General features: G+C 68.8%; 54 protein-coding genes, 1 tRNA gene and 1 pseudogene (1 of these 56 running past the window's edge). 32 read left to right on the top strand and 24 right to left on the bottom strand.

The annotated features are described in order from the left end of the window. Positions 1 to 110 carry the beginning of a hypothetical protein gene (locus B1991_RS03260; RefSeq protein WP_136257276.1) on the bottom strand. The gene continues 619 nt to the left of window position 1, outside the view, so the window shows 110 of its 729 coding nt (coding positions 1-110); the start codon lies at positions 108 to 110; its stop codon lies off the left edge, out of view. Positions 111 to 184: 74 nt separating this feature from the next. After that, the gene (locus B1991_RS03255) at positions 185 to 487 is read right to left on the bottom strand and encodes a DUF3247 family protein (RefSeq protein ID WP_136257275.1); all 303 of its coding nucleotides are present in this window, start codon (positions 485 to 487) and stop codon (positions 185 to 187) included. A 129-nt stretch (positions 488 to 616) separates the two neighbouring features. On the opposite strand from B1991_RS03255, the gene B1991_RS03250 reads away from it, so the two are divergent. From B1991_RS03250 to B1991_RS03240, 3 genes are all read left to right on the top strand, one after another. Continuing rightward, on the top strand, positions 617 to 1534 hold the full coding sequence (locus B1991_RS03250; protein WP_136257274.1) for an arginine deiminase-related protein: 918 nt from the start codon (positions 617 to 619) through the stop codon (positions 1532 to 1534). Positions 1535 to 1768: 234 nt separating this feature from the next. Next, on the top strand, positions 1769 to 2101 hold the full coding sequence (locus tag B1991_RS03245) for a hypothetical protein (protein ID WP_136257273.1): 333 nt from the start codon (positions 1769 to 1771) through the stop codon (positions 2099 to 2101). 116 nt (positions 2102 to 2217) lie between these two features. Further along, positions 2218 to 3825, top strand: a complete 1608-nt coding sequence (locus B1991_RS03240) for an MFS transporter (RefSeq protein ID WP_136257272.1) — start codon at positions 2218 to 2220, stop codon at positions 3823 to 3825. 55 nt (positions 3826 to 3880) lie between these two features. Here the strand turns inward: B1991_RS03240 and aceE are convergent, their stop codons facing one another. From aceE to rsgA, 5 genes are all read right to left on the bottom strand, one after another. Further along, positions 3881 to 6589 (bottom strand): pyruvate dehydrogenase (acetyl-transferring), homodimeric type, encoded by a 2709-nt coding sequence (aceE, locus tag B1991_RS03235; protein WP_136257271.1) that lies wholly within the window; start codon positions 6587 to 6589, stop codon positions 3881 to 3883. Between the two features lie 145 nt (positions 6590 to 6734). Beyond that, complete coding sequence (locus tag B1991_RS03230; protein ID WP_136257270.1) at positions 6735 to 9026, bottom strand: NADP-dependent malic enzyme; 2292 nt, start codon at positions 9024 to 9026, stop codon at positions 6735 to 6737. Between the two features lie 103 nt (positions 9027 to 9129). Beyond that, positions 9130 to 10425, bottom strand: a complete 1296-nt coding sequence (locus B1991_RS03225) for a peptidase MATCAP family protein (RefSeq protein ID WP_136257269.1) — start codon at positions 10423 to 10425, stop codon at positions 9130 to 9132. 158 nt (positions 10426 to 10583) lie between these two features. Next, complete coding sequence (locus B1991_RS03220) at positions 10584 to 12194, bottom strand: tetratricopeptide repeat-containing sulfotransferase family protein (RefSeq protein ID WP_136257268.1); 1611 nt, start codon at positions 12192 to 12194, stop codon at positions 10584 to 10586. 145 nt (positions 12195 to 12339) lie between these two features. Beyond that, positions 12340 to 13395 carry a ribosome small subunit-dependent GTPase A gene (gene rsgA / locus B1991_RS03215; RefSeq protein WP_136257267.1) on the bottom strand — a complete coding sequence of 352 codons (1056 nt, stop codon included), beginning with the start codon at positions 13393 to 13395 and terminating at the stop codon, positions 12340 to 12342. A gap of 164 nt (positions 13396 to 13559) precedes the next feature. Here rsgA and B1991_RS03210 point away from each other — a divergent pair, with 164 nt between their 5' ends. Then, positions 13560 to 14804 carry an aminotransferase class I/II-fold pyridoxal phosphate-dependent enzyme gene (locus tag B1991_RS03210; protein WP_136257266.1) on the top strand — a complete coding sequence of 415 codons (1245 nt, stop codon included), beginning with the start codon at positions 13560 to 13562 and terminating at the stop codon, positions 14802 to 14804. A 10-nt stretch (positions 14805 to 14814) separates the two neighbouring features. Further along, positions 14815 to 15429 (top strand): SGNH/GDSL hydrolase family protein, encoded by a 615-nt coding sequence (locus B1991_RS03205; RefSeq protein ID WP_136257265.1) that lies wholly within the window; start codon positions 14815 to 14817, stop codon positions 15427 to 15429. 21 nt (positions 15430 to 15450) lie between these two features. On the opposite strand, the gene B1991_RS03200 is transcribed toward B1991_RS03205, so the two are convergent. Further along, positions 15451 to 16395 (bottom strand): DegV family protein, encoded by a 945-nt coding sequence (locus B1991_RS03200; RefSeq protein ID WP_210772083.1) that lies wholly within the window; start codon positions 16393 to 16395, stop codon positions 15451 to 15453. A gap of 215 nt (positions 16396 to 16610) precedes the next feature. Here B1991_RS03200 and B1991_RS03195 point away from each other — a divergent pair, with 215 nt between their 5' ends. Further along, positions 16611 to 17294, top strand: coding sequence for a rhomboid family intramembrane serine protease (locus tag B1991_RS03195; protein ID WP_136257263.1), 684 nt, complete (start codon positions 16611 to 16613; stop codon positions 17292 to 17294). Positions 17295 to 17303: 9 nt separating this feature from the next. On the opposite strand, the gene B1991_RS03190 is transcribed toward B1991_RS03195, so the two are convergent. Beyond that, positions 17304 to 18026 carry a glutamine amidotransferase gene (locus B1991_RS03190; protein WP_136257262.1) on the bottom strand — a complete coding sequence of 241 codons (723 nt, stop codon included), beginning with the start codon at positions 18024 to 18026 and terminating at the stop codon, positions 17304 to 17306. 18 nt (positions 18027 to 18044) lie between these two features. Beyond that, positions 18045 to 19874: a type IV pilus assembly ATPase TfpB gene (tfpB, locus tag B1991_RS03185; RefSeq protein ID WP_136257261.1), complete on the bottom strand. Its 1830-nt coding sequence runs from the start codon at positions 19872 to 19874 to the stop codon at positions 18045 to 18047. Positions 19875 to 19973: 99 nt separating this feature from the next. Here tfpB and glyQ point away from each other — a divergent pair, with 99 nt between their 5' ends. Next, positions 19974 to 20891, top strand: coding sequence for a glycine--tRNA ligase subunit alpha (glyQ, locus tag B1991_RS03180; protein WP_136257260.1), 918 nt, complete (start codon positions 19974 to 19976; stop codon positions 20889 to 20891). After that, positions 20888 to 23035 (top strand): glycine--tRNA ligase subunit beta, encoded by a 2148-nt coding sequence (gene glyS, locus B1991_RS03175; RefSeq protein ID WP_136257259.1) that lies wholly within the window; start codon positions 20888 to 20890, stop codon positions 23033 to 23035. Before glyQ ends, glyS begins: the two co-directional genes overlap by 4 nt. A gap of 48 nt (positions 23036 to 23083) precedes the next feature. Here glyS and B1991_RS03170 read toward each other — a convergent pair whose 3' ends face one another. Continuing rightward, a complete protein-coding gene (locus tag B1991_RS03170; RefSeq protein ID WP_136257258.1) occupies positions 23084 to 23656 on the bottom strand; it encodes a helix-turn-helix domain-containing protein in 573 nt (190 codons plus the stop codon). Between the two features lie 290 nt (positions 23657 to 23946). Between B1991_RS03170 and B1991_RS03165 the strand changes: the two genes are divergently transcribed. Continuing rightward, positions 23947 to 25821 carry an MFS transporter gene (locus tag B1991_RS03165; protein WP_136257257.1) on the top strand — a complete coding sequence of 625 codons (1875 nt, stop codon included), beginning with the start codon at positions 23947 to 23949 and terminating at the stop codon, positions 25819 to 25821. 9 nt (positions 25822 to 25830) lie between these two features. On the opposite strand, the gene ampE is transcribed toward B1991_RS03165, so the two are convergent. From ampE to B1991_RS03120, 9 genes are all read right to left on the bottom strand, one after another. Then, entirely contained in the window at positions 25831 to 26700 is an 870-nt protein-coding gene (ampE, locus tag B1991_RS03160; protein ID WP_136257256.1) for a regulatory signaling modulator protein AmpE, read from the bottom strand. A 66-nt stretch (positions 26701 to 26766) separates the two neighbouring features. Continuing rightward, positions 26767 to 27408 carry a hypothetical protein gene (locus B1991_RS03155; RefSeq protein WP_136257255.1) on the bottom strand — a complete coding sequence of 214 codons (642 nt, stop codon included), beginning with the start codon at positions 27406 to 27408 and terminating at the stop codon, positions 26767 to 26769. A 72-nt stretch (positions 27409 to 27480) separates the two neighbouring features. Then, entirely contained in the window at positions 27481 to 28455 is a 975-nt protein-coding gene (gene nudC / locus B1991_RS03150) for an NAD(+) diphosphatase (protein WP_136257254.1), read from the bottom strand. Positions 28456 to 28465: 10 nt separating this feature from the next. Further along, entirely contained in the window at positions 28466 to 28834 is a 369-nt protein-coding gene (gene erpA / locus B1991_RS03145; RefSeq protein ID WP_136257253.1) for an iron-sulfur cluster insertion protein ErpA, read from the bottom strand. Between the two features lie 46 nt (positions 28835 to 28880). Next, positions 28881 to 29315, bottom strand: coding sequence for a bactofilin family protein (locus B1991_RS03140; protein ID WP_136257252.1), 435 nt, complete (start codon positions 29313 to 29315; stop codon positions 28881 to 28883). After that, the gene (locus tag B1991_RS03135; protein WP_136257251.1) at positions 29302 to 30054 is read right to left on the bottom strand and encodes a DUF6776 family protein; all 753 of its coding nucleotides are present in this window, start codon (positions 30052 to 30054) and stop codon (positions 29302 to 29304) included. Before B1991_RS03135 ends, B1991_RS03140 begins: the two co-directional genes overlap by 14 nt. A gap of 114 nt (positions 30055 to 30168) precedes the next feature. Further along, positions 30169 to 30639 (bottom strand): bacterioferritin, encoded by a 471-nt coding sequence (bfr, locus tag B1991_RS03130; RefSeq protein WP_136257250.1) that lies wholly within the window; start codon positions 30637 to 30639, stop codon positions 30169 to 30171. A 112-nt stretch (positions 30640 to 30751) separates the two neighbouring features. Continuing rightward, entirely contained in the window at positions 30752 to 30937 is a 186-nt protein-coding gene (locus B1991_RS03125) for a (2Fe-2S)-binding protein (protein WP_425466645.1), read from the bottom strand. A gap of 128 nt (positions 30938 to 31065) precedes the next feature. After that, a complete protein-coding gene (locus tag B1991_RS03120) occupies positions 31066 to 31626 on the bottom strand; it encodes an RNA pyrophosphohydrolase (protein WP_136257249.1) in 561 nt (186 codons plus the stop codon). 173 nt (positions 31627 to 31799) lie between these two features. Between B1991_RS03120 and B1991_RS03115 the strand changes: the two genes are divergently transcribed. The 12 genes from B1991_RS03115 (at position 31800) to B1991_RS03060 (ending at position 40555) form a co-directional block, all read left to right on the top strand. Then, positions 31800 to 31876, top strand: a tRNA-Met gene (locus B1991_RS03115). Positions 31877 to 31930: 54 nt separating this feature from the next. Then, positions 31931 to 32293 (top strand): 6-carboxytetrahydropterin synthase QueD, encoded by a 363-nt coding sequence (queD, locus tag B1991_RS03110; protein WP_136257284.1) that lies wholly within the window; start codon positions 31931 to 31933, stop codon positions 32291 to 32293. 151 nt (positions 32294 to 32444) lie between these two features. Next, positions 32445 to 32831, top strand: a complete 387-nt coding sequence (locus tag B1991_RS03105; protein ID WP_136257248.1) for a phasin family protein — start codon at positions 32445 to 32447, stop codon at positions 32829 to 32831. A 255-nt stretch (positions 32832 to 33086) separates the two neighbouring features. Then, the gene (locus B1991_RS03100; RefSeq protein ID WP_136257247.1) at positions 33087 to 33452 is read left to right on the top strand and encodes a hypothetical protein; all 366 of its coding nucleotides are present in this window, start codon (positions 33087 to 33089) and stop codon (positions 33450 to 33452) included. Positions 33453 to 33455: 3 nt separating this feature from the next. After that, positions 33456 to 34271, top strand: a complete 816-nt coding sequence (gene atpB, locus B1991_RS03095) for a F0F1 ATP synthase subunit A (protein WP_136257246.1) — start codon at positions 33456 to 33458, stop codon at positions 34269 to 34271. Between the two features lie 70 nt (positions 34272 to 34341). Next, positions 34342 to 34620, top strand: a complete 279-nt coding sequence (atpE, locus tag B1991_RS03090; RefSeq protein ID WP_136257245.1) for a F0F1 ATP synthase subunit C — start codon at positions 34342 to 34344, stop codon at positions 34618 to 34620. 89 nt (positions 34621 to 34709) lie between these two features. Continuing rightward, a complete protein-coding gene (locus tag B1991_RS03085) occupies positions 34710 to 35180 on the top strand; it encodes a F0F1 ATP synthase subunit B (protein WP_136257244.1) in 471 nt (156 codons plus the stop codon). A gap of 3 nt (positions 35181 to 35183) precedes the next feature. Then, the gene (locus B1991_RS03080) at positions 35184 to 35717 is read left to right on the top strand and encodes a F0F1 ATP synthase subunit delta (RefSeq protein WP_136257243.1); all 534 of its coding nucleotides are present in this window, start codon (positions 35184 to 35186) and stop codon (positions 35715 to 35717) included. 97 nt (positions 35718 to 35814) lie between these two features. Beyond that, positions 35815 to 37365: a F0F1 ATP synthase subunit alpha gene (gene atpA / locus B1991_RS03075; protein ID WP_136257242.1), complete on the top strand. Its 1551-nt coding sequence runs from the start codon at positions 35815 to 35817 to the stop codon at positions 37363 to 37365. 110 nt (positions 37366 to 37475) lie between these two features. Then, positions 37476 to 38393 carry a F0F1 ATP synthase subunit gamma gene (atpG, locus tag B1991_RS03070; protein WP_136257241.1) on the top strand — a complete coding sequence of 306 codons (918 nt, stop codon included), beginning with the start codon at positions 37476 to 37478 and terminating at the stop codon, positions 38391 to 38393. Between the two features lie 198 nt (positions 38394 to 38591). After that, entirely contained in the window at positions 38592 to 40025 is a 1434-nt protein-coding gene (atpD, locus tag B1991_RS03065) for a F0F1 ATP synthase subunit beta (RefSeq protein ID WP_136257240.1), read from the top strand. A 107-nt stretch (positions 40026 to 40132) separates the two neighbouring features. Continuing rightward, a complete protein-coding gene (locus B1991_RS03060) occupies positions 40133 to 40555 on the top strand; it encodes a F0F1 ATP synthase subunit epsilon (protein WP_136257239.1) in 423 nt (140 codons plus the stop codon). A gap of 19 nt (positions 40556 to 40574) precedes the next feature. On the opposite strand, the gene B1991_RS03055 is transcribed toward B1991_RS03060, so the two are convergent. Next, complete coding sequence (locus B1991_RS03055; protein ID WP_136257238.1) at positions 40575 to 41147, bottom strand: DUF3016 domain-containing protein; 573 nt, start codon at positions 41145 to 41147, stop codon at positions 40575 to 40577. Positions 41148 to 41306: 159 nt separating this feature from the next. On the opposite strand from B1991_RS03055, the gene glmU reads away from it, so the two are divergent. Next, positions 41307 to 42677 carry a bifunctional UDP-N-acetylglucosamine diphosphorylase/glucosamine-1-phosphate N-acetyltransferase GlmU gene (gene glmU, locus B1991_RS03050; RefSeq protein WP_136257237.1) on the top strand — a complete coding sequence of 457 codons (1371 nt, stop codon included), beginning with the start codon at positions 41307 to 41309 and terminating at the stop codon, positions 42675 to 42677. An 80-nt stretch (positions 42678 to 42757) separates the two neighbouring features. Here glmU and B1991_RS03045 read toward each other — a convergent pair whose 3' ends face one another. Continuing rightward, the gene (locus B1991_RS03045; RefSeq protein WP_136257236.1) at positions 42758 to 43750 is read right to left on the bottom strand and encodes a chorismate transformation FkbO/Hyg5 family protein; all 993 of its coding nucleotides are present in this window, start codon (positions 43748 to 43750) and stop codon (positions 42758 to 42760) included. Between the two features lie 91 nt (positions 43751 to 43841). On the opposite strand from B1991_RS03045, the gene B1991_RS03040 reads away from it, so the two are divergent. The 9 genes and pseudogenes from B1991_RS03040 (at position 43842) to B1991_RS03005 (ending at position 51856) form a co-directional block, all read left to right on the top strand. Next, entirely contained in the window at positions 43842 to 44108 is a 267-nt protein-coding gene (locus B1991_RS03040; protein ID WP_136257235.1) for a phosphopantetheine-binding protein, read from the top strand. Positions 44109 to 44274: 166 nt separating this feature from the next. Next, complete coding sequence (locus B1991_RS03035) at positions 44275 to 44994, top strand: COG4648 family protein (RefSeq protein ID WP_136257234.1); 720 nt, start codon at positions 44275 to 44277, stop codon at positions 44992 to 44994. Beyond that, entirely contained in the window at positions 44991 to 45293 is a 303-nt protein-coding gene (locus B1991_RS03030) for an ApeI family dehydratase (RefSeq protein WP_136257233.1), read from the top strand. The genes B1991_RS03035 and B1991_RS03030 overlap by 4 nt, the downstream gene beginning before the upstream one ends. After that, positions 45290 to 46246, top strand: coding sequence for a lysophospholipid acyltransferase family protein (locus B1991_RS03025; RefSeq protein ID WP_136257232.1), 957 nt, complete (start codon positions 45290 to 45292; stop codon positions 46244 to 46246). The genes B1991_RS03030 and B1991_RS03025 overlap by 4 nt, the downstream gene beginning before the upstream one ends. Next, complete coding sequence (locus B1991_RS03020; protein ID WP_136257231.1) at positions 46173 to 46829, top strand: LolA-related protein; 657 nt, start codon at positions 46173 to 46175, stop codon at positions 46827 to 46829. The genes B1991_RS03025 and B1991_RS03020 overlap by 74 nt, the downstream gene beginning before the upstream one ends. Positions 46830 to 46831: 2 nt before the next feature. Beyond that, positions 46832 to 49138: pseudogene (locus tag B1991_RS03015) on the top strand (MMPL family transporter); the annotation flags it as partial. Positions 49139 to 49246: 108 nt separating this feature from the next. After that, positions 49247 to 49729 (top strand): hotdog family protein, encoded by a 483-nt coding sequence (locus B1991_RS18595; protein WP_484335227.1) that lies wholly within the window; start codon positions 49247 to 49249, stop codon positions 49727 to 49729. A 13-nt stretch (positions 49730 to 49742) separates the two neighbouring features. Continuing rightward, entirely contained in the window at positions 49743 to 50480 is a 738-nt protein-coding gene (gene fabG, locus B1991_RS03010) for a 3-oxoacyl-ACP reductase FabG (protein ID WP_136257230.1), read from the top strand. A gap of 239 nt (positions 50481 to 50719) precedes the next feature. Then, positions 50720 to 51856 (top strand): GGDEF domain-containing protein, encoded by a 1137-nt coding sequence (locus tag B1991_RS03005; RefSeq protein WP_246031038.1) that lies wholly within the window; start codon positions 50720 to 50722, stop codon positions 51854 to 51856. 5 nt (positions 51857 to 51861) lie between these two features. On the opposite strand, the gene B1991_RS03000 is transcribed toward B1991_RS03005, so the two are convergent. Further along, complete coding sequence (locus B1991_RS03000; RefSeq protein ID WP_136257229.1) at positions 51862 to 52656, bottom strand: SDR family oxidoreductase; 795 nt, start codon at positions 52654 to 52656, stop codon at positions 51862 to 51864. Between the two features lie 104 nt (positions 52657 to 52760). On the opposite strand from B1991_RS03000, the gene B1991_RS02995 reads away from it, so the two are divergent. Further along, positions 52761 to 52967, top strand: a complete 207-nt coding sequence (locus tag B1991_RS02995; RefSeq protein ID WP_136257228.1) for a hypothetical protein — start codon at positions 52761 to 52763, stop codon at positions 52965 to 52967. Positions 52968 to 52976: 9 nt separating this feature from the next. Here B1991_RS02995 and sppA read toward each other — a convergent pair. Then, the coding region (gene sppA, locus B1991_RS02990; RefSeq protein WP_136257227.1) for a signal peptide peptidase SppA at positions 52977 to 54776 on the bottom strand (1800 nt) is incomplete at its 5' end.

The raw sequence follows: 54776 nt of genomic DNA, 5'->3' as shown, positions 1-54776 counted from the left end.
GCTTTCTGCTGCTGCGCGGTGAGCTCGGGCGTGCCCGGGCCTTGCGAACAGCCGGCGAGCAGCACGGCACAGAAAACCAGCGGGGCACAACGGAGCAGGACGCGATTCATCGACGGCGTACCAGGCAAAGAGCAGCGGCTAGCTTGGAACGATCCGCGGTCGCCGTGCAACCGCATCGCCGATATCAGTTCTCGCCGGGCATGATCGAATCCACGCTTTCGACCCGCCGGATCCGATCCAGCCATACCCGCTGGTGCCACGCCGGCACATCCGGGCGCTGCAGTTGCACCTCGGCATTGATGCCCTCGCGGCCCTGCGGGTCGCGGAATACCTGCACGCTCGGCCGTACGCTGACCACGCCGTCGCAGCTGCTGCCGTCGCTCAGCAACAGCACCACGTGGCGATTGGCGGGCAGCTGGTGCACGAGTGCCTCGATTCGTTCGATGGCGTCCTCGGCGACGAAGACGCAGGGTGTGTTGCGGCCCATGCGCGGCTCCTCGATGATCAGTGCGATCCCGATCCTGGCCGCATCCGTGGCAAGGGCGCGTCAACGTACCGGACCGCGGCCACCCCGGGAACGGATATCCCGCCAGCCTGCCGACCTTCGGAGCCGCCGGTGATCACCACCTCGCCCAGCGAATTCCTGCATGCCTTCGCCGCCCTGGCACCACGCCCGGGTGCCGCCGCCACGGCACGCGCGGCCTTCATGGTGGCCCCGGCGGAGTTCGCGCTGGCGGCGGAATCGGCACGCGACAACCGCTACATGGACATGGACACCAGCGTCGACGCGCTCGAGGCGCTGGCCCAGCACGACGCCCTGGCGCAAGCCTTGCGCGCGGACCTGCCGGTGATCACCTTCCCCGGCGATCCGGCCACGCCCGACGCCGTGTTCCCGAACAACGTGTTCGCCACCGCGCCCGGGCGACTGATCGTCGGCCGCATGCGCCATCCGGTGCGCCGGCGCGAGGCCGAACGCGCCGACATCCGCGCGTTCTTCGGCGAGGTGTTGGGTTACGACGAGGTCGACCTGTCCGGCTGCGATGGCCTGGTCGCCGAACTGACCGGCTCGCTGGTCATCGACCGCGCCCGCGGCGTCGGCTACTGCGGCCTCAGCGAACGCTGCGACATGGCCGGCGCGCAGGCCATGCACCAAGCGTTCGAGCTGCAGCTGACCTATTGCTTCGAGTTGGCCGAAGCCGAGTACCACACCAACGTGTTGCTAACCCTGCTCGCGGGCCGCGCCGCGATCATCGCCGCCGATGGTTTCCGTGATCCGGCCGCAGCGCAGGCGATCGCGGCTGCGTACGCCGATCGCGCGATCTGGCTGACGCCGGCACAGAAGCAGGCATTCGCGGGCAACGCGATCACGCTCTCCGACGAACGCGTGTGGATGAGCGCCGGCGCCGCCGCCGCGTTGACCGACGCGCAGCGCGAGGCGCTGGCCGGCTACGGCTTCGCGCTCGGGACGGTGGCACTGGACGAGATCGAGAAGGCCGGCGGCAGCCTGCGCTGCTGCGTCGGCGAGATCTACTGAATCGGCGGTCCCGGCGAAAGTCCGCGGGATTCGCCACGGGCAGCGCCAGCCTCCTTGCGCAAGCAAAGCGCGACGCCAGCGCCCGTGCCCATCGCGCAAGACGCAACGCGGTTTCGTCGCCCGCCGCGGAGGCGGCAGCCGGATGACCTCGACGGTGCGCCGGGCGGCGCAGTTTACGCCTCGCTCACGACGGCATTGGCACGCTGTACCACCAGGTCGTCGAGGAGAACACCGATGCGCAAGCACGACATCGAACGCCAGCTTCGCGACGCCGGCGAACACGCCGGCGAGCAGGTGCGCCGCTACACCGACGGCGCCAGCGAGCGGGCACACACCCTGTACGACCGCGCGCGCGACCTGCGCGCCCGCTGGGGCCAGCGCGGCGATGCCTACGGCCGCCGGCTGTCGCATACCGCCGAGGATCTTGCCGACGAGGCGAACTACCACTATCGCCGGCTGCGCCGCCAGGTAAACCGCCACCCGCTGGCCACCGCGGCGATCGTCGCCGGCACCCTCGGCGCCTTCCTGCTGCTGCGCCGCGCCTTCCGCAGCGACGACGACGAGTGAGCACCGGCGCTTCGCCGGCAAACCGCAGGCGCCCGCCACCGGCGGCTTGCCGCCTGGCCGTCCGCCGGCCGTGCCGCCGCTGCTAAGCTGGATCACCGCCCGCGGCCGGCCGATCCATGCGTTCGAAAGACCTCTCCTTCCATCACCCGCTGGCATTCTGGCTCGGCTGCGCGGCGGTGATCGCCGGGGTGCTGGCGCACCTGCCGATGCTGGCGATGGCCGCGCCGATGCACTTCCGCCTCGCCGGCATGCCGATGGACAAGCTGATGCTGACCGGCATGGCGCTGGTGCCGCTCGGCGTACTGCTCGCCGGCTACGGCCTGATGCCGCGGCTGCAGCAGATGCGGCGCACGCTGCATCCCGCGCGTGAGCCGCTGCCGTTCCACGCGGCCGACCACGTGCCGCTCAACCGCGAGCACTGGAAGCTGGTCGGCGTGCTCACCGTCGCGCTGGCGGTGGACGTGATGAAACCGGCCACGATCGGCTTCGTGATGCCGGGCCTGTCGGCCGAGTACGGCATCAGCGGCGCGACCGCCGGCTGGCTGGCGCTGTCGGCGCTGACCGGCACCGTGGTCGGCTCGATCGTGTGGGGCCGGCTCGGCGACCTGTTCGGCCGCCGCGCCACGATCCTGCTGTCGGCGCTGATGTTCATGGGCACGGCGATCTGCGGCGCGATGCCGAGCTTCGGCTGGAACCTGGTGATGTGCTTCATGATGGGCGCGGCCGCCGGCGGCATGCTGCCGATCACCTTCGCCCTGATGGCCGAAACCATCCCGACCCGCCATCGGGGCTGGCTGCTGGTGGCGCTGGGCGGGGTCGGCACCTCGGCCGGCTACCTGCTGGCCTCCGGCGCCGCCGCGCTGTTCGAGCCGACCTGGAGCTGGCGCGCGCTGTGGCTGCTGAACCTGCCCACCGGCGCGCTGATCATCCTGCTCAACCGCTACATCCCCGAGTCGCCGCGCTTCCTCGCCCTGGCCGGGCTGGAGGAGCAGGCGCGCGCGGTGCTGCAGCGCTTTTCCGGCAGCGCGGCGGTGCTGGCCGTCGCGCACGCCGGCGACGCCGCCCACGCGCGCGCGCCGGCGACCGCGCGCATCGGCCTGCGCCAGCTGCTGCGCGGCCGGCACGCGGCGATCAGCTGGGGCCTGATGACGTGCGCGGTGGCCTGGGGCCTGGCGAACTTCGGCTTCCTGCTGTGGCTGCCGGCGAACCTGGTCGCGCTGGGCATCGACGCGCAGGCCAGCGCCGCGCTGCTGGCGCGCTCGGCGATCATCGCCCTGCCCGGCATCGCCCTGGTGGTATGGGCCTACCAGCGCTGGAGCAGCATCCGCAGCCTGGTGCTGTTCATCGCGCTGACCGCGGCGTCGCTGCTGTTCTTCTTCGCCATCGCGCTGGCCGACCTGCGCTCGACGACGCTGACCGTGGTCGGCACGGCGGCGCTGCTGCTGAGCATCAGCGGGGTGATCGCCACGTTGATCCCGTACGCGGCGGAGATCTATCCGGTGCACCTGCGCAGTACCGGCGCGGGGCTGATCGCCGGCGGCTCGAAGTTCGGCGGCATCCTCGGCGCGCTGATCGGCGTGGCCGGCCTGTTCGAGCACTTCATGCTGTCGGCGCTGCTGCTCGCGCTGCCGATGGCGCTGGCCGGCTGGATGCTCGCCCGCCGCGGCATCGAGACGCGTGGCCACGGGCTGGAGGCGATCCAGCAGGCGCTGTCGGCGGAATAGCGCGCAGCGAAAAGCCGCCCCGAAGGGCGGCTTTCCGGATCGCACCGCGGGGTACTCAGACGGTCAGCGGGTTCGGCTTGTCCGGATCGAGCTTGTACTCGCGGATCGCGCGGGCCACGTCCTTGGCGTTGACCTTGCCCTCCTTCGCCAGCGCGGCCAGCGCGGCGTGGGCGATCCAGTAGCGGCTGATCTCGAAGAACTCGCGCAGGTGCTCGCGGGTATCGGAGCGGCCATAGCCGTCCGCGCCCAGCGCGGTGAAGGAGCGACCCTCGGGCATGAAGGCACGCACCTGGTCGACCACGCCGCGCACGTATTCGCTGGCGGCGATCACCGGGCCGTCGCGCCCGGCCAGATTGGCGGTGACGTGCGGCACGCGCTGTTCCGCTTCCGGGTGCAGGCGGTTCCAGCGTTCGCAGTCGAAACCGTCGCGCGACAGTTCGCTGAAGCTGGGGCAGGACCAGATGTCGGCCTTCACGCCGAAATCGGCGTCCAGCAGCTCGGCCGCCGCGATCGCCTCGATCAGCGAGCCGCCGGCCGCCATCAGCTGCACGCGCGGCGCGCCGTTCTTGCCCTTGCCCTTGCCCGTGGCGCCCGCGTCGCGGAACAGATACATGCCCTTGACGATGCCGTCGTAGCAGCCCTCGGGCATGTCCGGATGGACATAGTTCTCGTTGGTGGTGGTGATGTAATAGAAGACGTCCTGCTGGTCCTCGTACATCTCCTTGACGCCGTGATGCAGCAGCACCGCCACCTCGTACGACCAGGTCGGGTCGTAGGCGCGGCAGTTGGGGAAGGTGCCGGCCATCAGGTGCGAGGCGCAATCCGAATGCTGCAGGCCTTCGCCGGGGAAACTGGCGCCGGCGGTGGCGCCGACCAGGAAGCCGCGCGCGCGCTGGTCACCGGCGGCCCAGATCAGATCGCCGATGCGGCGGAAGCCGAAGAACGAGTAGTAGATGAAGAACGGCAGCATCGGCTGGTTGGACAGCGAATAGCTGGTGCCCGCCGCGATCCAGGCCGACACGCCGCCGGCCTCGGAGATGCCTTCCTGCAGCACCTGGCCGTCCTGCGCCTCGCGGTAGTACAGCAGCTGGTCGGCGTCCTGCGGACGGTACTTCTGGCCGAACGGTGCGTAGATGCCGATCTGGCGGAACATGCCCTCCATGCCGAAGGTGCGCGCCTCGTCGGCCACGATCGGCACCACGCGCGGACCGAGCTGCTTGTCGCGCAGCAAGAGGTTCATGCCGCGCACCAGCGCCATGGTGTTGGAGATCTCGCGCTCGCCGCTGCCCTTGGTGATCTGCTCGAACGCCGACAGTTCCGGCGCCTTGCACGGCACGTCGGTGCGGCGGCGGCGCTGCGGCAGGAAGCCGCCCAGCGCGCGGCGGCGCTCCTGCATGTATTCCACCTCCGGCGACTTCGGGCCGGGGTGGTAGTACGGCACGCTGTCGAGCTTGTCGTCGGGCACCGGGATCTGGAAGCGGTCGCGGAAGGTGCGCACGGCGTCGCCGGTCATCTTCTTCTGCTGGTGGGTGGGGTTCTCCGCCTCGCCCGAGCCGATGCCCATGCCGTAGCCCTTCACCGTCTTGGCCAGGATCACCGTGGGCATGCCCTTGGTGTTCACCGCCGCGTGGTAGGCGGCGTAGACCTTGTGCGGGTCGTGGCCGCCGCGGTTGAGGCGCCAGACGTCGTCGTCGCTGAAGTTGGCCACCATCTCGCGGGTCTGCGGGTACTTGCCGAAGAAATGCTCGCGCGTGTAGGCGCCACCGAAGGCCTTGCAGGCCTGGTACTCGCCGTCCACGGTTTCCATCATCAGCTTGCGCAGCGTGCCGTCCTTGTCGCGTGCCAGCAGCGCATCCCAGTAGCTGCCCCAGATCACCTTGATGGCGTTCCAGCCGGCGCCGCGGAACACGCCCTCCAGTTCCTGGATGATCTTGCCGTTGCCGCGCACCGGGCCGTCCAGCCGCTGCAGGTTGCAGTTGATCACGAAGATCAGGTTGTCCAGGCCCTCGCGACCGGCCAGCGAGATCGCACCCAGCGACTCCGGCTCGTCCACTTCACCGTCGCCGAGGAAGCACCACACCTTGCGGTCGGTCCTGGGCATCAGGCCGCGGTTCTCGAGGTAACGGAAGAACTGCGCCTGGTAGATCGCCTGGATCGGGCCCAGCCCCATCGACACGGTGGGCACCTGCCAGTAATCCGGCATCAGCCACGGGTGCGGATAGGAGGTGAGCGACTGCTTGCCGCCGACCACGTCGGCGCGGAACAGGTCCAGCCGCTCCTCGTCGATGCGGCCTTCGAGGAAGGAGCGCGCGTAGATGCCGGGGCTGATGTGGCCCTGGTAACCGATCAGGTCGCCGGGATGGTCGGCGCTGGGGGCGCGCCAGAAATGGTTGAAGCCCACGTCGTACAGCGTGGCCGAGGAGGCGAAGCTGGCGATGTGGCCGCCCAGCGACCCGGGCTTGCGGTTGGCGCGCACCACCATGGCCATCGCGTTCCAGCGGATCAGGCAGCGGATGCGCCACTCCATCGCCGCGTCGCCGGGGCTCTTGGCCTCCATCCCGGGCGGGATCGTGTTGACGTATTCGGTGGTGGGGTTGAACGGCAGGTAGCCACCGGAACGACGGGTGGTGTCGACCATCTTTTCCAGCAGGTAATGCGCGCGTTCGGTGCCGTCGTGCTGGATCACCGCGTCGAGCGAATCGATCCACTCGCGGGTTTCGATGGGGTCGGGATCCTGGTCCAGGATTTCGTCGAGCTGATCCATGAGATTCTCCACGGCACCGTCGGGCGGGCCTGCAAAAGGTTCGCGCCGCCGGGGTCGCGGCGCGACAACACGTGAGTTTAGCCGCTAAGCCCGAGCCGCCGCCAATGGACGATCCGTGCGCCGGCGCATGGGCTGCCGGGGCCGCTCAACCGCGCCGGCTGCCCTGCGCGGCGCGGATCTGCGCATCGACCGCCGCCACCGCCGTCATGTTGACGATGCGGCGCACGGTGGAGGCCGGGGTGAGGATGTGCGCGGAGCGGTTCACGCCCATCAGGATCGGCCCGATCGAGACGCCGTCGGTCATCACCCGCACGATGTTGTAGGCGATGTTGGCCGCATCCAGGTTCGGCATCACGTAGAGATTGGCGCGGCCGCTGAGCGTGGTGTGCGGGAACATGCGCAGGCGCAGCGCCTCGTCCCAGGCGGTGTCGGCCTGCATCTCGCCGTCCATGTCCAGCTTGGGTGCGCGCGCCTTGAGGATCTGCCAGGCCTTGCGCATCTTGGCCGCGCTGGGGTTGTCGTGGCTGCCGTAGTTGGAGTGCGAGAGCAGCGCCACCTTGGGCTCGATGCCGAAGTTCTTCAGGCGGTAGCAGGCCTGCAGCGTTGCCTCGGCGATCTGCTCGGCGGTGGGGTCGACCTGCACGTGGGTATCGAGGAAGAACCACGCGCCCTTGTCGTTGATCACGCCGCTCATTGCCGAGGTGCACGACACGCCCGGGTCGAGCCCGAACACGCTGCGCAGATAGCCGAGCTTCTTGTGGTAGCGGCCCACGATGCCGCAGATCAGCGCGTCCGCCTCGCCGCGCTCGACCATCATCGCGGCGATCAGGGTCGGCCGCGAGCGCAGCAGGTTCTTCGCCGCGGCGGGGCTGACGCCGCGCCGTTCGGTCATCGCGTGGTATTGCTGCCAGTAGTCGTTGAAGCGCGGATCGTCGTGGATGTTGGTCAGTTCGAAATCCACGCCGGCGCGCATGCGCAGGCCGAGCCGCTGGATGCGCGTGTCGATCACCTCCGGGCGGCCGATCAGGATCGGCCACGCGATGCGCTCGTCGATCACCGTCTGCACCGCGCGCAGCACGATCTCCTCCTCGCCCTCGGCGTAGGCCACGCGCTTGCAGTCCGCGCGGGCGCGTTCGTACACCGGCTTCATCAGCAGGCCGGTGCGGTAGATGAACTGGCCGAGCTTCTCCTTGTAGGCATCCATGTCCTGGATCGGCCGGGTGGCCACGCCCGAGTCCATTGCCGCCTGCGCCACCGCGGGCGCCAGCATCACCAGCAGGCGCCGGTCGAACGGGCGCGGGATCAGGTACTCGGGACCGAAACAGGGGATCTCGCCGCCGTAGGCACTGCCCAGGTCAGAGGCTTCCATGCGTGCCAGCGCGGCGATCGCGCGCACGCAGGCGGTCTTCATCGCCTCGTTGATCACGGTGGCGCCCACGTCCAGCGCACCGCGGAAGATGTACGGGAAGCACAGCGCGTTGTTGACCTGGTTCGGGTAATCCGACCGGCCGGTGGCAATGATGCAGTCCGGCCGCACCGCCTTGGCGTCTTCCGGGGTGATCTCCGGGCTCGGGTTGGCCAGCGCCAGGATCACCGGTCGATCGGCCATGGTGGCGACCATTTCCGGCTTGAGGATGCCGCCGGCGGAGAGGCCCAGGAACACGTCGGCACCGGCCACGATCTCGGCCAGGCTGCGCTTGGGCGTGTCGCGCGCGTAGCGCGCCTTGTCCGGGTCCAGATTGGTGCGGCCGGTATGGATCACGCCCTCGCGGTCGAACGCGAGGATGTTCTCCGGCCGCACGCCCAGCGCCACCAGCATGTCGAGGCAGGCGATGCCGGCCGCGCCGGCGCCGGTGGTGGCGAGCCTGATCTCGCCGATGTCCTTGCCGACCACTTCCAGCGCGTTGACCAGGGCGGCGCCGACGATGATCGCGGTGCCGTGCTGGTCGTCGTGGAACACCGGGATCTTCATCCGCTCGCGCAGCTTGCGCTCGACGATGAAGCACTCCGGCGCCTTGATGTCCTCCAGGTTGATGCCGCCGAAGGTTGGCTCCAGGCTGGCGATGATGTCGACCAGCTTGTCCGGGTCGTGCTCGTCGATCTCGATGTCGAACACGTCGATGCCGGCGAACTTCTGGAACAGGATGCCCTTGCCCTCCATCACCGGCTTGGCCGCCAGCGGGCCGATGTTGCCCAGGCCCAGCACGGCGGTGCCGTTGGTGATCACCGCCACCAGATTGGAGCGCACGGTGTATTCCGCGGCGGTGGTGGGATCCTCGACGATCGCGTCACAGGCCGCCGCCACGCCCGGCGAATACGCCAGCGACAGGTCGCGCTGGGTCAGCAGGGCGGTGGTCGGGGTGATCTTGATCTTGCCCGGCCGCGGGTGACGGTGATACTCCAGCGCGGCAAGGCGCAGTTCTTCGGGGAGGGCCATGGGAAGGGCTTTTTTCCAGTGAGTGGGCGCCATCGCGCGAGCGTGGATGGCTGGCGAGAATGTTAGCACCTGGGCCTGCGTCGCTGGCCCGTGCGCGGCACCATCACGCACCCGGCAGCAGGTCGTCCTCGCGCACCCGATCCATGTGGATGCCGTTGATGAAGACCGAGAACGCCAGCTTGCCGGCCAGCCCGTGCACGTGCTGCATCCACGGCGGCAGCCAGCGCGGCGGCAGGATCGCGCCGGAGGCGAAATGCGGCTGCAGGCTGATCACGTCGTGCAGCGCCAGCTTGCCGGCGAACAGGTAGCGCAGCAGGTCCAGCCGGCGCTGGCGCAAGGCCCAGCGGAAGAACGTGTGCACGGTGAGCAGGCCGGACAGGTAGACGTTGTCCTTGGCGAACACCGCGCCACCGCCCGGCGGCACGCCGCGGAACACCCGCTGCGCCGAGTGGAAGCTGTCGGCCACGCTCTGCCCGCGCGCGTGGAAGTAGCGGTAGACCTCGACGAAATCGGCGCCGCCCAGCGCCATGTCGATCGCCACGATGCGCAGGCTGATGCGCTTGAGCCGGGCGATGTCGATCGCGCCGGAGATCAGCTCGGCGAACACCGCCAGCCCTTCCTGGGTGGCGGTGACCCGCGGCGAGGTGCGCCCCAGCGACGCCAGCAGCGGCTGGCGCCGCCCGTTCAGCGCGGTCAGCGAGTGCACGAAGGCCTCGTGCGCCAGCAACTGGTGATGATCGTACTGGCTGAAGCTGACGCCGCCGCGCAAGCGGATGCGGGTGGCGCCGGCCGCGGCCTTGGCGGTGAGCTCGGGATCGACCTCGACGCGGATCATGTCGTCGCCGAAGAAGACATCCAGCGTCTCGGCCAGCGCCGCGCGCAGCACCTCGGCGTCGATGCCGCCGCCATCGTCTGCGAGCAGATCGGCACCCAGCTCGTCGGACAACTCGACGAAATAGCGCGCCGCATCCAGGTTGCTGCGCTGGCTGCCGGGGATGCGATCGTCCGGCTTGCCGTACAACGCGATCGACGGCGCGGTCACGCCGGCCGTACCCACCGCCTCGAGCATCTGCGCGGCGACCTGCCACGACTCGGCGGTGCGGCGCAGGTACTCGCCCAGCGGATCGCCCGCACCGACCTCCACCGCCGCTGCCTCGATTGCCGCCAGCTCGGCGCGCGCCGCCGCCAGCTCGGGCACCTGGTAGGACACCGCGGGCAGGCTGAAACGGCCCTGGCCGTAGGCCTCGATCATGCGGTTTTCCAGCGACGCCGGCCATGCCACCGTCGACAGGATGTGGATGCCACGCACGGCCGCCAGCAAGCGCTGGTCCAGCGCCGCGTAGCGCTGCAGCTCCGGGTCGATGGCCACATTCACGACGGCGGCCCGCAGCGCAGGCATCGAGCCCGCCACGCGACCGGTGCATCCCCGTTGCCCTTGCCCGCCTTCATCGACCCCATGCCCTCGCTGGCCTTCCGCCGGTCGGCCGAAGAGACATCATGGGCAGCAGGCTATACGCCGCCGCAAGGGCGGGCAAGCGACGGCGCATGGCGCCGGGTTCACCCGTCGACGAAGGCGTCCGGCGGCAGTCGTGCGGCCAGCCAGGCGCGTGCCTCCTCCAGCGGTTGCGCGTAGCGGCGCCAGGCACCGATGCCGCGCACGTGCAGCGGCTCGCGCACCTGCGAGCTGCTGGCCGTCGCCGAAGGCGACCGGTTGCGCAGCAGGTCCACGCACTCGGGCTCGAACGGCAAGCCGCAATGCTCCATCACGCGACGCGCCACCGGCTCGGGGTCGCGCACCAGGTCCTCATAGCGCACGGTCAGCACCACGCCGGGCAGCACCTCGTCCCAGTACTGCAGCATCTGCCGGAAACGCCGGTGTTGCGCCGCCGCCTCCAGCGGGTCGTAGCTGTACGGGTAGGCGTTCCCCGCAAACAGCTCCTTCAGGTTGGAGAAACAGGTGTCCAGCGGATCCCGCACAAGGCAGACGATGCGCGCCGCCGGCATGGCCTTGTGGATCAGGCCGGCATACCAGAAGTTGACCGGCAGCTTGTCGATCAGGAAACGCCGGTCGCGCGCACGCCAGGCGGTACGCTGCAGGTAGCCGCGCCCGATCGCGCCAAAGTCGAGCTCCCCGCACGCACGCAACAGCACCGGATCCACGTGCTCGACCAGCTTGTCGGCCTGCCAGCACAACTGCAGGTGGAAATCGTTGAGCTCGCCGGCCGAGGCAACCTGGCTGTGGTTGCCCAGGATGCGCTCGAGCACCGTCGTGCCGGTGCGCGGCTGGCCCACGATGAAGATCGGCACGTGGGCGGCGTCCGCGGCAGGCGCCACCGGATCGAGGAAGGCGCGCCGGCAAAGCGCACGGATCGCGGCCACCCGTTCCTCCTCGCGCGCGGGTTGCCACGGCAGGCTGCGGCGCTTGATCGCCGCCCCCCGGGCCATCGCCTCCCACGCGCCGCGGGTGTCCCCGGCCGCATCGAGATGGATGAACAAGGCGTAGTACAGCGTGGCCGCGTTCACGTGATCCTGCGGCGGCAGGCGCTGCAAGGCGTGGCGAATCCGTTCCAGTTGCGCCGGGGCATCGGCCGCGCGGTCGTGCTGGGCCAGCATCAGCATCGCCATCGCGGAGTCCGGCGCAAGCTGCAGACAACGCTGGTACTCGGCCGTGGCCTCGGCCTTGCGGCCGAGATGGCGCAAGGTGGTCGCGCGCATGTAGGACAGCCTCGGCGTCGGCTCGCCACGGGCCAGCGCGGCATCGAGGAAACGCAGCGCGTCGTCGTGCACATTGGCCTGGCCCAGGCACTGGGCGAGTCGGTCGGCGGCGGCCAGCACCTGTGGATGCTCCGCCCCGGCGGCCTGGATCAGTTGCACCGCCAGCAACGATTCACCCAGTCCTTCCAGCTGCAGGGCCACGTCGGCCAGCAGCTGCCACTGGCCCGCCTCGCGCACCGCCGCAGCGGCGTTGCGCAAATGCTCGATGGCCGCCCGGCAACGCTGCTGCGCGACGGCCAGGCGCGCCAGGGTCAGCCAGGCCATCGGCTGATGCGGATCGAGCGTCACGATGGCCTCGAGTTCGACGGTCGCCGCGCGCATGTCGCCGGCATCCAGACAGCGCCGGGCGCGCTGCCAGTACGCCTCCAGTTGGCCCGCGGTCGGCGGCGTCATGGACGCGCGACGGCGTGCCGCCGCGGCATGGCCTGCTTGCCTGAAAGAAGGGTGCTCATCGGGGTGCGCGACGCGCGCGAGTCGGGAACGGACATGGCCGCGACGGTAGCGGCGTCCCTGCGCCTTTGCAAGGCAACGCGCGCGCCTACTCCCGCTCGCGTTTGGAGCGATGACCGCGCGGCGCCTCGATCGGTCGGCCGCCGCGCTGGCGGCGCAACCGCGCCTCGAGGGTGGCCGCCTGCTCTTCGCGTTCGTCGTGCAGCTTGAGGTAGTTGCGCCAGCGTTCGGCGCTCAGTTCGCCGGTGTCCAGCGCCATCTGCACCGCGCAGCCCGGCTCGCTGCCGTGGCCGCAATCGGCGAAGCGACACTGCTCGGCGAGCGCCTCGATATCGGCGAACAGGTCGAGCTGCTCCTCGCCGGTGAGCTTCAGCTCGCGCATGCCGGGGGTGTCGATCAGGCAACCGCCCGAGGGCAACTGCAGCAGCGCGCGATGGGTGGTGGTGTGGCGACCGCGGCTGTCGTGGCTGCGCACGGCGGCGGTGGCCATGGTCGCGGTGCCGAACAAGGTATTCGTCAACGTCGATTTGCCGGCGCCGGAGGAGCCCACCAGCACGGCGCTGTCGCCCGGCTGCAGGTAGCGCGCCAGCTCCTGAGTGCTGGCGGGGTCCTTGCAGTTGATGGCGTGGATCGGCGTGCCCTGCGGCAGGCGCTCGCGCAGGGCGGCGATTTTCAGCGCCGCATCCTCGCACTTGTCCAGCTTGCTCAGCAGTACCACCGGCTGCGCGCCAGAACCCTCGGTCAGCAAGAGATAACGCTCGATGCGGGCGGGGTTGAAATCGCCGTCCAGCCCGGTCAGCACCAGCACGTAGTCGATGTTGGTGGCGATCAGCTGGCGCTCGTAGCGCTCGCCGGCGGCGGCGCGCGACAAGATGCTGCGGCGCTCGCCCACGGTGACGATGTGCGGGGGCGTGCCGTCGGCCACTTCCACGAAATCGCCCACCACCGGCCGCTCGGCGGGGTCGATGCCGCGCCTGAGGAAGCGACCATCCGGCTGCGCGCCGAACAGCGCGTGGCCATCGTGCAGTTCATAGCCGGCGCGATGCTGCGCCACCACCCGCGCCAGGCGCAGGCCGTCAACCGGCAGGTTGTCGCCGCGCCAGCCGATATGCCGCAGCCGCTCGATCGTTTCGACATCACTCATGGCGAGACTTGCCTGGCATGGTGGGGCGATTATGCCTTGCCCGGCCACGACCCGACGATGGCCCGCCCGCTGCCTCGCGGTCGACTCGCGCTGCACTGCATCACGCTGCTAGCATCCACGTGACCGGCGCGTGCGCCGATTCCCACAACGAAGGAACCCAGGCGTTGGCTCCGATCATCCCCAGTGCGCACCTGGCAGACGTGCGCTACGAGATCCGCGGCGCGCTGACCCGGCGCGCCCGCGAGCTCGAATCCGCCGGGCACGACATCATCAAGCTGAACATCGGCAACCCGGGCCGCTACGGCTTCGAGGCGCCGGCACACCTGCGCGAAGCCATCGCCAGCCACCTGCACGAGAGCGACGCCTACGGCCACGAACAGGGGCTGGAAGCGGCGCGCGAGGCGATCGCCGCGCAGCAACGCGGCCGTGGCGCGCGCCACGTGCAGCCCGAGCGCATCTTCATCGGCAACGGGGTCAGCGAACTGATCGACCTGGCCTTGCGCGCCCTGCTGCAGCCCGGCGACGAGGTGCTGCTGCCCAGCCCGGATTACCCGCTGTGGAGCGCGGCCACCATCCTCAACGGCGGGCAACCGCGGTACTACCGCTGCCCGGCCAGCCGCGGCCACCTGCCCGACCCGGACGAGCTGGAGGCGCTGGTCACCCCGCGAACCCGCGCGCTGGTGCTGATCAACCCGAACAATCCGACCGGCGCGGTGTATCCGCGCGAGCTGCTGCAGCGACTGGCGGAGGTCGCCGCGCGACACGGCCTGCTGCTGCTCGCCGACGAGATCTACGACGAGATCCTTTACGACGGCGCGCGCTTCCAGCCGCTGGCGGAAATCGCCGGCGAGCTGCCCTGCCTGAGCTTCGGCGGACTCAGCAAGGTGCACCGCGCCTGCGGCTATCGCGTGGGCTGGATGAGCCTGTCCGGCGCACCCGCGGGAACGGCCGTGTACCGCGATGCACTGCAGCTGCTGGCTGCGTTGCGCCTGTGCGCCAACGTGACCGCACAATGGGCGGTGCTGCCCGCCCTGCAGGACGCGCCGACGATCGACGCGCTGACCGCGCCGGGCGGGCGCCTGCACGAGGCACGCGAGGCGGTGTTGCGCGGGGTCGCCGCCAGCGAACACCTCGAACTGGTGGCGCCGGCCGGCGCGTTGTATGCGTTCCCCGCGGTGCGCGCCGAACGCATTCCGCAGTTCGACGACGAATCCTTCGCCCTGCGCCTGCTCGAGGAGGAATCGGTGCTGGTGGTGCCCGGCAGCAGCTTCAACGTGCCGCGCAGCCGCCATTTCCGGCTGACCCTGCTGCCGCCGCCGGCGCAGTTGCGCGAGGTGTTCGTGCGGATCGAACGCGTATTGCAACGGATGGCGCGCGAACAGGCGGACACCGCCGTCGTCGCGGCCTGAGCCGGGCCGGATGACCGCCGCGCCATCGCCGCTGCGCCTTCTCGCACTCGGCGACTCCTACACCATCGGTGAGGCCGTAACCGCCGCGGAGCGCTGGCCGGCGCTGCTGGCGCAGCGCCTGCGGCAAGCCGGGGTGGACGTGGGCGAACCGCAAATCGTGGCCGTCACCGGCTGGACCACCGACGAGCTGGCGCAAGGCATGGACGCGGCGGCCCTGCTACCCGCGCACGATCTGGTGACCCTGCAGATCGGCGTCAACAACCAGTACCGCGGCCGCGGTCTCGACGAATACGCCGTGCAGTTCGGTGCCCTGCTCAAGCGCGCCATCGCGCTGGCCGGCGATCGCGCCGGGCGGGTGCTGGTGGTGTCCATCCCCGACTGGGGCGTTACCCGCTTCGCCCGCGAACAGGGCCGCGATCCCGCGCAGATCGCCCGCGAGCTGGACGATTTCAACGCCTGCGCGCGCGATCTGGCCGAAGGCCGCGGCGCCCGTTTCGTCGACATCACGCCGATCTCGCGCCGGCACCCCGAACTGGTCGCCGGGGACGGCCTGCATCCTTCGGCGGAGCAGTATGCGCGGTGGGTGGAGGCGATTGCGCCGATCGCGCGCGAGGCGCTGCGCTGACCGACCCGGCGGCCGCCGGCTTCAGAAACCGGCGTCGTGCTCCTCCGCTGCCAGGCCAAGAGTCACCGCACCCTCGCCCACGTTGACCATGCCGGTGATGCTCATCGGCGCCTCCATCAACTCGACGCCGCATTCCGCGCAGGCCTCGCGCAGGCCGGCATAGCCCGGCAACTGATCCAGCACGGCCAGGTCGCCGCCGTAACTCACGCACACCACCGGCACCAGCAGGCCCTCGCGCACGCGTCGGGCCGCGTAGTTGAACAACGCCTCGGCACCCTGGTCGAACCCGCGCACCTTGCCGACCGGGCCGGTTTCCCCGCGGAAGCAGCGCAGGATCGGCTTGACGTCCAGCGCCGAGCCGAGCATCGCGGTGAGCAGGCTGACGCTGCGGTCGTTCTTCTTCTTGGCGCGGGCACGCAGGTAGTAGAGGTCGCGCGGCAACATGTAGCCATAGCAGTGTTCGGCGACGTACAGCAGCCGCTCGCGGATCGCGGCGGGCGCCTCGCCGGCGGCGATCATCCGGCTCGCCTCGACGATCACCGGCGCGGCGCCGGCGAAGATGTTGCGCGTGTCGATCACCCGCATCATGAACGGGCCAGGGGTGCCGGCCTGCTCACGCACCTGGCGGTAATTTTTCAGGATCGCGAAGCTGGCCTGGTTGACGTGCGCATTGATCGGGCTGCGCGTGGCGGTGATGGTCAGGCAGAACACGCAGTCCTGCTCCAGCACCAGCTTGTCCAGGAACAGCTTCTGTACCTCGGCCACCGGGCACGGCTCGGTTTCGGCGGAGTGGCTGCGGCTGCCCAGGCGACGGGCGATGAACCGCTGCAAGTCGCCCGGTTCGCGATCATCCATGAACGTGTCGCCGTCCACCTTGACGGTGATCGGCATCACCGAGATACCGTGCTTGTGAAGGAACGCCTGCGAAACGTCGCAGGCCGCGTCAATCGCCAGGCCCATCCGCATCACGTCACCCCCGTGCTCACGAAGCGCAGGGGCAACATAGCACGCGGAGGTGGCGCTGCAAGCCTGCCCCGCAGGGATCTGCCGCCCGATGGATCCAGCGGCGCGGGGCCTTCCGCCGCGGTGGTCGAAAGCCGCACTGCGTCAAGGTCGGGCGGTGGCGATCGCCTATGATGGCCGGGTCCCGCGCCAGCGCGGGCGAAGTGGAGGGATGGCCCTTGTTTGTCCATGTGGAAACGCGCCGCCGGCCGCGCTGGCACTGGGCGACCGTGCTGCTGGTCAGCGTCTGCGTGGTGTGCTTCGTCGGCCTGGCGATGATCCCCGCGCCGCAGCGCATCGCGCTGCTGCTGCAGTGGGGCACGGTGCCGGCGAACATCTTCGATGCGCACGAACCGCTGCTGCCGCAGCTGACCGACCCGGCGCTGCTGCGACTGTTCACGGCGCTGTTCATCCACGTCACCTGGCTGCACCTGCTGGGCAACCTGCTGTTCCTGGTGATCTTTGGCCTGCCCGGCGAGCGCACGCTGGGATCGCTGCGCTTCCTGGTGCTGTTCGTCATCGGCGGTGTGGTGGCCAACCTGATCGGGGCGTTGTCGCTGGCCGGCGTGCGCCTGCCGATCATCGGCTGCAGCGGCGCGGTCTCGGCGGTGGTGGGCGCCTACGTGGCGCTGTTCCCGCGCGCGCGCCTGGGTCTGGTGCTGCCGCTCGGCCTGTACCTGCAGTTCGTGCGCGTGCCGGCCTTCCTGCTGATCGGCATCTGGGTGCTGCTGCAATTGCTGTTCAGCTACGCCGGGCCCAGCTACGGCGCCTACGTGTGGTGGGCGCACATCGGCGGTTTCGTGTTCGGCGTGGGCTTTGCGCTGTTCTCGCGCGAGGCGATCGCCAGGCGCTTGCGCGGCTGATTCCGGCGCTCAGTCGTTGGTCCAGCCATGCAGGCGGGCGAAGCGGCGCAACAGCCGGCGCGCGATCGGAGTGGCGCCGACGTCGTTGAAGATGCGTGCGGGGTCGGCACCTTCGCGATGCAGGTCGTGGCGTTTGCGCCGGATGTAGGCGCGCATGACATCGGCATTGACTTCGGGGTGGAACTGGACGCTGATCGCCTTCGGCCCGTAGCGCAGCCACTGGTGCGGGTCGCGTGCCGAGCTGGCGAGGATCCGCGCACCCGCGGGCGGCTCCAGCACGCTCTGCTCGTGCGTGGTGTGGGCGCGGAAACGGGCGGGCAAGCCATCGGCCAACCGGTCCGACGTCTGCCCCGCCGCAAGCTCGATCGACTGGGTGCCGATCTCGCGCCCGCCCGGCAGGTAATCAACCCGTCCGCCGAGCGCGTGCGTCATCAGCTGATGGCCGTAGCAGACGCCGAACAGGGGCAGCTCGGCATCCATCGCGTCGCGGATCCAGCCGGCGGTCGCTTCGCTCCAGGGCAGTTTCTCGGTAACCATCGCGGCCGAGCCGGTGACGATGGCGCCGGCCACCCCGTTCGCGGCCGGCAGCGATTCGCCGGCCGCCACGTCGACGATGTGCAGGCGCTCCGGCAGCAAGCCCGCGGCGAGGCGGAACCAGTGCGGGAAATCGCCGTGGCGCGCACGGATGCTGTCCGGCGCCCGGCCGGTGCGGATGATCAGGACGGGTTTCATGCAGGGTCTCGAGGGATGTCACTCACGCTGGCGCTGATCATCGGCGAAGGCGTCGATCGGCGGCAACACGGTGAGTACCTCCTGCACCGTGGTCAGGCCGGCGGCGACCTGGTCGGCCGCGGAGATGCGCAGCGGCCGCATGCCTTCGGCCAGGGCGGCCTGGCCGAAACCGCTGAGATCGAGCTGGGCCGAGATCATGCCGCGCAGCTGCGGCGAGAGCTTCATCATCTCGTAGATGCCGGTGCGGCCCATGAAGCCGGTGTTGCGGCACTCCAGGCAACCGACCGGCTTGTACACCTGCGCCGGCAGCGGCATCGTCCAGCCGTGGGTCAGCACGTTCCACGCATGCGGGTCCTGGGTGGTGGCCTGCTTGCAATGCGGGCACAGGGTGCGCACCAGCCGTTGCGCCACCACGCCGGTGAGGGTGGACTGGATCAGATAGTGCGGCACGCCGAGGTCGAGCAGGCGGGTGACCGCGCTGGGTGCGTCGTTGGTATGCAGGGTGGACAGCACCAGGTGTCCGGTGAGCGATGCCTGCACCGCCATCTGCGCGGTTTCCAGGTCGCGGATCTCGCCGACCATGATGATGTCCGGGTCCTGCCGCAGCAGGGTGCGCACGCCGGCGGCGAAATCGAGGTCGATCGCCGCGTGCACCTGCATCTGGTTGAACTCCGGCGAGACCATCTCGATCGGGTCCTCCACCGTGCACACGTTGAGCTCCGGCGTGGCCAGGTGCTTGAGCGTGGAGTACAGCGTGGTGGTCTTGCCCGAGCCGGTGGGGCCGGTGACCAGCACGATGCCGTGCGGGCGCTCGACCATGCTGCGCCAGTTCTCCGCCTCGCTGGCAGAGAAACCCAACTGGGCGAAATCCTTCACCACCAGGTCCGGATCGAAGATGCGCATCACCACCTTCTCGCCGAAGGCGGTGGGCATGTTGGAGATGCGCAACTCCACCTCGCGCCCCGAGGCCGAGCGGGTCTTGATGCGGCCGTCCTGCGGGCGGCGCTTCTCGGCCACGTCCATGCGCGCGAGGATCTTGATGCGCGCGGTGACCGCGGTCATCACCGGCGCCGGCAACTCGAACACTTTCTGCATCACGCCGTCGATGCGGAAACGGATGTAGCCGGTGTCGCGCCGGGGTTCCAGATGGATGTCCGAGGCGCGCTGCTCGAAGGCGTACTGCAGCAGCCAGTCGACGATGTGCACCACGTGGCGATCGTCGGCACCGACCTCGCCGCTCTTGCCCAGCTCGACCAGTTGCTCGAAGTTGAGGATGGCCGAGGAGCTGTCGCTGCCGGTCTTGGCATCCTGCGCCAGCTGGATCGAGCGCTGGACGCCGTAGAACTCCTGCTGGTAGCGGTTGATGTCGATCGGACTGGCGACGACGCGCTTGATGTCCCGCCGCAGCATGTGCGCCAGGTCGGGCGCCCAGGCGTCATCGAACGGCTCGCTGGTGGCGAACGTCACCTCGCCCACGGTCGCCGCGATCGGCAGGATGCGGTGCCGTTTCGCGTAGGCGAGGCTGACCACCTGGGTAACCGCGGCCACGTTGATCTTCATCGGATCGATCTTGAGGTACGGCAGCCCGGCATGGCCGGCCAGCCACTCGGCCAGCGTCTCCAGGCTGAGCGGTCGGCCGGTCTCGCGCTGGTTGGCCAGCTTGGCGTTGGCGATCACCACCAACGGATGCAACTCCACCGTGCTGCGGCCGGCGCGCGCGCCCATGCGGACGTTCTTCGCATCCTCGGCCAGCGCGTAGCCATCGACGACCAGCGCGGCCAGTACCTCGTCCAGTTCGAGCCGGCCGCGACGGCCGAGCAGGGAGGCAATCTGTGGTGATGCAGCCATCCGGCACGTGTCCTCTGCAGGGCTCCGCCAGCCGGAAATTCCAGCCGCAAAGCGAGCTGCAGCTATACTAACGCGCTTTAACCCAGGTCACGGAAAGCCATGTCCGCGCGCACCTTCCAGGATGTGATCCAGACCCTCAACCGCTACTGGGCGGCGCAGGGTTGCGTACTGCTGCAGCCGCTCGACACCGAAGTGGGCGCGGGCACCTTCCATCCGGCCACCTTCCTGCGCGCGCTCGGTCCCGAGCCGTGGTCGGCCGCCTATGTGCAGCCGTCGCGCCGCCCCACCGACGGTCGTTACGGCCAGAACCCGAATCGCCTGCAGCATTACTACCAGTACCAGGTGGTGATGAAGCCGAATCCGGAAAACATCCTGGAGCTGTACATCGGCTCGCTGAAGGAGCTCGGCCTCGACCCGCTGGTGCACGACCTGCGCTTCGTCGAGGACAACTGGGAATCGCCCACGCTGGGCGCCTGGGGGCTGGGCTGGGAGGTGTGGTTGAACGGCATGGAAGTCACCCAGTTCACCTATTTCCAGCAGGCCGGCGGCCTCGAATGCCGCCCGGTCACCGGCGAGATCACCTACGGCCTGGAGCGCCTGGCGATGTATCTGCAGAACGTGGACAACGTCTACGACCTGGTCTGGACCGACGGCCCGCGCGGCACGGTCAGCTACGGCGACGTGTTCCTGCAGAACGAGGTCGAGCAGAGCACCTACAACTTCGAGCACGCCAACGTGGCCGAGCTGCTGCGCTGGTTCGACGTCTGCGAGGGCGAGGCGAACAAGCTGGTCGCCGCCAACCTGCCGCTGCCTGCCTACGAGCAAGTGATGAAGGCCAGCCACACTTTCAACCTGCTCGATGCGCGCCGCGCGATCAGCGTCACCGAGCGGCAGCGCTACATCCTGCGCGTGCGCGCCTTGTCGCGCGCGGTCGCCGAGGCGTACGTGGCGCAACGCGAGAAGCTGGGTTTCCCCGGGCTCAAGCGCAGCGGCGTCCACCAGGAGCAGGCCGCATGAACACCGGCAAATCGCTGTTGATCGAGCTGGGTACCGAGGAACTGCCGCCGCGTGCGCTGGACGAACTGTCCGCGGCGTTCCTGCGCGGCATCGTCGACGGCCTGGCCACGCGTGGCGTCAGCGCCGGACTGGACCAGGCGATGGCGTACGCCTCACCGCGCCGTCTGGCTGCGTACATCCCGGCGGTGGCCTCGGCGCAACCGGAACAAGCCATCGAACGCCGCGGCCCCGCGGTAGCCGCTGCGCTCGACGCCGAAGGACAGCCATCGAAGGCGTTGCTGGGCTTCGCCCAATCCTGCGGCGTCGACGTCAGCCAGCTGGAAAAACTGGAGACCGACAAGGGCGCGTGGTTCGTCTGGCGTGCGGTCAAGCCCGGCCGGCCACTGGCGGCCCTGCTGCCGGAGATCATCGACGAGGCGCTCAAGGCGCTGCCGATCCCGCGCCCGATGCGCTGGGCCGACCACGACTACAGCTTCGTGCGCCCGGCGCACTGGCTGGTGATCCTGCACGGCGCCGACATCGTCGACGGCAAGGTGCTGGGCCTGGTCAGCGGGCGCAAGTCGCGCGGTCACCGTTTCATGCATCCGCAACCGGTGCACGTGGCCGACGCCGACGGCTGGCTCGACGCGATGCGCGCCGCGAAGGTGCTGGCCGATCCGCGCGAGCGGCGCCAGCGCATCCAGCAGCAGATCGAGCTCGCCGCGCAAGGCACCGGCGGCACGCCGCAACTGGACGACGCGCTGCTGGACGAACTGGCCAACCTCACCGAATGGCCGGTGGCGATCGCCTGCACCTTCGAGCGCAGCTTCCTGGACGTGCCACCCGAGGCGCTGGTCACCACCATGGTGGCGAACCAGAAATTCGTGCCGGTGTTCGACGCCGAGGGCAAGCTGACCGAGCATTTCATCGGCATCGCCAACATCGAGAGCAAGGACCCGGCCGAGATCCGCCGCGGCTACGAGCGGGTGATCCGGCCGCGTTTCGCCGACGCCAAGTTCTTCTGGGACGAGGACCTGAAGACGCCGCTGGCCAGCTACCAGGAGCAGCTGAAGAACGTCACCTACCAGCAGGCGCTGGGCAGCCAGTGGGACAAGAGCGTGCGCGTGGCCGAACTGGCGCGCGTGGTGGCCAACCGGGTCGGCGTCGATGCGGCGCTGGCGACGCGCGCGGCCAGCCTGGCCAAGTGCGACCTGCTGACCCGCATGGTCGGCGAGTTCCCCGAGCTGCAGGGCGTGATGGGCCGCTACTACGCCGTCCACGACGGCGAACCGGCGGCGGTGGCCGAGGCGCTGGACAGCCATTACCGCCCGCGCTTCGGCCGCGACCGCATCGCCGCGGACCCGCTGGGCCAGGTGCTGGCGGTGGCCGAACGGCTCGACACCCTGGCCGGCATCTTCGCCATCGGCATGAAACCCGGCGGCAACAAGGACCCCTTCGCGCTGCGCCGCGCGGCGCTGGGCCTGGCGCGCACCCTGATCGAGGGCGGCCTGGAACTGGACCTGCGCGCCAGCTTCATCGAGGCACTGGAACAATTGCCCGATGCCGCCCTCGCGGCCGGCCTCAAGCCGGGCAAGGACGGCAAGCCGCCGGCGCTGCAGGCGGGCGCGCGGCGCGCGATCCTGCTGGAGGACCTGCTGGACTTCGTGCACGAACGGATGCGCGGCTACTACGCCGAACAGGGCTTCGAACACGGGGCCTTCGAAGCCGTGCTGGCGGTGCAGCCGGCCAGTCTGGCCGACTTCGACCGGCGCCTGCGCGCGGTGATCGAGTTCGGTCGCCGGCCCGAGGCGGCGAGTCTGGCCGCGGCCAACAAGCGCGTCGCCAACATCCTGCGCAAGCAGGCCGAAGAGGCTGGCGCGCCGCCCGTCGGCCGGATCGTCGACCCGGCGTTCTTCGAGGCAGACGCGGAGCGCGAACTGGCCGATGCCCTGGCCGCCGCGCAGCAGGACAGCGCCGCAGCCGAGGCCGCGGGCGATTACGCCGCGGTACTGACCCGTCTGGCGCAACTGCAGGCGCCGGTCGATGCGTTCTTCGACAACGTGCTGGTGAATGCCGACGATCCCGCCGTGCGGGCCAATCGCCTGGCCCTGCTGAACCAGCTGAAGAGCCAGTTCAGCACCGTGGCGGACATCGCCCTGCTCTGAACGCGGCGCGGGCACGCAAGCGCCCGCGCCGCAGCAACCACCGTCGCGTCAGGCGACGGTGGTGGCAGCGCCTTCGCGCAGGCGCTGCGCAAGGTGGCGGTTGAACGCCATCATCGCGCCGGCGTCCACATTGACGCCACCCGGGCCGAGGATCTCGTACAGCTCGGTGAGCAGGTCGGTGTTCTCGGCCAGGCTCAGCGGGCTGCCGGCCAGATCCAATTCCGACTGCAGCATCTGCATCGCCGTGTTCAGGCGCTGCGGATCCAATCCCTGCATGTGGGCCGACAAGGGCAGATGAGTGACCACGCCGGATCTGGCGTTGGCGTGCTGGGTGCGTACGACCTGGCTGCTGTGCTGGTCTTCCTGCGTGGTCAGCGTCGGGTCGATCTGCATGCCGCCTTCGCCGGCCACCAGCCATACCAGCGAGATGCCCAGCGTGCGTGCCAAGGTCACGCAACGCGCGCGCGAAGGGTCGGTGTTGCCGTCGCGCCAGCTGCGTACCACGCCTTCGGAGAAGCCGCACATGCGGGCGATCTCGGTGGCGCTGCCAACCCGCTGGATCAGCAACCGGATGCGGTCGGCAAAGGTGCCGCCTGTAACTTGGGGAAGGGACTTGCTCATGGGAGTGGCCGTGTCGGTTGGGTGGGAGACTGCACCGGGGCGCAAGATTTCGGGATCGCCGGGTGGGGAGGCCGGATCGTCCACGCAGTATTTTGCGCCGCCGCCCGTGCCATGCCAACCCACCGCCCCGGGATCCGCACCCGGCAGGCACCGGCAATCCGGACTGCGACCACACCGGCGCGGAGGAGTTTCATGACGCAGCACTCTTTCTTCGAAAGCATTGCTGCTGCTACCGTCGAGCGGCCGTCGCCGTCCGCCGCGGCATCGGGGAATCCACCACGGGACAGCGCATGAGCCAATTCGGACTGCTTGGCAAGCGGCGTTTCGCGCCGTTCTTCTGGACCCAGGCGCTGGGCGCCTTCAACGACAATGCGTTCCGCAACGCGCTGGTGATGCTGGTGGCCTTCCAGATGGGGCTGGACGACCGCACCGTGGGGCTCTACACCAACCTGGCGCCGGCACTGTTCATCCTCCCGTTCTTCCTGTTCTCCGCCACCGCCGGACAACTGGCGGAGAAGTACGAGAAGAGCCGCATCATCCGCTACGTGAAGCTGTTCGAGATCGTGGCGATGACGCTGGCCGCGTACGGCTTCTACACCCATCACACCCCGCTGCTGCTGGTGGTGCTGTTCATGATGGGCATGCACTCGACCATGTTCGGGCCGATCAAGTACGCGATCCTGCCGCAGGCGCTGAAGAACGAGGAATTGGTCGGCGGCAACGGTCTGGTGGAGATGGGCACGCAGATGGCGATGCTGGTGGGCATGATTGCCGGCAATTCGCTGATGCTGGTGGCCGACGTGGGCCCCATGCTGGCCTCCGGCGCGACCATCGCGGTGGCGGTGGCCGGCTACCTGGCCAGCCGGCGCATTCCGCCCGCGCCGGCGACCGCACCCGACCTGAAGTTCAACTGGAACCCGTTCAGCGAAACGGCCCGCGTGCTCGGCATCACCGGTGCCGATCGCGCGGTGTTCAACGCGGTGCTGGGCATCTCGTGGTTCTGGTTCTTCGGCACCGTGCTGATCGCGCAGCTGCCGATCTACACGCGCGAGACGCTGGGCGGCGACGGTTCGGTCAACACGCTGGTGCTCACGCTGTTCTCCATCGGCACCGGCGTCGGCGCACTGCTGTGCGAGAAGCTGTCCGGCAAGCGGGTGGAGATCGGCCTGGTGCCGCTGGGCGCGTTCGGCCTCACCGCGTTCGGCGTCGACCTGTACCTGGCGCGCCATGGTCTGGCGGCCACGCGTGGGCTGGACTGGCTGGCGTTCCTGCACGGTGCCGGCAGCTGGCGCGTCGTGCTCGACCTCACCGCGATCGGCGTGTTCGCCGGCTTCTACGTAGTGCCGCTGTTCGCCTTCGTGCAGTCGCGCACGCCGCGCGAGCGGCTGTCGCGGGTGATCGCCGGCAACAACATCATCAATGCCTTGCTGATCGTGCTGGCCGCCGCGTTCGGGCTGGCGCTGGGCCGGCTGGGCATGGACGCGGCCACCATCTTCCTGCTGGCCGCCCTGCTCAACGTGCTGGTGGCGGTGTACATCTTCACCCTGGTGCCCGAGTTCCTGATGCGCTTCATCACCTGGGTGCTGGTGAACACGCTGTACCGCGTGCGCGTGGACGGCATGCAGCACCTGCCCGAGGAAGGTCCGGCGTTGCTGGTGTGCAACCACGTCAGCTTCATGGACGCGCTGCTGCTGATGGCCAACCTGCGGCGGCCGGCGCGCTTCGTGATGTATTACCGGATCTTCAATGTGCCGCTGCTGCGTTTCGTGTTCCGCACCGCCAAGGCGATCCCGATCGCCGGACACAAGGAGAGCCCGGCCGTGCTGCAGCAGGCGTACGACGCCATCGACGCGGCACTGGCCGAGGGCGAACTGGTGTGCATCTTCCCCGAGGGCGGGCTGACCGCCGACGGCGAGATCGCGCCGTTCCGTCCGGGCCTGGAGAAAATCCTGGCGCGGCGCCCGGTGCCGGTGGTGCCGCTGGCGCTGCGCGGGCTGTGGGGCAGCGTGTGGAGCCGGCGCGATACGCGGCTGGGTCGCATGCGCCTGCCGCGACGTTTCCGGGCGCGCGTGGAACTCGTCGTGGATGCGTCGGTGCCGCCGCAGGCAGCCAGCGCCGCATCGCTGGAGGCCAGGGTTCGCGAGTTGCGCGGGGAGCTTGCCTGAGCGCCCGCCTCAGTGCAGCCAGCTGCCGATCACCAGCAGGGCCACCACGCTGAGCCAGGCCAGCAGCGCGCGCAGCAAGGCACTGCGCAGGCGCCGCAGTTCGTCCAGCGGGTCGCTGTGTTCCTCGGCGTAGCCGTCGCCGGCCTCGATGTCGATGCGCACGTCGGCTTGCGCGGCAGCGCCGAGGAAGCCCGGGCCGCGTTGGTACCAGCTGGTCGGCGTAGCCTGGATGTGCCAGCGCCGCCAGGCCTCGATCACCGCATCCCAGTGGCCGACCACGGCCAGGGTGAAGGTCAGTATCTGGGCCGGCAACCAGTCCAGCGCGTTGGCCAGATAGTTGGCGGCATGCTGGCTGTCACCGTCGAGCGCCAGCGAGTCGTCGCGCCCGAGCGTCTGCGCCAGCCGATACAGCAGCGCGCCGACCGGGCCGAGCAGGAAGAACCACAGCAGCACCGCAAAGCGCCGGCGCAAGGCGGCGTAGACGATTGCCTCGCCCAGTGCGGGCGCGTGCCAGCGCACCGGGCGGCCGTCGTCGGACAGCCGCTGCGCCGCCGCCTCGCGGCTGACGTTGTCGGGCGCGGCGAGGATCGCCTCCAGGTCGCGCTCGAACTCGCGCGGACCGAAGCAGTAGATCAACACCACCACGGCGAACACCAGCGGCAGCAACTCGCCCAGCACGGTGTGGCCGAACAGCCACGTCAGCAGCGCGCACAGCAGCAGCGGGGGCGCCAGCGCCAGCACCACGCGGCCCGCCCCACTGGTATCGGACAGCTGCGCCACCCAGCGCCGGAACACGCTGTCACGGCGCCAGCTCGCCAGTTGCGGCGCAACATGCAACAGGCCCAGCGCGATCAGGGCAACGAGCAGACGGATGGCCATGGTGACGCACTCCCGGACGATGGCCGCATTGTAACGAGCGCGCCCGCGGCCCGCTGACGGGCGCGCTCAGCCGGGGCCGCAGTGGTAGCGCTCGGCGGTGCGCTCGACATCGGTGGAACTGATGTGCCGGGCCAGTTGTTCGGCGACCGTCATGCCGCGCCAGACCTCCACGTCCACGCAATGCGGGTCGGCCACGCCGAGCAGTGCCTGCAGCGTGCGAACCGCACCGCCAATGCCCTGCATGCGTGGATCGACCATGTGGAAACCCTGCACGATCGGCGTCGCCGCGCCGGGCAGGAGGACCGGGCGTGGCATGGGCATGCCGCCGCGCAGGAGATTGCCGCCGGCGACGTAGCCGGGCGTGTCGGCGATGCTGGTGATCGCGCTGCGCTCCTGCGCCGGTGGCGTCGCCGGCAGCGGGGTGGGCTGCGGAGAAGCGATCAGGCTTCGGGGCTGCGTGTGGCGTCGTGTCGAAGGACGCGGCGATGGCAGCCTGGGCGATGCAGGTGCGGCCACCACCGTCAGCAGCCGGAGGGTGAGCCGCGTCGATGGCGGATGGCGCGAGAGCGTGGCTGGCTGCCAGGCGCGCGGGCTGCCGTGGAAACACGCCAGCCATGCCACCAGATGCACGCCGATCACCGCCACGTGGATGGCGATGCGCCGGCTCGACGGGCGCATCGCTGCCGGCAAGCGGTGAGTCGGGTGCATGCAGGAGGTCCATCCTTGGCCGGGTAACCGGACAACGACCCGCGTGCCGCGACGGAGTTCCGCCGGGACGAATCAGGCGATGGGTGCGACCGCGGTCAGCGCGTCCAGCTCCAGTCCGGCCCGTTCGTGCAGCCAGTGCGCCAGCAGCCGATAGGACACCGACAGGCGCGTGGACGGCAGGAAGCTGCCGTCGGCGATGCCGTCGACGATCTGCTCCGGCGTGAACCAACGCGCGTCCTCCAGTTCCAGGTCGCGCATGCGGATCTCGCGCGACACCGCGGTGGCGATGAAGCCGACCATCAGCGACGCCGGCATCGGCCACGGCTGCGAGGAGTGGTAGCGCACCTCGTCCACGATCACCCCCGATTCCTCGGCCACCTCGCGGCGCACCGCGTCTTCGAGTGCCTCGCCCGGCTCGACGAAGCCGGCCAGCGTGGAGTAGCGGTGCGGTGGCCAGCCGGGCTGCCGCCCGAGCAGGCAGGCACCGTCGTGCTCGACCAGCATGATCACCGCCGCATCCGTGCGCGGGAAATGCAGCCGCGCGCAATCGGGATTGCGGCATTGTGCCCGATGCCCGGCGGCCACCAGCTGCAACGGCCCGCCGCAGTACGCGCAGAACCGTGTCTCGCGTTGCCAGTGCGACAGCCCCTTGGCGTAGGCGAACAAGCCGGCCTCGTCCGCGGCCAGCAACAGGCCGGCGCCGCGCAGACTCATCCGGCGCGCATCCAGCGCGGTCTCCAGCGCCTGCGCCTCATCGTGATCGTCCACCACCAGCAGGAAGTGCGGCCGCTCGTGCGCGATGCCGAGCAAGGTGGCGCGCGTGTCGGCCAGCCATTGCGCGCGTTCGGCGGCGTCGAGCCAGCGCAGCGCATCGCCGTCGCGGCGGAGATAGGCCTCGCCGGTGGCGTCCAGCAGCAGGTAGCGTGCGGTTTTCGCGTGTGCCCGCGCGGCCACCCAGGTCGCCTCGTCGCGATGCTCGGCCATGCGGTCGAGCACCAGGCTCAGGCCGGCGAAGGTGTTGGGGCGCGGCAGCCTGGCCTGGTCCATGGCGAGGGCGTCAGGCGGTGAAGGAGGAGCCGCAGCCGCAAGTGGTTTTCGCATTCGGGTTGCTGATCACGAACTGCGCGCCGCTGAGGTTTTCCGCGTAGTCGATCTGCGCCCCGGTGAGGTATTGCAGCGACAGCGGATCGCACAACAGGGTGGCGCCTTCGCGCTCGACTGCCAGGTCGTCCTCGGCCTGGGCCTCGTCGAAGGTGAAACCGTACTGGAAGCCGGAGCAGCCGCCGCCGGAAATGTACACGCGCAGCTTCAGTTCCGGATTGCCTTCCTCGGCAATCAGCTCATGCACCTTGTGCGCGGCAGCCGCGGTGAATTCGAGCGGTGCGCCGCCGGTGCGGTAATCGGGAATCGAGACGATGGTTGCCATGGCTATCTGAATGGGGATCGGAGCGGACAGACACAAGCATAGCGCGTCAGGCCGGCAACGCTTCCTCGTCGACGTCGGTGGTCCCTGCTTCCGGCGCGGCCAGCGCGCGCTGCGCCGGTTCGGCCTGGCGCGAGATGCGCCCGTTGACCTGGGCGCCGGCGGCCATTTCCAGCGTGTGGTAGCGCAGGTCGCCGTCGATGCGGGCCAGCGGCGCCAGCTCCAGCCGCACGCTGACGTGAACGTCGCCGGTGATGTGGCCGTTGATCACCGCCTGCGGCACGTGCACCTCGCCCTGCACCTCGCCATGCTCGCTGAGGGTGAACATGGCGTCGTCGCCCTCGGCCAGCACGCTGCCCTCGATGCGCCCGTCCAGGTGTAGCGCGCCGCTGAAGCGCAGGTCGCCGCGGATCACCGTGCCGCGGGCGATCAGGCTGGTTTCGGAACTGCCGCGGTTGCGGTCGCTGCGTCTACGGTTGAGCATCTCGGTCTCCCTCGGCGGTAGTGATGTTGCCGGACAAGGCGGCGCTCCATGCCACGGTGCGGCTGATGGTCTCGCCGCTGGCCGGATCAACGCGGATGCGCAGCCGCGTCGGCCGGAAATCCGCGGGCAGCACGATCGTGCCCTGCAACTGCTGGAAATAGGTGAAGCGGAACGGCAGGCCGTCCTTCTGCGCGCCGTCGCCCAGCGCCGGCCAGTCGAGCGTCACGACCTTGTCCTTGCGCATGCCCTCCACGCTGACCGTGGCATGGCCGCTGACCTCGTCGCCGCGCTTGGCGTTCTGGGTGAGGCTGAGGATCAGCGTCCAGCCACGCGAACCGGCGATCGGCTGCAGCTTCACCTCCTGCAGCTTGAGTCCCTGGCGCTGGCCGTTGCCGGCAACCAGGCGCGAATAGAACCCGAGGTCCGAGCGCAGCGCGCTCAACTCCTTCTCGCGTTGCGCCAGGGTGCCGCGCAGGGCGCTGGTCGCCACCTCGTTGACCTGGCCGGCGCGCTGCAGGTTCGCCACCTGCTGCTTGAGATCGTCGACCTCGGCCAGCAGCGCACGCTGCTGCTTGTGGTCGACCACCGCCGGCGTGCTGCGCGCGCCCAGCAGATGCACCGCTGCACCCACCGCCAGCAGGCTGGCCAGCCACGCCAGACCCCACCACAGGCGGCGCCAGCGGCGGCCGACGTCGTCGTGCCTGCGCACCACGAGACGCGGAGGTGGTCGTGAACCCATGGGAGGACGTTCCCGGAAAACCCGAGGTATAGCCCGGGCGTGACGAAAGCGTCAAGGAACGGGCGCACGCCCGCGCGGATGCACTGTGGCGGCGTGCGCGCTGCGCAACCGGCTTCAGCTCTGCATCTTGCTCTGCAGATAGCGTTCCGCGCCGATGTCCTTGATCAGGTTGAACTGGGTTTCCAGCCAGTCGATGTGTTCTTCCTCGTCATGCAGGATGTGCTTGAACAGATCGCGGCTGATGTAGTCGGCGATGCCTTCGCTGTAAGCAATCGCTTCGCGCAGGTCGACGGTGGCGGCCAGCTCCAGATCCAGATCGCCCTGCAGCGCCTCCACCGGGTGCTCGCCGATGCGCAGCTTGCCCAGCCGCTGCAGGTTGGGCAGGCCGTCGAGGAACAGGATGCGCTCGATCAGTCGGTCGGCGTGCTTCATCTCGTCGATCGATTCCTTGTACTCGTGCTCGGCCAGCTCGGTGTAGCCCCAGTTCCTGTACATGCGGGCATGCAGGAAATACTGGTTGATCGCGGTCAGCTCGTTGTAGAGCACCTTGTTGAGGTACTCGATGACCTTGGCATCACCCTTCATGGCTTTTCTCCATCACGACAGACCCGCGGACTATACAAACTCCGCGGCAGTCGGGACGGAACGGGAATGCCCATGGTTTGCCCGCACGGCGATGCGTGGCGGGCGCGTCGGCTCAGGCGGCGACGAGGGGAAGCTTGCAGAGCACCTGCCGGCGGGCCTGCTCGAAGGTGGCGCGGGCTTCGTCGCCGCAGCAGCCGCAGCAGTCCGAACAGCCGGTGCGCGCCTGCAGTTCGGCAAAGGTCTGCACGCCATCGGCCGCCTCGCGGCGGATGTCGTGGTCGGTGACGGCATTGCACATGCAAACGTACATGGCGCGTATGAGAACGCGAATGCGAACGATTGTCAACAACAGGGTTGCGAGTTGCCACCCGCCTGGCCTAGTTGCGTGGGAGCGCGCCCGCTCTGCGCGACCGGGGTGCGGCCTGGTCAGGCCGCCGCGCGACCCGTGCGCGGACCGCCGGCGGGGGTGTCCGCGTCGGCCCGCGGCGGCGTGGTTCCAATCTCCACGCCGAACAGCTCTTCCACCAACGGTGCGAAGTGGCGCAGCGCCCGGGCGTACACGTCGCGCTTGAAGTTCACCACATGCGCGGCCGGGTACCAGAAATCCACCCAGCGCCAGATGTCGAACTCCGGCTTCTCGTTGGCATCGAGCTTCAACGCTTCCTCGCCACCGACCAGCTTGAGCAGGAACCACACTTGCTTCTGGCCGATGCAGGTCGGCCGCTGGTGCCGGCGCACATAGCGCTCCGGCAGGCGATAACGCAGCCAGCCGTGGGTGGCGGTGATCACTTCCACGTGGTGCGCCGCCAGGCCGGTTTCCTCCTCCAGCTCGCGGTACATCGCCTCCAGCGGGGTCTCGTCGGTGCGCATGCCGCCCTGCGGGAACTGCCAGCCGTCACGATTGACCCGGCGCGCCCAGAACAGCTGGCCGTCTGCGTTGAGCAGCACGATCCCCACGTTCGGACGGTAGCCATCTACATCAATCATGCGTCGCCTCCCGGGGCCAAGGCCCCGCGAACCGGCGGCAGAATGGCCGCGCGATCCTGACCCGATTCAACCACAGCCCGCAAAGCAGCGGCAAGCCGCCGACTTGAACGAACGCGCTCCGCCCACTACACTTCCGCGCCCCGCCGGCGATCGCCCCGCGGCGGCCTCTCCGTGGCTATGTAGCTCAGCTGGTTAGAGCACAGCACTCATAATGCTGGGGTCGGTGGTTCGAGTCCACCCATAGCCACCAAACGTGTCGCGCGTGTCCGTTCCCGCCGACGTGTCCATCCGCGCGGACGTCGCCATGCACATCTTCAAGGTGTTTCAGCTCGAAGCAGCCCACCGCCTGCCGCACGTGCCGGAAGGCCACAAATGCGCGCGGCTGCATGGTCATTCGTTCCGTGTCGAGATCCATGTTTCCGGCGAGCCGGACCCCCGGCTCGGCTGGGTGATGGATTTTGCCGAGCTGAAGACGGCCTTCCAGCCGTTGTACGACCAGCTCGACCACCACTACCTCAATGACATCGAGGGGCTGGAGAACCCGACCAGCGAGATGCTGGCTCGCTGGATCTGGCAGCGGCTGGAGCCGCGGCTGGCGGGGCTGGACAAGGTCGTGGTGCACGAGACCTGCACGTCGGGGGCGAGCTGCAGCCGGGTCGATTTCTGACGCGTTGCGTTATGCGAATGACTTTCGCAAGTAAGCGTTTACGCTGAACATTTGTCGACTGGTCTGGCGATTTCCTGAAATTCATGTTGCAACGCAACAGAAGCTTTGCTAGAGTGGCTGCCACTACCCCATCCTCCACGAGGAACGAGCCATGACCCAGCAATTCAACAACCAGCTTTTTGCGTTCACCAAGCAGTTCACCGACAGCGCGTTCAAGGCGCATTCGCTGGCCCTGAAGGGCCTGGAGAAAGTTGCCGAGCTGCAGCTCAAGGCGCTCGAGGAGCAGACCAAGGTCTCCGCCGAGTTCGTCACCGAGGTGATGGAGGCCCGTGACATCGACGGCCTGCGCGGCCTGTGGGAGAAGGGCAGCAGCCTGAGCCGCGAGAACGCCGAGCGCGCCGTGGCGGTGTCGCAGGAAGTGCTGGCGATCACCCAGAAGACCGCCGAGTCGCTGAACGCATTGGTGCAGGAGCAGCGCCAGGCGGCGAACGACGCGGTAGCCGCGCCGGTCGCCGGCAAGAAGGCCGCCGCCAAGTAATCACGGCGGTCAACGGTTGCAACACCCCCGAGAAGGCCGGACAAGGATGTCCGGCCTTCTTTTGTGCGCAGGATCCTGCGGTTGCGGCGGATCGTCGCAGGTGCCACGCGGGTACGCGTCCGTGCGTGCAGCGCGGGGGTTCGCCGGGTTTGCGGCTTGTCCGGGCAATCGGCGCACTGATATACTTTTACGGATTCGGATCGTGGCGGGTGACTGGATCGGTGCCGCCTGACAAGGGCCGCGCGGAGACGTCACTTGCTCAACAACCTGGCCTCGGGTCGGCGCATCGCCTTGCGCATCGTGCTGCTGCAGTTCGCAGTGGCTCTGCTGGTGGGCGGCACCTTCCTTGTGCTGGGGCGTCGTGAAGCGGCATCGGCCGCGGCAGGCGCGGTGGTGGTGGCACTGGGCACCGCGGTGATGTCGGCGCGGATGTTCAGCGGCATTGGCGGCGCGGGTCTGGCGCTGGGTCGGCTGCTGGCGGGCATGCTCCTGAAATGGGTCGTGATCGTCGGAGGGCTGGTCGTGATCCTGTTCCAATTCAAGTTGCCGCCACTGGCCGCCATCACGGGGTTGGTGGCTGCCTACGCGGTCTATCTGCTGGCGTTCAGATTCAAGGGTTGAAGCATGGCAAGCGAGTCGGGCGGGCTTACTGAATACATCCAGCACCACCTGCAGCATCTTGTTCCGCATGCGAGCAAGGAAGGCTTCTGGGCGGTGCATCTCGACTCGGTCACCGTGTCGCTGGCGCTCGGCGTGCTGTTCTGCCTGTGGTTCTGGCTGAAGGCGCGCAAGGCCACCGCCGGCGTGCCGGGCAAGGGTCAGGCGTTCGTCGAAATCATCCTGGAGTTCGTCGACGGCCAGGTCAAGGACGTGTTCCACGGCGACCGCCGCGTGCTGGGCCCGCTGGCGCTGACCGTGTTCGTCTGGGTGTTCCTGATGAACGCGATGGATCTGCTGCCGGTGGACCTGCTGCCGTGGATCACCGAGAAATTCGGCGTCGGCCACTTCCGCGCCGTACCGACCGCCGACATCAACATGACCTTCGCGATGTCGCTGACGGTGTTCGTGCTGATCATCTTCTACAGCTTCAAGGCCAAGGGCGCCGGCGGCTACATGCGCGAGCTGTTCACCGCGCCGTTCGGCTCCAGTCCGTTGCTGTGGCTGCCCAACTTCCTGCTCAACGTGGTCGAGCTGCTGTCCAAGCCGGTAAGCCTGGCGATGCGACTGTTCGGCAACATGTACGCCGGCGAGCTGGTGTTCATGCTGATCGCCGGCCTGTTCAGCGCCGGCGCCGGGCTGGCGGGCTGGGCGCTGTACGGCGCCGGCATCATCGGCTACACGGTGTGGGGCATCTTCCACATCCTGATCATCTCGATCCAGGCCTTCATCTTCATGGTGCTGACGATCGTGTACATCTCGATGGCGCACGATCACCACTGATTGGCTGTTGTCGAATCCTTCGTTTCATCCGTTTTTGCCATCCCCAGTTTGCTTTTCTCAGGAGACCGTCGTGGAACTCATCACTCAAATTGCTCAAGTGCAGTCCTTCACCGCCATCGCGCTGGGCCTGATCATCGGCCTCGGTGCACTCGGTGCCTGTATCGGCATCGGCGTCATGGGCTCGAAGTTCCTCGAGGCGGCTGCGCGTCAACCGGAACTGGTGCCGCTGCTGCAGGGCCGCATGTTCCTGCTCGCCGGCCTGATCGACGCGGCGTTCCTGATCGGCGTGGCGCTGGCGATGTACTTCGCCGTGGCCAACCCGCTGCTGTCCAAGCTCGCCGGCGCCTGAGTCACGTGGCGGCGCACGGCGCCGCCGTTTCGACCCGGGCGTCCTGACGCCCGGGTTCGGTTCAACCCGTATTTGCAGGTAACGCAGCGATGGATTTCAACGCGACCTTGATTGGCGAAATGATTTCGTTCGCCATCCTGATCTGGTTCTGTGTGCACTTCATCTGGCCGTATCTCAACAAGGCCATCGAAGAGCGCCAGCTCAAGATTGCCGAAGGCCTGAATGCGGCCGAGCGCGCGCACGCCGATCTGAAGGATGCCGACGCCAAGGTCCAGGCCGAGATCAAGCAGGCCCGCCTGCAAGCCTCGGAGATCATCGACAAGGCCCAGCAGCAGGCCAACCAGATCATCGAAAAGGCCCGTGGCGAAGCCGTCAGCGAGATCAATCGCCTGAAGGCTTCGGCGCAGGACGACATCGCCTCGATGGCCCAGCGCGCGCGCGACCAGTTGCGCGAGCAGGTCGGTGCGCTGGCCGTCGCCGGCGCCAGCAAGATCGTGCAGCGCGAGGTCGATGCCTCGACGCACAAGGCCCTGCTCGACCAGCTCGCGGCCGAGATCTGATCGATGGCCCAGGCAATCACCCTCGCCCGTCCCTACGCCCGAGCCGCGTTCGAAGTGGCGCACGCCGCCGGCACGCTGGATGCGTGGTCGCAGGCGCTGGCGTTCGCCGCCGCGGTCGCGGCCGATCCGCGCGTGGCCGGTCTCGGCAACGATCCGCGGGTGCTGCCCGCGCAGCTCGTCGCGCTGCATCTCCCGGCCGGTATCGCTGCCGAGGCGCCGTTCGGCAAGTTCCTCGCCGAAATGGCCGAGCAGCGACGGCTGGCGTTGCTGCCGGAGGTGGCCGAGTTGTACGAGACGTTCAAGCGCGAGTCCGAGTCGCAGCTGCTGGTCAAGGTGACCAGCGCGATGGCGCTGGACACGACGCAGACCGAGCAGCTCAAGGCCTCGCTGAAGCGCCGCTTCAAGCGCGAGATCGAACTGGACACCCAGGTCGATGCCTCGCTGCTGGCCGGTGCGGTGATCGACACCGGCAGCGAAGTGATCGACGGTTCCGCGCGCGGACGGCTGGCCAAGCTGGCCGGCGCGCTGAGTAATTAGTTTCACGCGAAATCCATTTCGCGGAGAGCAAACCCCGGCATCCATGCCGGACTCTCGAAGAAAGCATCGCGTTTACAAAATTTCAGGATAAGAACCCATGTCCAGCAGCACACTGAATCCGTCCGAGATCAGCGAACTGATCAAGAGCCGCATCGAGCAGTTCAAGCTCGGCGCCGAGGCACGCAACGAGGGCACGATCATCAGCGTGTCCGACGGCATCGTGCGCATCCACGGCCTGGCCGATGCGATGCAAGGCGAAATGATCGAGCTGCCGGGCAATGCGTTTGCGCTGGCGCTGAACCTGGAGCGCGACTCCGTCGGCACGGTGGTGCTGGGCGAGTACCAGCACCTGCGCGAGGGCGACACTGCCAAGACCACCGGCCGCATCCTCGAAGTGCCGATCGGCCCGGAACTGCTCGGCCGCGTGGTCGATGCGCTGGGCAATCCGATCGACGGCAAGGGTCCGCTGAACGCCAAGCTCACCGCGCCGGTCGAGAAGGTCGCGCCGGGCGTGATCTGGCGCAAGTCGGTCGACCAGCCGCTGCAGACCGGCTACAAGTCGGTCGACGCGATGATCCCGGTCGGTCGCGGTCAGCGCGAGCTGATCATCGGTGATCGCCAGACCGGCAAGACCGCGCTGGCGATCGACGCGATCATCGCCCAGCGCGATTCGGGCATCAAATGCATCTACGTGGCCATCGGCCAGAAGCGTTCGTCGATCGCCAACGTGGTGCGCAAGCTGGAAGAGAACGGCGCGCTGGCGAACACCATCGTGGTGGTCGCCTCGGCCTCCGAGTCGGCCGCGCTGCAGTACGTGGCTCCCTACTCCGGCTGCGCGATGGGCGAGTACTTCCGTGACCGCGGCCAGGACGCGCTGATCGTCTACGACGACCTCTCCAAGCAGGCCGTGGCCTATCGCCAGATCTCCCTGCTGCTGAAGCGCCCGCCGGGCCGCGAGGCGTATCCGGGCGACGTGTTCTATCTCCACTCGCGTTTGCTCGAGCGCGCCTCGCGCGTGTCCGAGGCCTACGTCGAGAAGTTCACCAACGGCGAAGTGAAGGGCAAGACCGGCTCGCTGACCGCGCTGCCGATCATCGAGACCCAGGGCGGCGACGTCTCCGCGTTCGTGCCGACCAACGTGATCTCGATCACCGACGGCCAGATCTTCCTGGAAACCGACCTGTTCAACGCCGGCATCCGCCCGGCCGTGAACGCCGGCATCTCGGTGTCGCGCGTGGGTGGTTCGGCGCAGACCAAGATCGTCAAGAAGCTCTCCGGCGGCGTCAAGCTGGCGCTGGCGCAGTTCCGCGAACTGGCCGCGTTCGCGCAGTTCGCCTCGGACCTGGACCCGGCTACCCGCGCCCAGCTCGACCGCGGCCAGCGCGTGACCGAGCTGATGAAGCAGAAGCAGTACTCGCCGCTGTCGATCGCCGAACTGGCGCTGTCGGTCTACGCCGCCGAGAAGGGCTACCTCGACGACCTGCCGGTGAACAAGGTGCTGGCGTTCGAGAAGGGCCTGCACGCCTTCATGCATCAGACCCACGAGGAACTGATGAAGAAGATCGTCGCCACCGGTGCCTGGGACAACGACATCGAAGCCATCTTCAAGGCCTCGCTGGACGAGTACAAGAAGACCGGCAGCTGGTGAGAGAGCCGGGATTCGGGATCGAGGCCAGGGATTCGGCAGGACGCGAGTTCGCCGTTTCCATGAATTCCGGATCCGCAATCCCACGAGTGAGCACAGCGAGCGAGTAGAAGATGGCAAGCGGACGCGAAATCAAAACCAAGATCAAGAGCACGCAGAACATGCGCAAAGTGACGCGCGCGCTCGAGATGGTCTCGGCGGCCAAGATCCGCCGTGCGCAGGACCTGATGCGCGCCTCGCGGCCGTATGCGCGGCTGATGCGCAAGGTGATCGCGCACGTGGCGCAGGCCAGCACGGATTTCAGCCATCCGTTCCTGGTCGAGCGCGACAACGTGGCGCGGGTCGGCTACATCGTGGTGTCGACCGATCGCGGCCTGTGCGGCGGCCTCAACTCCAACCTGTTCCGCCGCCTGCTGCCGGCGATCGCCGAGTGGCAGAAGCAGGGCGTGCAGGTGGACGTGGTGGCGATCGGCCAGAAGGCGATCTCGTTCTTCCGCCGGATCAAGGGCGTCAACCTGGTGGGCACGGTCAGCCACCTGGGCGAGAAGCCGCGACTGGAGCAGCTGGTCGGCGTGATCAAGGTGATGATGGACGCCTACACGGCCAACACCCTGGATCGCGTGTTTCTCGCCTACAGCGACTTCGTCAACACCATGACGCAGAAGCCGACCATCGACGCGCTGTTGCCGCTGCCGCTGGTGGCGGCCGAGATGGAAGCGCACGAGGAAGCGGGTGAATCGGCCTATGCGGGCGTGAAGCTGGAAGCCGGGCACGACTGGGACTACCTCTACGAGCCCGACGCACAGACCGTGCTGGAACACGTGTTGGCCCGCTACATCGAGTCGGTGGTGTACCAGGCCACGCTGGAGAATCTGGCCAGCGAGCACGCCGCCCGCATGGTCGCGATGAAGGCCGCGTCGGACAACGCGAACAAGGTGATCGACACGCTGACGCTGACCTACAACAAGGCGCGCCAGGCGGCGATCACGCAGGAAATCTCGGAAATCGTCGGCGGCGCCGCGGCTGTATGAGTGCAGGCACCCATGCCTGCAAGAGCAAGTCAAGAAGCGGCCATCCCTGGCCGCACCGTTGAAACGAAAGCGATCATCCGTGATCGCAGGGCAAGATCAAATAGTGGCCATCCATGGCCGCACTCCTAGTAAGAGCGACGTTTCATTGGCGCTTTGTAGAAAACAGAACCTTAGAAAGATTCATCCGGAGCTATCAGCATGAGCCAGGGCAAAGTTGTTCAGATCATCGGCGCGGTCGTCGACGTGGAGTTTGCGCGTGACCAGGTGCCGCAGGTGTACGACGCACTCAAGATCGACGGCACCGACATCACGCTGGAAGTGCAGCAGCAACTCGGCGACGGCATCGTGCGCGCGATCGCGCTCGGCTCCACCGAGGGCCTGAAGCGCGGCCTGATGGCGCGCAACACCGGCGAAGGCATCAAGGTGCCGGTCGGCAAGGAAACCCTGGGCCGCATCATGGACGTGCTCGGCAATCCGATCGACGAGGTCGGTCCGATCGAGGCCAAGGATCACTGGGTGATCCACCGCGAGGCGCCCAGCTACGACGAGCAGGCCGCGTCCAATGACCTGCTGGAAACCGGCATCAAGGTGATCGACCTGGTCTGCCCGTTCGCCAAGGGCGGCAAGGTCGGCCTGTTCGGCGGCGCCGGCGTGGGCAAGACGGTGAACATGCTGGAGCTGATCAACAACATCGCCACCCAGCACGCCGGCCTGTCGGTGTTCGCCGGCGTCGGCGAGCGCACCCGCGAAGGCAACGACTTCTACCACGAGATGCAGGAAGCGGGCGTCGTGAAAATCGACAACCTGCCCGAGTCGAAAGTGGCGATGGTCTACGGCCAGATGAACGAGCCGCCGGGCAACCGCCTGCGCGTGGCGCTGACCGGCCTGACCATGGCCGAGTACTTCCGCGACGAGAAGGACGAGAGCGGCAAGGGCAAGGACGTGCTGTTCTTCGTCGACAACATCTATCGCTACACGCTGGCCGGTACCGAGGTGTCCGCGCTGCTCGGCCGCATGCCGTCGGCGGTGGGCTACCAGCCCACGCTGGCCGAGGAAATGGGCGTGCTGCAGGAGCGCATCACCTCGACCAAGACCGGCTCGATCACCTCGATCCAGGCCGTCTACGTGCCCGCCGACGACCTGACCGACCCGTCGCCGGCGACCACCTTCGCGCATCTGGACTCCACCGTGACGCTGTCGCGCGACATCGCCTCGCGCGGCATCTATCCGGCGGTGGATCCGCTCGATTCGACCAGCCGCCAGCTGGACCCGAACGTGGTCGGCGCCGAGCACTACGACGTGGCCCGCCGCGTGCAGGGCACGCTGCAGCGCTACAAGGAGCTGAAGGACATCATTGCGATCCTGGGCATGGACGAGTTGTCCGAAGAGGACAAGCAGGCCGTGTACCGCGCGCGCAAGTGCGAGCGTTTCTTCTCGCAGCCGTTCCACGTGGCCGAAGTGTTCACCGGCGCGCCGGGCAAGTACGTGTCGCTGGCCGAAACCATCCGCGGCTTCAAGATGATCGTCGACGGCGACGTGGATCACCTGCCCGAGCAGGCGTTCTACATGGTCGGCGGCATCGACGAGGCGATCAAGAAGGGCGAGGAGATGGGGGCGAAGAAGGCGGCGTAAACCACCGTTTTCCGGGAACCGGGATCCGGGTTTGCGAATGCCGCGAACCGGGCCCCCGCTGAATCCCGACCCTGTCCCGAATTCCTTCGAGCGTAGCGAGAAAAGACATGACAACCATCCGAGTCGACATCGTCAGTGCCGAAGCCGAGATCTTTTCCGGCGAGGCGACCATGGTCGTGGCGACCGGTGACCAGGGCGAGCTGGGCATCACGCCGCGCCACGCGCCGCTGATCACCCGGCTCAAGCCCGGCCATGTCGACGTGCTGCTGGAAGGCGGCGAGCGCCAGCAGTTCTACGTGTCCGGCGGCATCCTCGAAGTGCAGCCGCAGGTGGTCACCGTGCTGGCCGATACTGCCGCGCGGGCAACCGACCTGGATGAGGCCTCGGCGCAGCAGGCGATGAAGGAAGCGCGCGACGCGCTGGCCAACCGCACCGACGCGATCGAGCTCGCCGAGGCGCAGACCCGGCTCACCCAGGCGATGGCCCAGTTGCAGGCGCTGGAGCGGCTGCGCAAGAACCTCAAGCACTGAGGTCCGGGCGCCGGCTACCCTAGAGGTTTTCCGGGCCGCGACGCAGCCAGCTGTCGATCAGCGCCTTGTCGTAGCGCAGGGGATCGGTGTCGGTGGGACGCATCATGCCGCTCTGCAGGTATCCCAGATTGCGCAGCTTGCGCGAGCCCTCCCGCAACACTTCACCGTTGCTGCCGATCAGCTTGAAGCTGAGGTCCATGCGCGGCGGGTAGATGTCCTTCATGAAGCGCACGTGCATCAGCTGCGCACCATGCCAGGGCTCGTAGCCACCGGCCAGCTTGATGTCGGTGATGCTGACCTCCAGCCGGTCACCGGCCGGCAGCATCTTCGTGGCGCGTTCGATCAGGTAGGCCTTCAGCGGCTTCAGGTAGTCTGTCCGGTTGAAGCGGTCCTGCTGGCCGAATTCCTTGACCTCGCTGAACTCCTCCGGATTGACGTAATTCACCGTGACCCGTGCGGCGGAATGGGGTTCGCCCACCGCGACCGCCGGTGGTGGCGCGGCGACGGCTGTCGCCGGCGCCAAGCCTCCGGCCATGGCGATGGCGAGCAAGGCCGCCAAACTGGATGAATGGATGCCGGTCATGCGCTTCATGATGCACCTCTTCTGGTTGCTGCCGACTTGGTCAGTCTGGCACGGTCATCGTTGCGCTTTCGTATGCACCCTCGCAAGCCTTGCCGAAGGTGCGGCTGACGCCGAGCCGGCGCCGCCGGCTGCTATGCTTTTGGTTCGGTCGGAACAGGGTCGACATCCATGGGTACAACTCCGCTGCACGTGATCATCCTGGCGGCCGGTGCCGGCACGCGGATGAAATCGAACCGCGCCAAGGTACTGATGCCGCTGGCCGGCAAGCCGCTGCTGGCGCACGTCATCGCCACCGCGCGAAGTCTGCAGCCGGCGGCCATCCACATCGTCTACGGCCATTGCGGCGAGCAGGTGCAAGCCGCGTTCGCCGGGCAGGGCGATCTGCGCTGGGTGCTGCAGGCCGAGCGGCTCGGCACCGGCCACGCCGTGGAGCAGGCGATCGCCGGCGTGCCGCGCGCGGCCCGCGTGCTGGTGCTGTACGGGGACGTGCCGCTGACTCGCGCCGAAACGCTGCAACAGCTGCTGGACGCCGAAGCCGGCTTCAGCCTGCTCACCACGCGGCTGGCCGATCCGACCGGCTACGGACGCGTGCTGTGCGACGGCAACGGCCATGTGCGCGAGGTGGTCGAGGAGAAAGACGCCGACGCCGGCCAGCGCGCCGTCAACCTGGTCAACACCGGCATCCTGCTGGCCGACGCGCTGGCCCTGCGCGGCTGGCTCAAGCAACTCGATCGCGACAACGCGCAGGGCGAGTACTACCTCACCGACATCTTCGCCATGGCCGCCGCGGAAGGTCGCGGTGCGCTCAGCGTCGAATGCGCCGACCCGATGGAAGCCGCCGGCGCCAACGATCCCGTGCAACTGGCCGAGCTGGAAGCGGCATGGCGTCGCCGCACCACGCATGCGTTGCTGCGCGAGGGTGTGCGCATGGCCGATCCACTGCGCGTGGACGTGCGCGGCACGGTCGAGGCCGGCCGCGACGTCGAGTTCGACATCGACGTGATCCTGGAGGGCCGCGTGGTGCTCGGCGACGACGTGCGCATCGGTCCCTTCACGCGCCTGAAGGACGTGCAGCTGGCCGCCGGCACGGTGCTGCACCCGCATTGCGACCTCGACGGCGTGGTCACCCACGGCCCGTGCACGATCGGCCCGTTCGCGCGGCTGCGCCCCGGCACCGAGCTGGACGCCGGCGTGCACGTCGGCAACTTCGTCGAGACCAAGAAGACCCGCATCGGCGAAGGCAGCAAGGCCAACCACCTCACCTACCTCGGTGACACCGTGGTCGGCCGCGGCGTCAACATCGGCGCGGGCACCATCACCTGCAATTACGACGGGGTGAACAAGTTCGCCACCCGCATCGGCGACGGCGCCTTCATCGGCTCCAACAGCGCCCTGGTCGCCCCGGTGAGCATCGGCGCGCAAGCCACCATCGGCGCTGGTTCGGTGATCACCAAGGACGCGCCGGACGGTGAGCTCACCGTGGCACGCGGCCGCCAAACCACATTGGCCGGCTGGCGGAGGCCGGTGAAGCAGGAGTGAGTGGAGAGGAGTGGGGAATGAGAGAAAAACTGCAGCACGCTCTGCTGCTGCCTTCTCTCACTCCACTCCTCGCCCAGGCACTAGGCATAGCGCCAGCCATCGATCTCGACCAGCAGTTCGCGGCGGCAGATGTCGCCGTGCAGCAGCAGCAGGGGTACGCCCGGCAGGCGCTGTTGCAGCGCGTCGCGCACGCGCGGCGCGTCGCTGCCGTGGCGCAGGTAGACCTTGAGCGGTGAGTGCGCGTCGAAGCCGGCGCGCATGTCGGCGCTGGCCAGCAGCGCGTCCAGGTTGGTCAGGGTTTCCTCGAGCTGCGCGTCGAGGTCGTCGTGGTGGGCCGAAGCGTGGCCCACGACCGCGGCGGTGCCGGAAATGGCCAGCGTGTCGCGGGCCGGCAGGATCATCGCGCGCGCAAAGCTGGGCGGGGTGGGCCCATATTGCCGCGGGTAGCGCCATGCGCTCACCTGGCGCGGGTTCTCGACCCGGTGGCCGCCCTGCTCGCCGGCCAGCAGGTAGACCTGCAGGCGGTGTTCTGCCGCGAGGTGGCCGATCGCGGTGGCGGCGGGGAAACCCTCGGCGAAGAAATCGCCCATGCCGGCGGCGCGGCCTTCGCAGAAGCGCTTGTAGCGTTCCGCATCGCCTTCGCCGTCGTTGATCGCGCCGATGTAGTTCCACACCCGCAGCACGTGCCGCGCGTCGTGGCCGGCGACGAACCGGTGCAGCATGTCGTAGGCCTGTCGGGCGGTGGCGAGGGTGCCGCCGTGTTCGCGTTCGTCCAGCTCGATCGCGGCGAACAGCCAGCCGCCGCCGGTCGACCACCGCAACGCGCCTTCCATGCCGCAGCGCACCGGCCCGTCCACTTGCCACAGTTCCAGCGGGGCGGGAGCATCGGTGCTGGCCAGCGCCACCTGCAGGTGGCGCGGATCGTCACCGGAGGGGACGGACGGATCGAAACCGAACACCGCCAGGGTGCCCGCCGCTTCCAGCAGGGTGGCGACCTGCGCCATGCGATAGGACACCTGCGGCGCCCGCCGCGCCCGAACTTCCACCTGCGGGTTTTCACATCCCTGGGTCATGCTGGCCAACCGGAACGACAAGGCCGCTATGTTACACTCTGCGCCCACTGCCACCGGGGGGAGGCAATGTATCTGGCGTACGGAATCGAGCATGGCGGAACAGACAGAGGCGCAGCACGAGTTGGCCACCCTGGTGGTGGAATGCCTCAACCTCGAGGACGTCAGCGCCGAGCAGATCGACCCCGATGCGCCGCTGTTCGGTGGCGAGCTGGGGCTCGACTCCATCGACGCACTGGAGATCGCCCTGGCCGTTTCCAAGCGCTACGGCTTCCAGCTGCGCTCGGACAATCCGGAAAACCGGCAGATCTTCGCCAGCTTGCGCAATCTGTCCAGCCACGTCGAACAGCACCGCGCCTGAACGGTCGTGCGCTGGATGGCACGATTACGCGCGCCGCTGCCGCGCGCAGCGAGGTGGTCGTGGACACCTTGACGTCGCATGGCATCGCGCTTCCCGCTCTCGTCACGCCACGGTGCGCCACGCGTGGCAAGCTGCCGCTGTCGACCGAGTCGTCGCGGAATCGCCCATGAAATCCGCCGCATCCATCCATGCCCCGGCCTCGCGGCGCCACGCCTTGTGGTTGCTGCTCGTCTATCCGGTGTTCGCCATCGCCGGGGTGGTCACCCATCGTCCGATCTTCGCGCTGCTGGCGTTGGCGGTGCTGGCCAGCGTGCTGATGCTGCCGCGGCTGCAGTCGCGCCGGCCGCTGCCGTGGTTGCTGTGGCTGCTGATGCTGGCTGGCGTGTGGATGGCGTCGCGGCTCGAGCTGGCCGACCTGCTGCTGGAGGCGGTGCCGATCCTGATCAACGTGGCGCTGGCATGCTGGTTCGGCCGCAGTCTGATCGGCGGCGAGCCGCTGGTGGCGCGCTTCGTGGTGGCGATCGAAGGCGCCGAGCGGCTGCGCGAGCCCGGCGTGGCGGGTTATGCGCGGCAGATCACCTGGTTCTGGACCGTGCTGCTGGCGGCACAGGCGCTGCTGTTGAGCGGCCTGCTGCTGTTCGCCGCCCATGACGGGTTGCTGTTGCGCCTCGGGGTGACGTCGCCGTGGCTGGTGCCCGAGCGCTGGGCCTCGGCATGGCTGCACGTGGGCTGCTACCTGCTGCTGGGCGCGGCGTTCCTGCTGGAGTACGCCTGGCGGCGCTGGCGCCTGCGCCATCTCAGCCATCCGGGTCTGCACGACATGCTGTTGAAACTGGCTCTGCGCTGGCCGCAGCTGCTGCACGGCAACGGCAGCGTGTCGCCATGAACGGGTACGCACAGGCGTTGCAGTTCGCGGCCGACCACCCGGCCTTGCCCGGTCACTTTCCGGGGCAGCCGCTGGTGCCCGGCGTGTTGCTGCTGGAACAGCTGGCGCTGGCCCTGCGCGCGTGGCGTGGCCAGCGACTGGTGCACGTGCCGGAGGCGAAATTCGTGGCGCCGTTGCGGCCCGGCGAACCGGCCAGGCTGGAACTGATGCCCGTCGCCGCATCGGCCTCGCGGGTCCGTTTCCGCATCGAGCGCGACGGCATGCTGCTGGCGCGCGGCGTCATCGAGGGCGAGGCATGAGCGGCGGCGAACACTGGCAGAGCCGGCCCGAGGGCGGCGGCCGCTTCGCGCTGTGGCTGATCCGCACGATCGCCCTGCACGGCGGGCGTCGGCTGGGGCGCTGCTGCCTGTATCCGATCACGCTGTATTTCTACTGCCGCCGCGGGCCGGAGCGACGGGCTTCGGCGCGCTACCTGGAGCGCGTGTTCGGTCGCCCGGCCACGCCCTGGCAGGTGCTCAAGCACATCCATTGCTTCGCCGCCACGATCATGGACCGGGTCTTCCTGCTCGCCCACGGCGAGCAGCCGTTCCAGTTCGAGACGCAGGGCCTGGACCTGCTGGAACAGCGCGCGGCGCTGGGTCGTGGCGTGCTGCTGCTGGGTTCGCACCAGGGCAGCTTCGAGGCGCTGCGCGCGATCGGCGCGCGCCGGCCCGAGCTGCCGCTGCGGGTCGTGCTGGACAAGCAGAAGACCCCGGCGATGACCGAGCTGCTGGAAGCGCTGGCGCCGGAGGTGGGTGCCTGCGTGATCGACGCCGCGCAGGACGGCACCTCGATCGCGCTGGCCATGGCCGAAGCCTGTCAGCACGGCGCGCTGGTGGCGATGCTGGCCGACCGCGGCCGCGGCCACGAGGTGTTGCGCCGCGCCGACCTGCTGGGCTCGCCGGCGCCGTTTCCGGTCAGCCCGTGGCTGCTGGCGCATACGCTCAAGGTGCCGGTGGTACTGTGCTTCGGGCTTTACCTCGGCGGCAACCGCTACCGGCTGGTGTTCGAGCCGTTCAGCGAGCGGGTGGAGATCCCCCGGCATGATCGGGGGCCGGCGCTGGACGCCCTGCTCGAGCGCTACGCGCAACGGCTGGAGCACTACATCCGCGTCGCTCCCTACAACTGGTTCAACTTCTATGATTTCTGGCAAGACCCGCCTGCTGCTGAGCCTGCTGCTGCCGTGCTGGGCGGCCACCGCGTGGGCGTCTGAACCGGCGGTCGCGGCCACCTCGACGCAGGCCGTGATCGCCGCCTTGCGCCAGCCGGCACCGGCGCACACCGCGTTCGCCGAGGCGCGTTTCCTCAAGATGCTGGATCGTCCGCTGGTAGTCTCCGGGCAACTGTCCTGGCTGGGCGACGACCGCCTGCAGCGGCGCGTCGAGCAGCCGCGTGCGGAGACCGCAACGATCGCCGACGGCGAGGTGACCCAGCAGCGCGACGGCAAACCGGCGCGGCACTTCTCGCTCAAGCGTGCGCCGCAGCTGCAGGTGCTGCTGGACAGCTTCGTCGCCTTGCTCAGCGGTGACGCTGCCCGATTGCAGCAGGCGTTCGAGATCCAGCGCGAAGGCGATGCCGCCGGCGCGTGGACGCTGACCCTGGTGCCGCGCGACGCGCGCGTGGCGAAGACGGTCGCGCGCATCCGCATCGACGGCTTGGGCGACCAGTCGCGCTGCATGCACATGCAGGAGGCCGACGGCGATCTGGCGGTCGACCTGCTCGGCCCGCTCGCCGAGAAAATGCCGGCCGAACCGACCCGCGCAGAGCTGCAGGCCCTGTGCGCAGACTCGCCCTGAACATGCACCGCGGCGCCCGCGCCACGCTGCTGGTGGTCTGGCTGCTGGTGCTGGCCGGGCTCGGCTGGATGGTGAGCCAGCGCCTGCACGTCAGCAGCGACCTGCGCAGTTTCATGCCCGCACCGACCACGCCGGACCAACGCCTGCTGATGGAACAGGTGGGTGAGGGGCCGGGTTCGCGTCTGCTGCTGCTGTCGATCTCCGGTGCTTCCGACGGACAACTGGCCAGCTTGAGCCAGGGCCTCGCCGCCGCGCTGAAGAAGGACGCGCGCTACAGCCAGGTGCTCAACGGCAGCTTCGACCTGTCCTCGCTCGATCCGCAGTTGCTGCCGTACCGCTACCTGCTCTCGCCCACGCTGGACACGCAGCCACTGGGCGAGGCCTATCTCGCCGACCAGTTGCAGCAGCGGCTGGACGACCTGTCCTCGCCGGCCGCCAGCCTGCTGAAAGACCTGCTGCCGCGCGACCCCACGCTGGAGACGCTGAAGCTGGCCGAACGCTGGGCGCCGGCGAAATCGCCGGAGCTGCGCGATGGCGTGTGGTTCACCCCGCAGCACGAAGCGCTGCTGCTGGTGCAGACCGTCGCCGCCGGCTTCGACCCCGGCGCGCAGGAGCAGGCGATCGACGGCATCCGCCAGGCGTTCCACGCGTTGCCCGGCAGCGCCGACGCGCAGCTGGAACTGAGCGGTCCCGGCTATTTCAGCGTGGTGATCGGCGCGCAGACGCGGCATCAGGCGGACTGGATCGGGCGCATCTCCACGATCGGCTTCATCGCCCTGCTGCTGCTGGCCTATCGCAGCGTGAGTTCGCTGCTGCTGTCCGCACTGCCGATCGCCAGCGCCGCACTGGCCGGCATCGCCGCGCTCACCCTCGTCTTCAGCGAAGTGCACGGCATCACCCTGGCGTTCGGCTTCACCCTGCTCGGCGTGGCGCAGGAATACCCGATCCGCGTGCTCAGCCACCGCCGCGCCGGCGAGGACGCGCTGCAAAGCGTGCGCGACCTGTGGCCGCTGCTGCTTACCGCGATCGCCTCGGCCTGCATCGCCTACCTGGCGTTCTACGCCTCCGGCGTCGCCGGCCTGCAGCAGCTGGCAGTGTTCACCATCGTCGGCCTGCTGGTGGCGGGCCTGAGCACGCGCTACCTGCTGCCGCACCTGTTGCCGCGGCGCGTGCGCGACGTGGCCGCGATGGGCTGGTTGATCCGCGCTCGCGGCTGGCTCGACCGGTTGCCGCGCCCGCGCTGGATTCCGCTGCTGGTGGCGCTGGCGATCGCGGCGATGCTGGCGCTGGCGCCGGGCCCGTTCTGGCAGAACAACCTGGCCGCGCTGACGCCGGTGCCGACCGCGCTGCTGCAGCACGATGCGCGCCTGCGCGAAGCGCTGGGTGCGCCGGACGTGCGTTACCTGCTGTTGCTGCAGGCACCCACCGAACAGGGCGTGCTGGCGCTGTCGCAAGCGTTGCAGCCGCAGGCCGACGCACTGGTGGCGCGACATGCGGTCGACGCGATCGAATTGCCTTCGCGCTATCTGCCCACCGTGGCACAGCAACGCGCGCGACAGCAGCAGCTGCCCGATCGCGCCACGCTCGAACATGCACTGGCCGGGGCGCTGCAGGGCATGCCGTTCCGCGCCGACCTGTTCCAGCCGTTCGTCGACGACGTGGAAACCGCACGCGCGCTGCCGCCGCTGACGCCCGAGCGCTACGCGCAGACGCCGCTGGGCCAGCGCCTGGCCGCCATGCTGGTGCAGCGCGATGGCCACTGGCTGGGCCTGGCCACGGTCAGCGGCGTGCATGACGTGGCGGCGCTGCAGACGCTGGGCGCGGATCGCGCCGGCGCGGTACATCTGCTCGATCTCAAGGCCGCCTCCGAATCGCTGGTGGCCGCCTACCGCACGCGCATCCTGCAGGCGCTGCTGGCGGCCGGCCTGCTGCTGGTGGTGACGATTTCGGTCGCCCTGCGCAGCGCGCGCCGTGCCTGGCACGTGCTGGCGCCGATGACCCTGGCCACCTTCCTGGTGCTGGCGGTCGAGCGCGTGGCCGGCATCGAGATCTCGCTGTTCCACCTGGTCGCGCTGATCCTGGCCGGCGGGCTCGGGCTGCACTACGCACTGTTCTTCGAGCGCGACACCGGCGACCCGGCCGAGCAGCGGCGTACCCTGCATGCCACCCTGGTCTGCGTGCTGTCTGCGCTGCTGGTGTTCGGCATGCTGGCGTGGGCGACGATTCCGGTGCTGCGTGCGATCGGGCTCACGGTGAGCCTGGGCGTGGCCTTCCATTTCTGCCTGTCGATCCTGATGGCGCCGCATGCCAGGAGCCTGTCGGGCCTTGGCGGTCGAGGCGAGAAGGCGGCTGTGGGAGGACAGATTGCTGCCGCTTTGCCGATCCATGGTAGTTCCATGGATCAAGAAGCGGCAGGAATATGGACCCCACAGACGGATTCGCAGCCCGGCCGGCCAAGGCCTGACAGGCTCCTCAAGACTGACTGGGCCCATCTCATCCCGCACGCCGGCAGCATGTGCCTGCTCGATGCGGTACTGGCGTGGGACGAGCGCAGCATCCACGCGACCAGCGCGGGCCATGCACGCGCGGACAACCCGCTGCGCGGCGAACACGGCCTGCACGCGGTGCACCTGGCCGAGTACGGTGCGCAGGCGATGGCGGTGCACGGCGGCTTGCTCGCGCGCGCCCGCGGCAGCGAGGTGGCACGGCCCGGTCGACTGGTCAGCTTGCGCGAGGTGGCGTTGTTCGAGGAATACGTCGATCATCTGGATGGCCATCTGGACGTCCATGCCGAATGTCTGTACGCCGACGACGGCGGCGCCCAGTATGCGTTCCGCGTCGAGCATCGCGGCCGGCTGCTGTGCAGCGGCCGCGCCGCGGTGATCCACCCCCAACCCTGATTCGAGGTCGCCCATGCCAGCCCCATCCTCCCTGCGACGCGCCCTGGTCACCGGCGGCAGCGGCGAGCTCGGCGGCGCGATCGCCCATGCACTCGCCCTCGGCGGCTACCACGTCATCGTGCACGCGAACCACAGCCTGCATCGTGCCGAGGCGGTGGTCGGCGAAATCGTCGCCGGCGGCGGCAGCGCGCAGGCCACCGCCTTCGACGTGAGCGACGCCGAGGTCAGCCGCGCGGCACTGGACGTGCTGCTGGGCGAAGGCAGCATCCACGCGGTGATCAACAACGCCGGCATTCACGATGACGCGCCGATGGCCGGGATGAGCGCCGAGCAATGGCATCGGGTGATCGACGTGAGTCTGCATGGTTTCTTCAACGTCACCCAGCCGCTGCTGCTGCCGATGGCGCGTGCGCGCTTCGGCCGCATCGTGTCGATCGGCTCGGTCGCGGCGCGGCTGGGCAATCGCGGCCAGACCAACTACGCCGCCGCCAAGGCCGCGCTGCACGGCGCCAGCAAGTCGCTGGCACGCGAGATGGCCTCGCGCGGGATCACCGTCAACGTGGTCGCGCCGGGGGTGATCGAGGGGCGCATGGCGGAGGCGGCGTTCCCGCCCGAACGCATCCGCGAACTGGTACCGGCCCAGCGCGCAGGCACGCCGCAGGAGGTGGCGGCACTGGTCGCGTTCCTGTGCTCCGACGCGGCCGGCTATATCAACGGCCAGGTGATCGGGGTGAACGGCGGCATGGCCTGAGAGGTCGTGACTCGATCTCTCACTTTTGGCCGGACATGAAGCCGTCACCCGAGTGACTGCTTCACGCGAGCGAGCCCGTGCGTGTACCGGGCCCGCGCCAGGGGAGAACCACGGGAAGTGGCTTTTTCGCCGGTTCCGACCCCGCGCTAAAGACCGTCACCGCGCGGCCGATACCGACAATGGAGGGCCCAGCCGGATCCCCGCCAACCGAATCCGGGCGCGCGGCGCCGGGAGTGTCCGTGATCGAACACGAATTCATCGAGGAAGACAGCCTGGAGCTGGCCGACCCGTGCGGCGAGGTGCTGATGGCACCGCCGGCGGCCGTCGAGGTGCCCGACGAATGGCGCGTGCTCGATTCGCTGGCGGCGCTCACCCACCATCGCGACCTCGACGCGCTCGACCACAGCCTGGTGCTGACCCTGGCCGAGCTGACCGGCGCGCGCCGCGTGACCCTGGCCAAGTGCTTCCCCGAGGACAGCGTGCTGGAAAGCGTGGTGTGCTGCTCACCCGACAGCCGCGGCGCATACCATGTGCATCCGCTGGAACCGGAACGCCTGGGCGCGGCGCTGGGCCCGGTCCATCGCTGCCTGCAGGACATGCAGGCGCAGACCGAGACCCGCAACGGCCTGCATCGCCAGCTGGTGCCGATCGTGCGCGAAGGGCGCGCGATCGGTGCGCTGCAACTGGACAGCGCGCTGGCACCGCTGCGCAGCCGGTCGCTGATCGACGGCTTCGCACGCATCTACGCCAACTACACCGCGCTGCTGCACGAGAGCGAGCACGACAAGCTGACCGGCCTGTACAACCGGCGCAGTCTCGAGCGCCAGCTGCAGCGCATGCTGCAACTGCGCGATAGGCCGCTGCGGCCGTATCCGCTTGCCGTTCCGCCCGCGCAGGAGCAGCGCGCGGCGCCGGCCGGCGAGGCGGCGCAGGTGTGGCTGGCGATCGTGGACATCGACCACTTCAAGCACATCAACGACAACTTCGGCCATGTCTATGGCGACGAGGTGATCCTGCTGCTCGCGCAGCAGATGCGCGCCTGTTTCCGCCGCGGCGACGTGCTGTTCCGTTTCGGCGGCGAGGAGTTCGTGGCCCTGTTCAGCGCCACCGACGAGGTCACCGTGCACGGCGTGCTGGAACGCTTCCGCGCGCACGTCGCCCGCTTCGCCTTTCCGCTGGTCGGCCACGTCACCGTCAGCATCGGCTACTCGCGCATCGGCGTGCACGACTATCCCGCCGTGGCGCTCGACCGCGCCGACCAGGCGCTGTACTTCGTCAAGCAGCACGGCCGCGACGGCGTGCGCGGCTACGAGGAACTCGGCGCCTGCGGCGAACTCGGCCGCGGCCTCGCTGCCGGCAGCATCGACCTGTTCTGACCCGCTCAGAACCCGTACGAGAGGAATCCACCATCCACCGCCAGCACCTGGCCGGTGACGTAGCCGGCGGCCGGCAGACACAGGAAGGCGATCGCGGCGGCGACCTCCTCGGGCTCGCCGATCCGCCGCAGCGGGGTGCGGTCGAGCACCTCGTCCAGGTAATCCGGGTCGGCCAGCGCGGGCTCCGAGCGCTGGGTGCGGATGTACCACGGTGCGACCGCGTTGACGCGGATGCCGTCGACTGCCCACTCCGCCGCGAGGTTGCGGGTGAGCTGGTGCAGGGCCGCCTTGCTCATGCCGTAGGGCGAGCCGGTGCGCACGTGGGTGACCGCCGAAACCGAACCGACGTTGACGATCGCCGCATTGGCATGCTGGACCAGATGCGGATGGGCCAGCCGGCACATCGCGAAGGCGGAGAACAGGTTCTGCTCGAAGATGGCCTGGCAGGCTTCGTCGGTGTAATCCAGCGTGGCGGCGGGCTGGTTGCCGCCGGCGTTGTTGACCAGCAGTGACAGCGGCGCGCCCAGGTCGGCGATCCAGTCGAACACCGCCAGGCGCTCCTCTGCCTCCGCCAGGTCGGCGCCGCAGGCCAGCACCTGGACCGCGGGAAAGTCCTCGGCCAGCTCGACGCGCACCTGCTCCAGGTAGTCCTCGTCGCGCGCCACCAGCAGCAGGTCGGCGCCGAGACCGGCCAGTTCGCGCGCCGTGGCCAGGCCGATGCCCTTGCTCGCGCCGGTCACCAGGGCGGTATGCCCGCGCAGTTGCCACGCGTCCGCGCGGTTGTACGGGAGGCTGTTCATGGCGCCAGCTTAGCAACGTGTCCGCAACCGCGCTCGGCCCGGCAGCTTGCCTGTGGCGTCACGCGGCGGGACACTCGCCGGGTCGTCTCGCCGGGAACTCCCTCATGAAGCCGTTGCCTCTCCTGTTTTGCGTGCTGGCCCTGGCCGCCTGTTCGAGCAAGCCGCCCGAACCCCAGGCCAAACCGGCTGCCGCCGCCAGCACGCCCTTCGATGCCCTCAAGGCGGACGAGCAGCGGGCGAAGGACGTGCAGAAGCTGGTCGACAAGCACGCCGAGGAGCAGCGCAAGCAGATCGAGGCGCAACAACAGTAACGCTGCGCCTCAGCGCGGACTGCACAGGCAGTCGGCGTAGATGTTCGGCGTACCGGCCCTGGCGTGACGCAGCAGCTCCAGCTCCGGCGCCAGCTCGGGCAATTGCGCAAACCAGCGCGGCAGACGCACGCCCCATGACTGCAGCACGTGCGTGCTGGCGTCGCGATTGAGATTGACCAGGAAGCGCTCGAAGCTGCCCAGCGGGGCCTCCTCGTAGCGCACCGGGTAGTCCTTGCCCAGCTTGGCCAGTGTCGCGGCCTCGGCCACGGCGTCGTCGAGACCGCCGAGCCGGTCGACCAGCCCGCGCTCGAGGGCCTGGCGGCCGGTCCACACGCGACCCTGGGCGATCGCGTCGATGTCCGGGTACGACTTGCCGCGGGCCTCGGCGACCTTGCTGACGAAGTCGCGGTAGCCCTTGTCGATGACTGCCTGGATCACCGTGCCGACCTTCGGGTCGAGCGGACGGGTGATGTCGAAGGCGCCGGCCATCGGACCGGTGGCGACGCCGTCGCTGCGGATGCCGAGCTTGGCCAGCGTGCCGGGCACCGTGTAGTACATGCCGAAGATGCCGATCGAGCCGGTGATGGTGTTCGGCTCGGCCAGGATGCGATTGGCGTTCATCGAGATCCAGTAGCCGCCGCTGGCCGCCACGTTGCCCATCGACACCACCACCGGGATGCCGGCCGCGCGGGTCTGCGCCACCTCGCGGCGGATTTCCTCGGCAGCGTAGACCTCGCCACCGGGGGAATTCACGCGCAGTACCAGCGCCTTGGTGCGGCGGTCCTCGCGTGCGGTGCGGATCAATGCGGCGGTGGACTCGCCGCCGACCGCACCCGGCGCGCGCTTGCCGCCGACGATCTCGCCCTCGGCCACCACGACCGTCACGCCGGGGGCCAGCAGCTTGCCCTCGCGCGGCAGGTGGTCGACATAGCGTGCCAGATCGACCTGGCGGAAGCCCTGCTGCTTCTCCCCGGCCGGCACGCCCTGCCCGCGCAACATCGCGATCAGCTCGGCGCGGGTGGCGGTGCCGTCGATCAAGTGCTGGTCCAGCGCCAGCTTGGCCAGATCACCCTGGGTGCTGGCGATGTGTTGCGGCAGGTTGTCGACATCGTCGCGCAACGTGGCCGGGTCGATCTTGCGCAAGCCGGCCACTTCGTCGAGGTAGCCGTCCCACAACCCGCCCATCCAGTAGCTGTCGGCCTGCTTCGCCTCGGCGGAGGCGTGGTCGAGGATGTACGGTTCGGCCGCGCTCTTGAACTCGCCCACGCGGAACAGGTGCACGTCGACGCCGAGCTTGTCGAGCATGTCCTTGTAGAACAGGCGGTAGTTGGCCAGGCCGGTGAGCATCACGCCGCCTTGCGGGTCGAGCAGCACCCGGTCGGCATGGGCGGCCAGGTAGTACTGCCCCTGGTCCAGGTTGACGCCCCAGGCGATCACCGGCTTGCCGGCGGCGCGGAAGCGGTCCAGCGCCGCGCCCACCTCGCGCAGGGCCGCGAAGCCGCCGCTGTCGAGCTCGCCCGGCAGCAGCAGGATGCGACTGATCCGCGCATCCTTCGCCGCCGCGTCGATCGCGCCGACCAGATCGCGCAGCTGCACCTGGTTGACGTCCTCGCCGGAGAGCCGCGACATCGCCCGCTGCAGCGGCGCGGCACTGTACTGCTCGACCAGCTGCCCCTGCGGCTTGAGCACCAGCACGCTGTCTGGCTGTACACCATGCTCGTCGGCGGCGGTGGCGGCCACGACCAGGATCAGCACGATCGCCAGGAACGCGAAGAACACCAGGTTGATGATGGTCAGCCGGACCATGTT

Source organism: Rhodanobacter lindaniclasticus (genome assembly GCF_004799035.1).
In the GTDB taxonomy this organism is placed as follows: Bacteria; Pseudomonadota; Gammaproteobacteria; order Xanthomonadales; family Rhodanobacteraceae; genus Rhodanobacter; species Rhodanobacter lindaniclasticus.
Note: the sequence above shows the minus strand (reverse complement) of the source record. Positions and strands in the feature narration are given on the sequence as shown.

What these genes read in the sequence shown, in the direction of transcription:
- B1991_RS03170 (WP_136257258.1), bottom strand. Translation starts at nt 23,656, where the DNA reads ATGAGCAAGTCCCTTCCCCAAGTTACAGGCGGCACCTTTGCCGACCGC.
- bfr (WP_136257250.1), bottom strand. Translation starts at nt 30,639, where the DNA reads ATGAAGGGTGATGCCAAGGTCATCGAGTACCTCAACAAGGTGCTCTAC.
- glyQ (WP_136257260.1), top strand. Translation starts at nt 19,974, where the DNA reads ATGTCCGCGCGCACCTTCCAGGATGTGATCCAGACCCTCAACCGCTAC.
- atpA (WP_136257242.1), top strand. Translation starts at nt 35,815, where the DNA reads ATGTCCAGCAGCACACTGAATCCGTCCGAGATCAGCGAACTGATCAAG.
- B1991_RS03230 (WP_136257270.1), bottom strand. Translation starts at nt 9,026, where the DNA reads ATGGCCCTCCCCGAAGAACTGCGCCTTGCCGCGCTGGAGTATCACCGT.
- B1991_RS03225 (WP_136257269.1), bottom strand. Translation starts at nt 10,425, where the DNA reads ATGCCTGCGCTGCGGGCCGCCGTCGTGAATGTGGCCATCGACCCGGAG.
- B1991_RS03165 (WP_136257257.1), top strand. Translation starts at nt 23,947, where the DNA reads ATGAGCCAATTCGGACTGCTTGGCAAGCGGCGTTTCGCGCCGTTCTTC.
- B1991_RS03085 (WP_136257244.1), top strand. Translation starts at nt 34,710, where the DNA reads ATGGATTTCAACGCGACCTTGATTGGCGAAATGATTTCGTTCGCCATC.
- nudC (WP_136257254.1), bottom strand. Translation starts at nt 28,455, where the DNA reads ATGGACCAGGCCAGGCTGCCGCGCCCCAACACCTTCGCCGGCCTGAGC.
- B1991_RS03200 (WP_210772083.1), bottom strand. Translation starts at nt 16,395, where the DNA reads ATGCGGATGGGCCTGGCGATTGACGCGGCCTGCGACGTTTCGCAGGCG.
- ampE (WP_136257256.1), bottom strand. Translation starts at nt 26,700, where the DNA reads ATGGCCATCCGTCTGCTCGTTGCCCTGATCGCGCTGGGCCTGTTGCAT.
- B1991_RS03135 (WP_136257251.1), bottom strand. Translation starts at nt 30,054, where the DNA reads ATGGGTTCACGACCACCTCCGCGTCTCGTGGTGCGCAGGCACGACGAC.
- glmU (WP_136257237.1), top strand. Translation starts at nt 41,307, where the DNA reads ATGGGTACAACTCCGCTGCACGTGATCATCCTGGCGGCCGGTGCCGGC.
- fabG (WP_136257230.1), top strand. Translation starts at nt 49,743, where the DNA reads ATGCCAGCCCCATCCTCCCTGCGACGCGCCCTGGTCACCGGCGGCAGC.
- B1991_RS03105 (WP_136257248.1), top strand. Translation starts at nt 32,445, where the DNA reads ATGACCCAGCAATTCAACAACCAGCTTTTTGCGTTCACCAAGCAGTTC.
- B1991_RS03080 (WP_136257243.1), top strand. Translation starts at nt 35,184, where the DNA reads ATGGCCCAGGCAATCACCCTCGCCCGTCCCTACGCCCGAGCCGCGTTC.
- atpG (WP_136257241.1), top strand. Translation starts at nt 37,476, where the DNA reads ATGGCAAGCGGACGCGAAATCAAAACCAAGATCAAGAGCACGCAGAAC.
- rsgA (WP_136257267.1), bottom strand. Translation starts at nt 13,395, where the DNA reads ATGAGTGATGTCGAAACGATCGAGCGGCTGCGGCATATCGGCTGGCGC.
- B1991_RS03245 (WP_136257273.1), top strand. Translation starts at nt 1,769, where the DNA reads ATGCGCAAGCACGACATCGAACGCCAGCTTCGCGACGCCGGCGAACAC.
- aceE (WP_136257271.1), bottom strand. Translation starts at nt 6,589, where the DNA reads ATGGATCAGCTCGACGAAATCCTGGACCAGGATCCCGACCCCATCGAA.
- B1991_RS03025 (WP_136257232.1), top strand. Translation starts at nt 45,290, where the DNA reads ATGAGCGGCGGCGAACACTGGCAGAGCCGGCCCGAGGGCGGCGGCCGC.
- B1991_RS03040 (WP_136257235.1), top strand. Translation starts at nt 43,842, where the DNA reads ATGGCGGAACAGACAGAGGCGCAGCACGAGTTGGCCACCCTGGTGGTG.
- B1991_RS03240 (WP_136257272.1), top strand. Translation starts at nt 2,218, where the DNA reads ATGCGTTCGAAAGACCTCTCCTTCCATCACCCGCTGGCATTCTGGCTC.
- B1991_RS03120 (WP_136257249.1), bottom strand. Translation starts at nt 31,626, where the DNA reads ATGATTGATGTAGATGGCTACCGTCCGAACGTGGGGATCGTGCTGCTC.
- atpB (WP_136257246.1), top strand. Translation starts at nt 33,456, where the DNA reads ATGGCAAGCGAGTCGGGCGGGCTTACTGAATACATCCAGCACCACCTG.
- tfpB (WP_136257261.1), bottom strand. Translation starts at nt 19,874, where the DNA reads ATGGCTGCATCACCACAGATTGCCTCCCTGCTCGGCCGTCGCGGCCGG.
- B1991_RS03125 (WP_425466645.1), bottom strand. Translation starts at nt 30,937, where the DNA reads ATGTGCAATGCCGTCACCGACCACGACATCCGCCGCGAGGCGGCCGAT.
- B1991_RS03220 (WP_136257268.1), bottom strand. Translation starts at nt 12,194, where the DNA reads ATGACGCCGCCGACCGCGGGCCAACTGGAGGCGTACTGGCAGCGCGCC.
- B1991_RS03205 (WP_136257265.1), top strand. Translation starts at nt 14,815, where the DNA reads ATGACCGCCGCGCCATCGCCGCTGCGCCTTCTCGCACTCGGCGACTCC.
- B1991_RS03035 (WP_136257234.1), top strand. Translation starts at nt 44,275, where the DNA reads ATGAAATCCGCCGCATCCATCCATGCCCCGGCCTCGCGGCGCCACGCC.
- B1991_RS03190 (WP_136257262.1), bottom strand. Translation starts at nt 18,026, where the DNA reads ATGAAACCCGTCCTGATCATCCGCACCGGCCGGGCGCCGGACAGCATC.
- B1991_RS03000 (WP_136257229.1), bottom strand. Translation starts at nt 52,656, where the DNA reads ATGAACAGCCTCCCGTACAACCGCGCGGACGCGTGGCAACTGCGCGGG.
- B1991_RS03140 (WP_136257252.1), bottom strand. Translation starts at nt 29,315, where the DNA reads ATGCTCAACCGTAGACGCAGCGACCGCAACCGCGGCAGTTCCGAAACC.
- B1991_RS03055 (WP_136257238.1), bottom strand. Translation starts at nt 41,147, where the DNA reads ATGAAGCGCATGACCGGCATCCATTCATCCAGTTTGGCGGCCTTGCTC.
- erpA (WP_136257253.1), bottom strand. Translation starts at nt 28,834, where the DNA reads ATGGCAACCATCGTCTCGATTCCCGATTACCGCACCGGCGGCGCACCG.
- queD (WP_136257284.1), top strand. Translation starts at nt 31,931, where the DNA reads ATGCACATCTTCAAGGTGTTTCAGCTCGAAGCAGCCCACCGCCTGCCG.
- B1991_RS03030 (WP_136257233.1), top strand. Translation starts at nt 44,991, where the DNA reads ATGAACGGGTACGCACAGGCGTTGCAGTTCGCGGCCGACCACCCGGCC.
- B1991_RS03060 (WP_136257239.1), top strand. Translation starts at nt 40,133, where the DNA reads ATGACAACCATCCGAGTCGACATCGTCAGTGCCGAAGCCGAGATCTTT.
- B1991_RS03045 (WP_136257236.1), bottom strand. Translation starts at nt 43,750, where the DNA reads ATGACCCAGGGATGTGAAAACCCGCAGGTGGAAGTTCGGGCGCGGCGG.
- B1991_RS03020 (WP_136257231.1), top strand. Translation starts at nt 46,173, where the DNA reads ATGATTTCTGGCAAGACCCGCCTGCTGCTGAGCCTGCTGCTGCCGTGC.
- atpD (WP_136257240.1), top strand. Translation starts at nt 38,592, where the DNA reads ATGAGCCAGGGCAAAGTTGTTCAGATCATCGGCGCGGTCGTCGACGTG.
- B1991_RS02995 (WP_136257228.1), top strand. Translation starts at nt 52,761, where the DNA reads ATGAAGCCGTTGCCTCTCCTGTTTTGCGTGCTGGCCCTGGCCGCCTGT.
- B1991_RS03155 (WP_136257255.1), bottom strand. Translation starts at nt 27,408, where the DNA reads ATGCACCCGACTCACCGCTTGCCGGCAGCGATGCGCCCGTCGAGCCGG.
- glyS (WP_136257259.1), top strand. Translation starts at nt 20,888, where the DNA reads ATGAACACCGGCAAATCGCTGTTGATCGAGCTGGGTACCGAGGAACTG.
- B1991_RS03255 (WP_136257275.1), bottom strand. Translation starts at nt 487, where the DNA reads ATGGGCCGCAACACACCCTGCGTCTTCGTCGCCGAGGACGCCATCGAA.